This window comes from Variovorax gracilis (genome assembly GCF_030317115.1).
Classification (GTDB): domain Bacteria; phylum Pseudomonadota; class Gammaproteobacteria; order Burkholderiales; family Burkholderiaceae_C; genus Variovorax; species Variovorax gracilis.
The window spans coordinates 112,069-166,540 of sequence record NZ_JASZYF010000007.1; the positions used below are offsets into that span (position 1 = coordinate 112,069).

Consider the following 54,472-nt stretch of genomic DNA (forward strand, 5'->3'; position numbering starts at 1 on the left):
AGCCGCATGTGCCGGTGTATTTCGGCGGTGCGTCGGAGGCGGCGATCCCGGTCGCCGGAAAGCATGCGGACGTGTATGCGCTGTGGGGCGAATCGCTCGACCAGGCGCGCGAACTCACGGGCCGCGTGCGGGCGGAAGCCGCGAAGCACGGACGCAATGTGCGCTTCTCGGTGTCGTTCCGCCCGATCCTGGCCGAGACCGAGGAGAAGGCCTGGGAACGCGCCGACGGCATCCTGGCCGAGACGCGCCGTCTTCGCGTCGTGCAGGGCTTCGGACGCGGCGGCCCGCAGCAGAGCGAAGGCGCCAAGCGCCTGCTCGCCGCCGCCGAAAAAGGCACGCGGCTCGACAAGCGCCTGTGGACGGCCGTCGCGCAGGAGATCGGTGGCCGCTCGAACAGCACCGCGCTGGTCGGCACGCCCGAGCAGGTGGCCGATGCGCTGCTCGACTACTACGACCTCGGCGTGACCACCTTCCTGATCCGCGGCTTCGACCCGCTCGAAGACGCCATCGACTACGGCCGCGAACTGATTCCGCGCACACGCGAGCTGGTGGCACAGCGCCTGGCCGCGCGGCGCAAGGCCGCCTGACCCGAACGATGCACCCCCTGGCCAGAAGGAACCGAATGAGCGCCGTCCTCCACATCGAGCGCGGCGGGGACACTCCCCGCACGCGGCTTGCTCTCAATCCGAATCCGCAGCAGAAGTACTGGTTCGATCCGCCGGCGCCGCGCACGAGCATCGAGGCCGAGCGTCGGCACCGGCAAGAGCGGCTGGCGGGTGCGTTCCGCCTCTTTGCGCGTTTCGGTTTCGCGCAGGGACTGGCCGGCCACATCACAGCGCGCGACCCGGAGTTGACGGACCACTTCTGGGTCAACCCGCTGGGCGTGCACTTCTCGCGCATCAAGGTGTCTGATTTGCTGCTGGTCAATGCGAGAGGCGAGACCGTGATCGGCGATCGTCCGCTCAACAAGGCGGCGTTCGCCATCCACGCCGCGATCCACGAATACAACCCGAGGATCATCGCGGCCGCGCACACGCACTCGACCTACGGCAAGGCTTGGTCGACGCTGGGCCGCAAGCTCGACACGCTCACTCAGGACGCCTGCGTGTTCCATGACGACCACACGCTCTTCGACGATTTCACCGGCATGGTGGTCGACGAGAGCGAGGGCCTGCGGATCGCGAAGGCGCTGGGCGACCGCAAGGGCGCGATCCTCCAGAACCACGGCATCCTGAGCGCCGGCCCCAGCGTGGAGGCTGCCGCCTGGTGGTACATCGCGCTCGACAACGCGTGCCACACCCAGTTGCTGGCAGAAGCCGCCGGCAAGCCGCGGCCCATCGACGACGCGGTGGCACGCCACACGCACGGGCAGATTGGCGGGCCCGAAGGCGCGCTGCACGCCTTCGAGAGCCTCTACGAAGGGCTGGTCGAGGCCGAGCCCGAGCTGCTTCAGTGATCCCGCCCAACCATCACCCAACCATGAACAACACATCTCTTTCGCGCCGCAGCGTGCTGCGCGCAGGCGGCGCCGCCGCCGTCATCGCATCCAGCGGATTGATTGCAACGCGTGCCTGGTCACAGCAGCGCAAGCTGAGCTTTGCCTGGAACGCTTCGGCCTTTTGCCTCTCGCCCGTGGTGGTCGCGCAGGAGCGCGGAATCTTCGAGAAGAACGGCCTGCAGGTCGACCTCATCAACTACACGGGCTCGACCGACCAGTTGCTCGAATCTCTCGCCACGGCCAAGGCCGATGCCGCGGTGGGCATGATCCACCGCTGGCTCAAGCCGCTCGAATCGGGCTTCGACGTGAAGATCGTCGGCAGTTCGCACGGCGGCTGCGTGCGGCTCGTGGGCGTCAAGGAAGCCGGCGTTACCGACCTTCAGAAGCTCAAGGGCAAGACCATCGGCGTGTCGGACATCGCCAGCCCCGGAAAGAACTTCTTCTCCATCCTGCTCAAGAAGAACGGCATCGACGCCGACAAGGACGTGACTTGGCGCCAGTACCCGGCGGACCTGCTCGACATCGCGGTCAACAAGGGCGAGATCCAAGCCATCGCGGATGGCGACCCGACGCTCTACCTGATCGAGAAACGCAACAAGGGCCGCTACCTGGAGCTGGCATCGAACCTCTCCGGCGAATACAAGGACAAGGTCTGCTGCATCGTCGGCGCGCGCGGCGAACTGGTGCGCAAGGAAAAGCCGGTGGTGGCGGCGCTGGTGCGCTCCATCGTGCAGGCCTCGGACTTCGTGGCGGAGAACCCGAACGAGTCTGCCAAGCTGTTTGCGAAGTATTCGCCGAAGGTGCCGGTCGAGGACCTCCAGGCGCTGCTGGGCACGCTGACCCACGCGCACCACCCGGTCGGCAAGAACCTGCGCGACGAGGTGGAGTTCTATGCGCGCGATTTCCGATCGGTCGGCGTGCTGAAGGCGAGCACCGATCCGGCTCGGCTCGCCAACCACGTGTCGGTGGACGTGCTGGCATGACGACGGCCGGGAACATCCTGGGCGCGGCCCGGCCTCTTGCAGCGCCGCCGCGCTTGCAGGCCCGGCGAGACGCGCCGGCCGTCGCCACGCCCGCCGGGCTGCGCGAGCCCGTCGTCACGGGCGTCTGGCGCACCGGCGTCGTCGCAGCGACCGCATGGCTGGCGCTCGGCCTGCTGACGGTCTACTGGCCGAACCGCGAAGTCGGCTTCAGCGACTGGAACTTCACGCAGGAGTTCGGCATCGGCGCAATCGCCATCGCGGCGCTGCTGCTGGTGGTGGCGTTGCTCGGCGTTCGCTCCGGCCGCATCGGCCGCAAGCTGCGTCCGGCCGGCCAGTGGCTCATCGCAGCGCCGCTGCTGCTCGCGCTGTGGGAAGTGCTGACCGCCAAGCTCGGCGTGCTGCCGCCGCCCTTCTTCGCGCCGCCGCAGAGCCTGCTGGACGTCGTCTACGAGGACTGGAGCCGGCTCGGCCTCTCGACTGCGCATTCGCTGCGGCTGCTGGCGCACGGCTTCGTGCTCGGCGCGCTGGTGGGCTTCGCGACCGGGGTGTGGATCGGCTGGTCGCGCATCGCGGGCTACTGGGTGCATCCGCTCCTGCGCTTTCTCGGACCGGTGCCGGCCTCGGCCCTGCTGCCGCTGGCCTTCTTCTTCGCGCCGTCGAGCTACGCGGCGGCGGTGTTCCTGGTCGGACTCGCGACCTTCTTCCCGGTCGCGGTGCTGAGCTGGTCGGGCGTGGCCTCGGTCAACAAGAACTACTACGACGTCGCGCGCACGCTGGGGGCGCCGGAGTGGTTCCTGGTGCTGCGCGTTGCCGTGCCGGCCGCGCTGCCGCAGGTCTTCGTCGGCCTGTTCATGGGCCTCGGCGCATCGTTCTCGGTGCTGGTCACGGCCGAGATGATGGGCGTGAAAGCCGGCCTTGGCTGGTACCTGCAGTGGGCGCAAGGCTGGGCTGCCTACGCCAACATGTACGCGGCGCTGCTGGTGATGGCGGTGCTGTGCTCCGGGCTGATCACGCTGCTCTTCGCGGTGCGCGACCGTGCGCTGTCGTGGCAGAAGGGGACGGTCAAATGGTAGGCACGGCCGACACCTCGGCCGTCCAGGCACCGACGCCGGCCGCCAGTGCCGGCGCGCACATCGACATCCGCAACGTCAGCCACTGGTTCAAGCTGCCGACCGGCGTGCTGCAGGTGCTCGACGGCATCGACCTCGACGTGCGGCCGGGCGAGTTCGTCGCGCTGCTGGGGCCCAGCGGCTGCGGCAAGTCGACCCTGCTGCGGCTCGTGGCCGGGCTCGAACCCGCGACCGCCGGCACCATCACGCAGGACGGCGAGGCCATCACGCGGCCCGACCCGTCGCGCATCGTCGTGTTCCAGGACCCGACGCTCTACCCGTGGCGCAGCGTCTGGGACAACGTCGCGTTGGGCCTGCAGGCGCGCGGCCTGCTGAAGACGCAGCGCTCGCGCGTCGACGATGCGCTCAAGCTCGTGGGCCTCAGCGAGTTCGCGAAGAGCTTTCCGCACCAGTTGTCGGGCGGCATGGCGCAGCGCGTCGCGCTTGCCCGCGCGCTGGTCAACGACCCGCGCCTGCTGGTGCTCGACGAGCCGCTGGGCAAGCTCGATTCGCTCACGCGCATCGCGATGCAGAGCGAGTTGGTGAGCCTGTGGCAACGCGCCGGCTTCTCGGCGCTGCTGGTGACGCATGACGTCGAGGAGGCGCTGTTCCTCGCCAACCGCGTGATCGTGCTGAGCGATCGGCCTGCGCGCATCGCGGCGGAGTTGGTGGTCGATCTGCCCTATCCACGGCATCGGGGTCATCCAAGGCTGGCGGAGCTTCGACATGAAGCGCTTCGCCACCTCGGTCTCGACGCAACGTGGTGACAGCCGCCCGCCCTGAGGCATGAGCGCTCTGACGGATTCCGAATGGCTGAATCCTCTGATCGGGCTGCTGCAAGGCGCGCAACTGGGGCTGCTCCGGCTGCTGGCCTGGCTGGGGCTGGCCGCCTCCAGCCACGGACAGCCCGCCTGGCCCTGGGCGCTGCGCCTGTCGGGCGAGAACCTGCTGATCGATCTCGGGCAGGCACGGCGCCTGGCGTTGACGCTGCTCGTGCTGGCGCTCGCCGTCTTCCTGCTGGTGGTCGCGCTGATCTGGCGACGGCGCCGATGGCTGCTCGTCGCGGCAGTTCCCATGCTGCTGGTTCTCGCGCCGTGGCCGCAACCTGAGGTTGTGCTCGTGCCCGCGTATCCCACGAGCTTTCATCGCTCGCCCACCGGTTTCAGCGCCGAGTCCATCGTGCAGGGCCGCGCGCTCTATGCGCAGCATTGCGTGGGCTGCCACGGCATCGATGGCCGAGGGCAAGGTCCGCTCGCCGCGGCGCAGCCGGTGTGGCCGCCAAACCTTGCCGGGCCCCTGTTATGGCGGCGCGCCGATGGCGATCTGCTATGGCGCGTGCTCCACGGCACGAAGGATCGGCATGGAACGTCGACCATGCCCGGCTTCGAGAGACTCGCCGACAGCGAGGCGTGGGCGCTGATCGACTTCATGAAGGCCCAGGGTGCCGGACAGAGCCTGCGGGCGAGCGGCGTCTGGAGCCAGCCCATCGGCTTGCCAGACGTCATCGTTCGGTGCGAAGGCCGTGAGCCGCGTCCGCTGTCCTCCTGGCGCGGAGGACAGCGCCTGCGCATCGTCGCCGCCGATTCGACGACTGCCCTGCTCGAAGACCCGCGCATGGTCACCGCGCAGCTTCAACCCGCCTCGCACGCTGCGCTGCCACGCGCGCCGGACTGCGTGATCGACGCGCCCGCCGCGTGGGAGGCGTTCTCATTGATCGCCGGCACCGACCACCTCGCCGGCACGCAACTGCTCGCGGACCGCGATGGCTGGCTGCGCGCTCGCAGTGCGCCGGGCGATGCCGGCTGGTCGGAAGACGACCTGCTGTGTCGCACCGCCACCGCATCCGGCAACCCGCAGGACGACCCGCCGCCCGCCGACGGCCTCGGCGCGCTGATTGCTCGCATGGATGCCGAGCCGGTGCGCTTCCTCAAGGGCGGCTTCGTCCACTGACCATCGTCCGCATTTCCATCTTTCAAGGAGTCCCCCCATGACACAGGCATCCCGCCGCCAATTCATCACCCACACCCTCGCAGGCGCCGCAGCGCTCGCCTTGCCTGCGGCCATGCTGCATGCGCAATCGCGCCCGGTGCTCAAGGCCGGCGACCAGAAGGGCGGTCTGCGTGCGCTGCTCGAGGCGGCAGGCGGACTCGAAGGCCTGGCCTACGACATCCAATGGTCGGAGTTCCCGGCTGCCGCGCCGCTCGCAGAAGCGCTGAATGCAGGCGCCGTGGACTCGGGCCCGATCGGCGATGCGCCGCTGATCTTCGCGCTCGCCGCAGGCACGCGCGTCAAGGCCATCGGCGCGAACCGATCCGACTCCTATGGCACGGCGGTCCTGGTGCGGCCGGATTCGACGTTGAAGACCGCGGCCGATCTCAAGGGCAAGAGCATCGCGACGAACCGCGGCTCCATCGGCCACTACATCACGCTCAAGGCCATCACCACCGCGGGCCTCAAGCCGGAGGACGTCAACATCCGCTTCTTGGCGCCCGCCGATGCCAAGCTCGCGCTGACGCAAGGCTCGGTCGATGCCTGGGCAACCTGGGAGCCCTATACCGCGCTGGCCGAAACCAGCCATCACGCGCGGGTGCTCGTCAGTGGGCGCGGCTTGCTGCCGGGCCTGAGCTACCTGGCCGCGACCGACGCCGCTATCGCAGCCAAGCGGCCGGTGCTGCAGGACTTCCTGCAGCGGGTAGTGAAGGCGCAAGCCTGGTCGTACCGCAACGTGGACGCCTTCTCCGCCACGCTCGCACGCATCATCGGCATCCCGCCCGAAGCTGCGAAGCTGCAGTTCGAGCGGCGCCAGCAGAAGTGGGTGCCGATCGACGCGCAGGTCATCGCCGACCAGCAGCGCACGGCGGACTTCTATCACCAGGTGGGGCTCATCAAGCAGCCGCTGGACGTGCGCCCGACTTTCGATACCGGCTTTGCGACCAGCGCCTGACGCCGTCGCCACGGCCAAAGATGTTTTCCCTATTTGGAATCAACGAATCGGTCGTTCCCCAATCTGATGCCGCTGCGGACAATGGCCCGCTACGCCCCTGCGGGCGCCGTTTTTCGTTCGAGCATCATGAATTTCCAACAACTGCGCTCGGTGCGCGAGGCCGTGCGATGCGGCTTCAACCTCACCGAAGTCGCCCACACGCTCCACACCTCCCAGCCCGGGGTGAGCCGGCAGATCCGCGAGCTGGAGGAAGAACTGGGCATTGAACTCTTCGTGCGCGCGGGCAAGCGGCTCACCGGCCTCACGGAGCCCGGCGGGCACGTGCTGCCCATCATCGAGCGCATGCTGATGGAGAGCACCAACCTCAAGCACGCAGGACAGGAGTTCGTCGCGCGCCAGAGCGGCCTGCTCTCGGTCGCGGCCACGCATTCGCAGGCTCGCTATGCGCTGCCGGTGGCAGTGCAGGAGTTCCGATCGCAGTTTCCGAACGTGAAGCTGCATCTCCACCAGGGCTCGCCGAAGCAGATCGCCCAGATGCTGCTGAGCGGCGAGGTCGACGTCGGCATCGCGACCGAGGCGCTGGGCGACTACCCGCAACTCGTGGCCCTGCCCTGCTACCGCTGGACGCATTCGGTGATCGTGCCGCCGGGGCATGCGCTGCTGGGCGAGGCGCTCACGCTCGAAGCGCTCGAGCGTTATCCGCTGATCACCTACGACACCGGCTTCACCGGCCGCACGCGCATCGACAAGGCCTTCGAGGACCAGGGGCTGGCGCCGAACATCGTGCTGACCGCAATGGATGCGGACGTGATCAAGACTTACGTGCAGCTCGGCATGGGCGTCGGCATCGTCGCCGGCATCGCCTACGAGGCCGAGCGCGACACGCAGCTGCGCGCGCTGGATGCGGGCGAGCTTTTCGGCATCAATCTCACCAAGCTGGCGGTGCGCCGCGGCAACTACCTGCGCGGCTACGTGCACGCCTTCATCGAATCGTTCGCGCCGACGCTGCCGCGCGGCGTAGTGGAAAAGGCGCTGGCGGCCGACGCGCCGGCGCAGATCGAGGTCTGAGGCCGTTCAGCTTCGCTCGTCGATTGGCAAGGATGCGAAGCGCGTCCGCCGGGCCGCGCTTCGGGCGCGCTCGACGGCTTTGAGCAAGGTCAGGTTCAGCACGTCGCGCTGCGCGTGGCTCCCGCCGAGCCGGTGCGCTAGCTCCGGCAGGCTCGCCAGCAGCGTGATCGCGAGCGTGTCGTCGCCGCGTCCGAACGCGATCAGCGCCCGGCACGAAGGCAAGCCGACCTCCCGCGTCGATTCGCCGTGGCGGGTCGGCCGTGCCTGTGACCTGACCAGCGCCCGTTCGAGTCGCGTGGCCCGGTCCCAGTCGCGGGCGCCGACGAATGCCAGCATGGCGTGCAGGTCGTTGAAGCTGCAGAAGCCGTCGTCGATGCAGGCGTCCCAGGCCGTCGCGATTTCGGCCCAGCGCTGACCTGTGTCGCCCCCCGCAAGTTCGACGCGCCACAACAGCGCGGAGGCATCGATAAGGTCTGCGATCTCTCCCGAGGGGCCGGCGCGCACCCGGAGGTCGTACAGCCCCAAAGCGTCGTCGAAGCGGTGCTGCGAAATGTGGAACAGCGCGAGGTGCCACCAAGCATGCGTGGCGACGACGGTATCGACGCTCCAGAAGTCCCGGTGCGCGTTCATCCAGCGCAAGCCCGCATCGGCGCGTTCCGACATCTCGAAGACATGGGCCATCGCATGGTGCGCGCGGGCGTCCAGCGGGTTCAGGGCCAGCGCGGCGCACGCGACATCCTCGGCGTGCCCATACTCTCCGCTTTCCTCCAGGCTGAAGGCATGCATGGCCAGCACCGCGTGATAGCCCTGCACCTCGCGCGACCAGGACGGCAGCACCGACGCCACGCGGTCGTGCATGCGGGCGACATCGCCCGTGACATGGTCGAACATGTGTGCGACCTGCAGTGCGAGGACGTCGAGCGGGTGCTGCTCGAGTACTTCCCCGAGCCGGGTCTTGGCGCGTGCGTAGTCATCGGCGAGCGCCGCGGTGATGGCCGCCAGATGCAGGCGCTCGCGCGGGTTGGCCGGAAGACCCGCCGCACGCGCCAGAACCGAACGCGCGAGCCGAACCCTGCGCGGATCGCGGCTGCAGAGCAGCAGGTAGGCCTGGAGGGCGTGCGCCATCACGAAGTCCGGCGCCTCCTGAAGTGCGGTTGCCAACGCCGGCTCGACGCCATTGCGCCAGCTCTGGTACGCGGCGAGCGCGCGCTCGTACGCCGCCAGGGCCGAAGGCGTGGCGCCGGTGACGCTGCACCCGCGCGCGTCGAGGCTGCTCATGGGCCGGCCTACCGTAGCGGCGATGCGGCCGGTGCGATGTTCAGGTTCATCCGGAACAGGTTGTCCGGATCGAAGCGCCGCTTCACCGCCTGAAGGCGTTCGTGGTTCGCGCCATAGCTCGCGGCGACGCGCTCCGCCTCGTCCTCGGTCAGGAAGTTGACGTAGCCACTGCCGGTGGCGTGCGGCGCCGCGGCCTCGAAGACGCCCCGCGCCCAGGCGCGCACCTTCCCGTCGTCGCCCGCGTCCTGCCAGCGGCCGTGCACGTTCATGATGTAGTTGGCATCGCGGCCTGCAAAAGCCGTCGCATCCTGCTTGACTCTCGCCATGGCGCCGCCGAGTTGGGCCAGGAAGATCTCGCATTCCGGCCCCGGCACGCGTTCGGCCGCCGCGCGCACGAGGTCCAGCGCCTCGTCGCTGAGTTGGCTGAAGTTGTTCGACTTCCAGTAGTTGCGGGCGCCGGGCGCCAGCAGCGGGTCGACGACGGTCTGGAATCCGGCGTAGGGCGTGGGGCCCAGCGCGCTGCCGATCGGGTCGCCGAAGCGAAGCACCGGCGCGGCAGCACGTTCTCCCGCTTCGACACTGCCGCAGTGCAGCAGCGGGAAAACCACGACACCGGTCCCGTGGGCCGATTCGGGCAGGAAGGGCAGCGGCGGCGCCTTGCGCAGCACCGCCCAGACGCTCAGTTCGTCGGGAGCCTTGGTGGTGAAGTCGCGCCATGCGCGAAGGACCTTTTGGGCCTGCGCCATCGAATAGACAACCAGGCCGGCGTACACCTCCGGGCCGACGGGGTGCAACTGGAACTCGAACGACGTCACCACGCCGAAGTTGCCGCCACCGCCGCGCAGGGCCCAGAACAGGTCGGACTCCGAGGTGGCCGAGGCCGTGCGCACGGCGCCGTCCGCTGTCACGACAGTGGCGCTCAGCAGGTTGTCCACGGTCATGCCATGGCGGCGCGTCAGCCAGCCGAAGCCACCGCCCAGGGTGAGCCCTGCCACGCCGGTGGTCGAGTTGATGCCCAGCGGCGTGGCCAGGCCGTGGGCCTGCGCTTCCCGGTCGAAATCACCGAGCAGCGCGCCCGGACCGACACGCGCGATGCGCTTCGCCGGGTCGACGTTGATCGCGCGCATGCCCGACATGTCCAGCATCAGGCCACCCTCCGCGACCGCATTGCCGGCGATGTGGTGGCCGCCGCCGCGCACGCTCAGCAGCATCCGCTGCGCGGCCGCAAAGCGGACCGCGGCCTGGACATCGCCTTCCGTCAGGCACCGCGCGATGAGCGCGGGGCGACGGTCGACGCTGGCGTTCCAGACCTTGCGGGCTTCGTCATAGGCGGGGTCGGCAGCGTCGAGGACACCGCCGCTGATCTGCGCGGCGAATGCCGAGAGGTCCGGCTGCCGGACTTGCCGGACGTCCTTGTCCAGCGTAAGGTAGGTCACGGATTCCATAGGGGGCTCCTGTTATGAACGCATTGAAGAACGGTCCGCCGCGGATCGATCGCGAGGGGTGGATTCATTCTTCTTGCCTGCCCCCTGCCGTGCTTCACCCCAAGTCCTCGGCAGTTGACTGCGAGTCCGCCGTTGGCGGCGCGTGGCCCTCGGGATTGATTGATCGTCCGCACGACTTGACCGAAACCCCGCGGTGACACCCGGATGAGCCAGGACACGCTGTCGGATGTGCTGCAGGGCGTGCGTCTGCGCGGCGCCGTCTTCTTCAGCATCAGCGCGAGCAGCGACTGGGCGGCCGAGGCGCCTTCGGCGAAGGAACTTGCACCACTCTTGATGCGCGGGGTGGACCACGTCATCGAATACCACGCCGTCGCGCAAGGCAGTTGCTGGGCCGGCATTCCCGGTGGGCCGTCCGTGCAGCTCTTTGCCGGCGACGTGGTGATGTTCCCTCATGGGGACGCGCATGTCGTGTCGAGCGCGCCCGGGATGCGCGGCGACAGCGACCTCAACTGGTACGCCGACATGGAAGCCGAACGGCTGCCGCTGCGCCTGGCCTACAACGGCCAGAACGTCCTGCGCGCGGCACTGCCGGAATCGGAGGCGGACACGACCATCGTGTGCGGCTTCCTCGGTTGCGACCTGCAGCCCTTCAACCCGCTGATCGACGCACTGCCGCGCCTGCTGCACCTGCGGTCCACCGAGGACGACGCCTGGATCGCGAAGTTCACCCAGCAGGCGGTGGCCGAGTCGCATGCGCAACGAGCCGGCGGCGAGGCGATGCTGGCCCGGATGAGCGAGATGATGTTCGTCAACGCCGTGCGGCGCTATGCCGATCACCTTCCGGCGCAGAGCGCAGGCTGGCTTGCGGGACTGCGCGATCGCTTCGTCGGGCGCGCCTTGGCGCTGATGCACGCGCAGCCGGCACATGACTGGACCATCGACGAACTCGGGAGGCATGTCGGCCTGTCGCGCTCGGCGCTGCACGAGCGCTTCGTCCTCATGCTCGGCGTGCCGCCCATCCAGTACCTGACCCAGTGGCGCATGCAGCGGGCGGCGCGACGGTTGATCGAGAGCCGCGACACCGTCGCCGCGATCGCGCTGGACGTGGGCTACGACTCCGAGGCTGCGTTCGTGCGGGCCTTCAAGCGCCTGGTCGGCAAGCCGCCGGGCGCGTGGCGCCGCGAGCGCGATGCGGACGTCGCCACATGACAGTCGCGCAACCGATCAGCCCTCTGGCCCCAGGCGCTTGACCATGCGCACCGCGTCCTCGACGTCCTCGTAATAGCCCGGGCTCGTGCCGAATTCCGTGAAGCCGTGGCGGCCGTAGAAGGACTTGGCGGCCACATTTCCGGCCCTCGCCTCCAGGCGGATCGTGCGGATGCCGGCAACGCCCGCGGTGGCTTCGAGCCAGGCCAGCAGGGCCGATCCCAGCCCGCTGCGACGCTGCGACGCGCGCACCGCGAACAGCGAGATGTGCGCGTCCTCGTCCCCGTATTGCATGATCGCGAAGCCCAGAAGAACGCCGTCGCGGCGAGCGACCGCCACGTTGGTGGCCTCGTCCCGGATGCTGCGCAGCACGCGCCGCTGGGTCCATCGCCATGAGAGCCCCAGCTCGATCGCGTCCCGGGACAGCTCCGCGATGTCGGGGGCGTCCGCTGCCTGCGCAAGGGTGATTTCGTACTGTGTGATCACGGGACATCCTGGGTTGGCACGACGACTATAGCCCCGCCACCTAAAATGCTGCTCCTCCCGCTGGCCACGGCGCCAGCCGCAGTCCCTACCCGCAGTTTCCTTCTCTCCCCGAAAGCGCCCATCGCGATGTCCCAGCGCAAACTCTTCGTCACCACCGCCCTGCCCTACGCCAACGGCAAGTTCCACGTCGGCCACATCATGGAATACATCCAGGCCGACATCTGGGTGCGGTTCCAGCGCATGCAGGGCCACATGGTGCACTTCGTGGGTGCCGACGACGCGCACGGCGCCCCGATCATGATCGCGGCAGAAAAGGCCGGGAAGACGCCGCAGGCGTTCGTCGGCGAGATCGCCGCGGGCCGCAAGGAATACCTGGACGGCTTCCACATACGCTTCGACAACTGGCACTCGACCGACAGCAGCGAGAACACCGAACTCGCCCAGGGCATCTACAAGAGGCTCAAGGCCGGCGGCATGATCGCCACGCGCACCATCGAGCAGTTCTACGACCCTGTGAAGGGCATGTTCCTGCCCGACCGCTACATCAAGGGCGAATGCCCGGTGTGCCACGCGAAGGACCAGTACGGCGATGCCTGCGAGGTGTGCAGCAGCGTCTATTCGCCGACCGAGCTCATCAGCCCCTACTCGACGCTCACGGGCGCGACGCCGGAGCTGCGCAGCTCCGAGCACTTCTTCTTCAAGCTCTCCGACCCGAAGGTGGTCGACTTCCTGAAGGGCTGGACGCAGGACGGCAAGCTGCAGCCCGAGATGGCGAAGAAGGCCAGCGAGTGGTTCGAGGCCGGCATGGCCGACTGGGACATCTCGCGCGAGGCGCCCTACTTCGGCATCGAGATCCCCGACGCGCCGGGCAAGTACTTCTACGTGTGGCTCGACGCACCCGTGGGCTACCTCGCGAGCCTGAAGAACCACTTCGACAAGGGCCAGGCCGCGCAGCACTGGCACGAGCCTTCGCGCACCTCGCAGAGCTTCGACGAGTTCGTGGCCGACCCGCTGGTGGAGCAGGTGCATTTCATCGGCAAGGACATCGTCTACTTCCACACGCTGTTCTGGCCGGCGATGCTTCAGTTCAGCGAACGCAAGACGCCGAGCCAGGTGAACGTGCATGGATTTATCACTGTCTCGGGCGAGAAGATGAGCAAGAGCCGCGGCACCGGCATCGACCCGCTCAAGTACCTCTCGATCGGCATGAACCCCGAATGGCTTCGCTACTACATCGCGGCCAAGCTCAACGCCAAGGTCGAGGACGTCGATTTCACGGCCGAGGACTTCATGGCCCGCGTGAACGCTGACCTGATCGGCAAGTACATCAACATCGCGAGCCGGGCGGCGGGCTTCGTCGCCAAGCGCTTCGGCGGCAAGCTGGGCACGGTATCGGCCGACGGCGCGGCGCTGCTGTCCACGCTGCAGGCCGCCTCGGCGCCGATGCAGTCGCTCTACGACGGCCGCGACTACGCGCGGGCCCTGCGCGAAATCATGCTGCTGGCAGACAAGGTCAATGAATACGTCGACCAGCACAAGCCCTGGGAACTCGCCAAGAAGGAAGGCATGGACGCCCGCCTGCACGACGTGTGCACGGCCTGCATCGAAGCCTTCCGCCTGCTGACCATCTACCTGAAGCCGGTGCTGCCGGCTCTGGCGGCACAGGTCGAAGCCTTCCTGGGCAGCGCGCCGCTGCTGTTCGCCGATGCGGGCAAGCTGCTGGGCGCCGGCCACGCGATCAACGATTACAAGCACCTGATGCAGCGCGTGGACGTCAAGCAGTTGGACCAGTTGTTCGAGCCGCCCGAGCCGGCCGCAGCGCCTGCGGTGGCCGCGACGGAATTGCCAGGCGGCGAAGGCATCGCGCCGACCATCACCATCGACGACTTTTCGAAGATCGACCTGCGCATCGCAAAGATCGTGGCCTGCCAGAAGGTCGAGGGATCGACCAAGCTGCTGCACCTGACGCTCGATGCCGGCGAAGGCAGGACGCGCAATGTGTTTTCGGGCATCGCCTCGGTCTACGAGCCCGAGCAGCTCGTCGGCAAGCTCACGGTGCTGGTCGCCAACCTCGCGCCGCGCAAGATGAAGTTCGGTATTTCCGAAGGCATGGTGCTTGCGGCCAGCCATGCGGACGAGAAGGCCAACCCCGGCATCCACGTGCTGGAACCATGGCCGGGCGCCACTCCAGGCATGCGAGTCAGGTAATGCATACCCCCAGGCTTGCCCACTTCGTGTTTCCGCCCACCCCCTTGCAGGGGGCAACGCCTGCGGCCCGGCAAAACCGGTTCCGCGGCGTTTCCCGGATCGGCCTGCTGGCCGCCTTGGTCTGCGCCGCCGCATTGAGCGGATGTGCGGTGGCGGGTGCGGCGATCAGCGTGACCAGCACGGCCGTGAGCGTAGGCGCGGGCGCGGTCGGACTGGCAGCCGACGCGGCCATCGGCACGGCCCGCATCACCGGCAAGGCGGTAGGCGCGGCGGCCGATGCCGTGCTGCCCGGCGACTCGGACTGAGCACAGGGCGCGTCCACAATAGCGCCCATGACCTCTCCCCTGAAGCTGGCGAGCTTCCGTCCCCGGCTCATCGACGCCCTCGCGGGCTACAACCAGGAACGCTTCTTCAAGGACCTCGGCGCGGGTGCCACGGTGGGCATCGTGGCGCTGCCCCTGGCGATGGCCTTCGCAATCGCCTCGGGGCTCAAGCCCGAGGCAGGCATCTGGACGGCCATCATCGCGGGCTTCCTGATCGCGGCGCTCGGCGGTTCGGCGGTGCAGATCGGCGGCCCGGCCGGCGCCTTCATCGTGATCGTCTACGGCATCGTCGAGCGCTACGGCGTCGCGAACCTGCTGATCGCGACCGCCTGCGCCGGCGTGCTGCTCTTCCTGATGGGGCTGTTCCGCTTGGGCACGCTCGTGCGCTATGTGCCGGTGTCGATCGTCATCGGCTTCACCAACGGCATTGCGACACTGATCCTGATTTCGCAGATCAAGGACTGGCTCGGCCTCTCGATCGCGAAGATGCCGGCCGACATGTTCTCGCAGATCCACACGCTGGCGACGAACCTCGGCAGCTTCAATCCCTACGCCTTCGGGCTTGGCCTCGCCTGCCTCGTCGGCTTGTTCGCGTGGCCGCACCTGCTGCACGACAAGACGCGCTTCGGCCACGCCGTGCATTTCGTCTTGGGGCGCATGGCCGATACGCGCGCCGCGCGAGCCGGGTCGCGCGTGCCGGGGCCCATCGTCGCGCTGGGCACGCTGACGCTGGTGTCGTGGGGCTTCAGCCTGCCCGTCGAGACCATCGGGACGCGCTTCGGCGGCATCCCCAGCGGCGTGCCGGCGTTCGCGCTGCCCGATTTCACGTGGGAGACTGTCAAGCAACTGGTGACGCCAACCCTCACCATCGCGCTGCTCGGCGCGATCGAATCGCTGTTGTGCGCGCGCGTCGCCGATCAGGTCAGCGGGCTGCCACGGCACGATCCGAATCAGGAGCTGATGGCACAAGGCATCGCCAATGCGGTCACTCCCTTCTTCGGCGGCATGCCGGCGACCGGCACGATCGCGAGGACCATCACCAACCTGCGGGCAGGCGCGACTTCACCCATCGCGGGCATCGTGCACTCGCTCACCTTGATGGTGGTCGTGCTGGTCGCCGCTCCGCTCGCGCAGCACGTGCCGCTCGCGGTGCTGGCGGGCATCCTCGTGTTCGTGGCCTGGAACATGGGCGAGTGGCGCGAGTTCTCGCCGTACATGCTGCGGCGCTTCAGCCAGCATTACCGGCTGCTGATGCTGGGCACCTTCTTCCTCACCGTCGTGTTCGACCTCACCGTGGCGGTGCAGGTGGGCATCGTGCTGGCGTGCGCCCTCTTTGTCCGGCGGATGAGCACGCTGTTCAGCGTCGAGATGGTGTCACTGGAACCGCCGGTGCTGACCTTCAGGCTCTTCGGCGCCTTGTTCTTCGGCGCCGCCGCCAAGCTGGACGCGACGGTACAGGCGGTCGAACGCGCGCCGCGCGGCATGACAGTGGTGCTCGACGCGATGCACCTGATCTCGCTGGACGCGACCGGGCTCGATGCGCTGCGCCAGGTGCACAAGGCCGTGCTGTCGCGCGACGGGGTGCTGCGCATCGAGTCGCTGCAGCCGCAGCCGCTCGAGTTGATCGTGCGTTCAGGCTTCGCGGCAGAACTCACATCGGGTGGCGTGCCCGACGCGGCCTCGCACGGCGTCTGAAGGCTCAGTCCACCTTGATGTTGGCCGTCCGGACGATTTCCGCGTAGCGCTTCAGGTCCGACTGGATCTGCTGGCCGAACTCGGCCGGCGTGTTGCCCGAGGCGGTGATGCCGAGCGAGGCCAGCCGATCCTTGATGTCCGGTGACTGGACGACCGCATGGAGCTCGCGCTGCAGCTTGTCGACGATGGGCTGCGGCGTCTTCGCCGGCGCAAGGATGCCGATCCACGAGCTGGACTCGAAGCCCGGCACGCCCGCCTCGGAGACGGTGGGCACCTTGGGCAGCGACGGCAGGCGCTGGCTGCTCGACACCGCAATCGCGTTGATCTGCCCTTTCTGGATGAATGGATAGGCGCCGGCCACGGCCGTGTAGAGCATCGGCAGCGTGCCGCCCACCACGTCGGCCATGGCCTGGCCGCCGCCCTTGTAGGGCACATGGACGAAATTGGCGCCGGTGCGCATCTTCAGCAGTTCGCCCGCGAGATGTGGCGTGCTGCCGGTGCCGGCGCTGCCGTAGGACACGCCGCCGGGGTGGGACTTGGAGTAGGCCACCAGTTCGTCGAAGGTCTTCACTGGCACCGACGGGTGCGTCACGATGATGAGCGCCGCATCGCCGATCTTGCTCACGGGCGCGAAGTCCTTCACCGGGTCGAAGGGCACCTTGCCGTACACGTGCGGATTGATGACCAGCGTGCCATCGAAGCCGACCACCAGCGTGTAGCCGTCGGGCGCCGCGGTGGCAGCCATCTGCGTGCCGATGTTGCCCGAGGCGCCGGGCCGGTTGTCGACCACGACCTGTTGGCCCAGGCGCTGGCCGAGCCGCTCGGCCACCACGCGCGCGCCGGTGTCGGTGACGCCGCCGGGCGCGAAGGGAACAATGAGACGGATCGGCTTGCTCGGGTAGTCGTCCGCGGATGCAGGCGCGGCGCCGCCGATGGCGGTCAGCGCCAGCAGCGCGGGCGCGAAGACTCGGCGCAGCGTCGCCCGAGGAAAATTCAATGGCATGTGGATGTCTCCGTTTTTCTGGTTGTCGAAATCTGTGCTTACTCGGGCTTGATGCCGCCGCGCTGCGCGACCAGCGCCCATTTCTCCGTCTCGCCCGCGAGGAACTTCCGGAACTCGGCCGGCGGCGTCAGCACCAGTTGCGCGCCCTGGGCCTGCATCTGCTTGACGACCGCGGGATCGGCCGTGACCCTCTTCAAGTCCTGGTTGATCTGCGCGACGACCGCGGGCGACATGCCGGCCGGCCCGAAGAGGCCGTACCAGCTCAGCGATTCGACGCCTTTCAGGCCGACCTCCTTGAAGGTCATCGCATCCGGAAAGATGGCCATGCGCTGGTCCGCGGCCACACCCACGACGCGCAGGGCGCCCGACTGCACGTGCGGCAGCGCGGTGAGCACGCTGGTCACGCCCAGCGGCAGATGGCCGCCGATGATGTCGACCATGATCGGCGCGCCGCCCTTGTACGGAATGCCTGTCATCTTCAGGTCGCCGGCCTGGCGGATGAGCTCGCCTGTCAGCCGCGTCTGGCCTTCGGAGTAGCCGACGGCCAGCTCCTCGGTGCGCGCGGCCTTGACCACGTCGTTCAGCGTCTTGTACGGCCCCTTCGCGGCCACCACCAGCACCATCGGCGAGCTCGCGATGTTGGTTACCGGCGTGAAGGCGTTGATGGTGTCGTAGGGCATGCTCTTCATGAGCACCGGATTGATGGCGTGGGAGCCGACCACCAGCAGCAGCGTGTGGCCGTCGGGCGGGGACTTGGCGACGTGGCTGGAGCCGATGACACCATTGGCGCCGGTGCGGTTGTCGACCACGACCGACTGGCCCCAGAGCTCGGACAGCTTTTGCGCCATCAGGCGTCCGACGATGTCGGTGCCGCCGCCGGCCGCGTAGGGCACCACCAGCGTGACGGGCTTGCTCGGAAATTTCGCGTCGGCCGCTTGCGACCACGCGGAGGTGGCTGCGATCGATGCGAGGGCCGCGAGTGCGGTGCGACGGGTGAAGGTCGTGAAGGGGCTTGTCATGGGTTGTCTCTTTCGTTGGCGGGATCTGACTTCGTGCGGCTCGTTCAGGCTGACTGAGGGGCGGCTTGCGCCCCTCGCTCCTTCTCGCGCTGGCGTCGCAGCCAGGTGATGGCGCGTCCGCCCAGCGCGCGCTGCAACTGCGCCTCGGCGAAGTCCACCGCGTCGAGCAGGCCGTCGATGGAGATGCCCGTCGAGAAACCACTGCGCTCGGCCATGAGCACCAGGTCCTCGGTGGCGACGTTGCCGGCCGCGCCTGGAGCGAACGGGCAGCCGCCGATGCCGCCGACACTGGCATCGAAACGGCGCACGCCCGCCTCCAATGCAGCCCAGGCGTTGGCGACGCCCATGCCGCGCGTGTCGTGGAAATGCACGGCGAGCTGGGCCACGGGCACCACCTCTCGCAGGGCGCGCAGGCGCTCCTTCACCTGCCCGGGCGAAGCCGAACCGATGGTGTCGGCGATCACGATTTCTCCGGCGCCCTCCTTGTGCATGCGGGCAGCCAGGCGGGCCACTTCCGCGAGCGGCGTCTCGCCCTCGAAGGGGCAGTCGAAAGCCACCGCCACATAGGCGCGCGTGCGCATGCCGAGGCGCTGCGCTTCGGCCAGGGTCTGCGCGCTCACCTCGGTGGCTTCCTGCAGACCCATGTTGATGTTCCTGCGATTCATGGTCTCGGTGGCCGAGAGCACGACCGCGATCTCCTGCGCGCCGGCCGCTTGCGCACGCTCCAGCCCCTTGAGGTTGGGCACCAGCACCGAGCTGCGCAGCCCCGGGAGGGCCGCATTCAACCGGGTGACCAGTTCGCCGGCATCGGACATCTGCGGCACGGCCTTGGGCGACACGAAGCTCGTGGCCTCCACGCTCTGCACGCCCGCGGCCGCCAGCAGGCGGATCAGCTCCAGCTTGGACCCAGTCGAAACCGGCACCTGCTGGTTCTGCAAACCGTCGCGCGGGGCGACGTCGGTGATGTGGATTCGTTCCATGGCGCAGTCCTAGCCGATCGCGCCGTCGCGCCACAGTTGTTCGAGCTGGTCCGGCGAATAGCCGGCCAGTTCGGCCAGCACGCTGCGCGTGTGCTCGCCCAGCGCGGGCGGGCAGGTGAAGTTCTTGCTGGACGCGGCAGAGAGCTTGATCGGGTTGCCCGGCATGCGCAGCATCTCGCCGGACTTGAGCGGCACCTCGACCACCATGTCGCGCGCGCGCACCTGCACATCGTTGAGGGCCTGCTCGAAGTTGTTGACCGGCCCGCACGGAATGCGCGCTGCGCGCAGGCGCTCCAGCCAGTAGGCGGTTGGCTGCTTCCGCAGTTCGGCGCCGACGATGGCATCGATCTCGGCCTTCGCCGCGTAGCGCACCGGCTGCTGGAGGTACTCGGGCTTGCGCAGCGCCGGCAGGTCGATGAATTCAACGAAGCGCTCGAAGAAGGCGTCCCCGATGCACGCGATGATGATGTGGCCGTCGGCGGTCGGGTAGCTGTTGTAGGGCACGTGCACGAAGTGCCCGTTGCCGATGCCGGCAGGCACGTGGCCAGACATCAGGTGCATGGTCGCCATGTAGTTGAGCAGCGAGATCTGCGCGTCGAGCATCGAGATGTCCACGTGCTGGCCGCGGCCAGTGCGTTCGCGCTCCGCGAGCGCCGCGAGCACGCCCATCGCGCCGAACATGCCGCCGCCCAGGTCGCCGATCGGAATGCCGCTGCGGGTAGGGCCGGTCTCGGGCGTGCCGGTGATCGACATGCCGCCGCCCATCGCCTGCACCACCTGGTCGAAGGCCGGGCGATGCGTTTGGGGGCCGCTCTGGCCGAAGCCGGTGACCGAGCAGGTGACGATGCGCGGGTTCACCTGTGACAGCGACTCGTAGTCGATGCCCAGCCGCGCGGTCACGCCGACGCTGAAGTTGTCGAACACCACGTCGGCCTGCCGCACGAGGTCGAGGAAGACGGCCTTGCCGGCTTCGCTCTTGAGGTCGACGCAGACGCTCTCCTTGTTGCGGTTGAGCGTCAGGTAATAGGCGCCCATGCCGTCGCGGGCGTAGTCGGGGTCGTGTTCGAGCAAGCGGCGTGTGCCCTCGCCCGTGCCGGGCGGTTCGACCTTGATGGTGCGTGCGCCGAGGTCGGCCAGAAGCATGGTGCCGTAGGGACCCGAGAGCATGTGGGTCAGGTCCAGCACGGTGATGTGTTCGAGTGCCAAGGCGATGTCTCCGTAGAAGGTGTTCGTTCCCCCTATCGCACGCGGCGTGCCAGCGCAGTGAAAGCTGCAACCCGTTGATTCAAAAGAGTTTTTTTAATGGACTGATTCGGCGTTTGGTTCCATGAGACATTTGTGAAACACTTTCGTGTTTCAACAAGACGTAGTTCTCATGGTCGCCATTTCATTCCAGCGAACGCGACTGCCCCGCCTTTGCTTTCTCAGCTACCGGCAGATTCGCGAATTCGCCATGCCAGTGGTTGCGGAATACGTTGGCCGTGCCGACATCGAAGTGGTGGACGGCACCTTCGGCGGCGCGCTGGAGATCGCCCGCGATCGCATGGCGCGCGGCACGGTCGACGCCTTTGTCAGCGCTGGCTCGAACGCAAGCATTCTGCGTGCGGGCCTCGAAGCGCCGGTGGCCACCATCCAGCTTGGCGGCTTCGACCTGCTGCAGGCGCTGATCAAGGCCCGGCGCATCTCCAGCCGCGTAGGTGTCGTGATGTACGGCCAGACCATCCCCGAGCTGGATGCGGTGAAGGACCTGCTCAACATCGAGATCACCCAGTACGCCTACCAGACGCCGGACGACGCGCGCCAGCAGTTCGAGATGCTGCGCCGGGACGGCTTCGAGGTCATCGTGGGATCGAGCCTGGTGGTGGAACTGGCCGAGGAAGCGGGACTGCACGGGCTGCTGGCCTATTCGCTGGCAAGCATCCGCAAGGGTTTCGAGGACGCGATCGAACTGGCGCGCGTGGCACGGCTCGAGGCAGGCCGCTATGAGCAACTCAACGGCGTGCTGCACAACCTCCAGGAAGCGGTGCTGGCCGTGAACCGCGACAACTGCATCATCGCCGTCAACCCGCCGATGCAGCAGTTGCTGGGCACGCCACACCGGCCGCTGCTGGGACAGCGCCTCGACCTCGTGGAGCCCGAACTGTCGCTCCAGCCCACGCTGGACACGGGCGCGGAGGAGCGTGCGGCGGTTCAGCGCTACGCGCGACGCGACTGGATCGTCAACCGAACGCCGATCCGTGAGCATGGCGAAATCGTGGGTGCGGCCATCACGCTCTACGACGCTCGCAAGATCCAGGAGGCCGACACCAGCCTGCGCATGCAGCAGCGTCGCCACCAGAACGCCGCGAAGCACGGCTTCGGCAGCCTGATCGGCCAGAGCCCGGCGTTCGTGCGTGCGATCAGCACGGCGCGCCGATTCGCAAGGACCGACCTGGGCGTGCTGATCGCCGGCGAGAGCGGCGTCGGCAAGGAACTCTTCGCGCAGGCGATCCACAACGACAGCGCACGTGCCGATCGGCCTTTCGTCGCGGTCAATTGCGCATCCTTTCCCGAGACGCTGCTGGAGAGCGAATTGTTCGGCTACGAGGAGGGCGCTTTCACCGGCTCGCGCCGCGGCGGCAAGCGCGGGCTTTTCGAGACCGCCCACACAGGCACGCTGTTCCTGGACGAGATCGGCGACATGCCGCTGTCGCTGCAGACGCGCCTGCTGCGCGTGCTGCAGGAACGCGAGATCACGCGGCTCGGCGCCACGGCGCCCATTCCGGTGGACGTGCGCGTGATCGCAGCCACGCACCAGCCGCTCGAAGAGATGATCGCGGCGCGGCGCTTCCGGCAGGACCTCTACTACCGCATCAACACGCTGCGCCTGTCGCTGCCGCCGCTGCGCGAACGCGGCGATGACATCGCCGTGCTTGCGCGGGCCCACGTGGGGCGGTGCCTCCATCGGCTGGGCTCGCGCATCGACGCCGGGGCCGCGCTGGCACCGCTGCTGCCGCGCTTCCTTGCCTGCGAGTGGCAAGGGAATGTGCGGGAGCTGGAAAACATCAGCGAAAGAGTCGCCGTGTTCCTGCTGCAGTTCGATCGGGTCGAGGACATCCGCTACGACGAACTGCGGCACGACTGTCCGGAGCTGTTCGAGCGGCATCCATTGGGGACCCCGCCCTTGCGCGAGCGCGTACTGGAAGCCGTGCGCCTCGCCGATGGCAATCGGCAGCGTGCCGCGAAGCAGTTGGGTGTCAGCCGATCCACCTTGTGGCGCTGGCTGCGCGAGTTCGACGCCGAGACCGACAGTCCCTAGTTCGCCTCGGTGCTGCGATCGGGCGACGAGGCCGCGCTCACCACGCGCTGGTCGTCACTGAGCGTGGCGGTGAACACCATCGGCGAGTTCGGCGGTTGGACCCAGCGCCATTCCCAATCGGTCTGGTTCTTGAGCGGATAGGGCGTGCGCTTCGCGGGCTTGCCCAGCAGCTTGCGCAGGTCTTCCATGGGCATGCCGGGCCGCACCTTGTCGAAGTTCTCGGGCGTGAGCACCTGGCGCAACGCGCTCATCTTGCCGTCGGCGCCGATGGTGATCATGTAGTTCTTCTGGCCCTGGGGCTGGCGGTTGTATTCGAAGACCCGGCCCTGCGGCGAATCCCAGATGTTCTCGGGTTGGCCGAAACGCGCGCGCACGTCGGCCTCCGTGGACACCCCCTCCTCCAGTTCGCTGATGCGTTTCACATCGCAGGCCGCAAGCCAGAAGACCGTGCTCAAAAGCGCGGCCACCAGGCGCAAACGGGTTCTCGATCGCGCCATGTGCGCCTCCACTTGTCAATGCGTGGGGCGCAGTCTAAGGCCGCCTCCCGGTGCCCACGGTCCAGGCGCCCGGCCTCAGTTCTGTGCGAAGCAGAACAGCAGGCCGCCGCCGCCCGTCTTCTTCAGCGCATCCAGGCTGCAGCCCTGGGTGGCATGCGAGGAGTTCCACGACTTGGCGGGTGCGCTCTCGTCCAGGCCGGTACGGTCATGGTGGCCGACAATGGCCGAGCCGTCGCCGCTCTTGGTCCAGTTGCCGCAAGTGGTGTCCTTTGCGTCGGCAGAAGCGCGGCCGTCGGGCGTCGAACCGGTCAGGATGTCGTGCTGGTTGACCGGGTCGCCGCGGCCGCTGACCCCATCGCCCTTCTCGGTCAATGCCGTCTGCTTGGTGATGTTGTTGGTGCCGTGCAGCTGATCCACGTTACTTGCGATCAGCTGGCCCTTGACGTTGTACCAGGGACCCGTGCCGATGCGGTCACGGGCGTTCACCGCCGGCGCTCCCCCTGCTGCGGGAGTGCTGAGATAAGCGCGCCAGGTGCGTCCTCCAGCGCCCACTGCCGAGGCCAGGCTCTGGCAGAAGCGGTCGGCGCCAGCCAGCCCGCCGAGGTCGGCACCTTTGCCAGGGTTCGCACTGGTGACGAAGAAGCCCATCTTGCTCTGCGGCGCGGCTGGCCCCGTGGTGCTGCAAGCGACCAGCAGCACGGCGGCCGCGGCGGTTGCAACGAGGTACATCGAGTGTCGGCGCTTCATCGGCAGTCTCCTTCGAATGGTTGGTGCCGCCACGCTAGCGCATGCCGATAGCCGCTTCAAGGCGGATTCCACCCGGTAAAATCGCTGACAAAGGTCCCTCACTGCCATGTCCATCTTCGCCCGCCCCCACTACACGTCCGAAATCACGAACTTCATCGAACAGATGAAGGAGAAAAAGCCGACGCTGGAGGCAGAACAGCGCGCCGGGCGCGCACTCCTGTGGGACAAGCACCTCGATCGCAGCCTGCTCAGCGAGTACAGCGAAGCCAAGGTGCCGCAGCAGCCCTACGTCTACCAGACCCGCGTCAAGTAAGTGATCATTCGGGCCGTACCGGGCTCCGGCAGCCGTCGGCAGGGTGATGGCGCCCCGACGGACGACAGCCGCGCCACCCAGGACGATGTCATCGCCGACGACGGCGTTGCCATCGCAGCCGGCATGCCCGATGTGATCGACCAGGTTGCGCTCGCGCGGCTCTACGGCGAGCCGCTCTTCGCGCTGCCGAACGACCTGTACATCCCGCCCGAGGCGCTCCAGGTGTTCCTGGAGGCCTTCGAAGGCCCGCTGGACTTGCTGCTCTACCTGATTCGCAAGCAGAACTTCAACATCCTCGACATTCCCATGGCGGGGCTGACGCGCCAGTACCTCAGCTACGTCGACGAGATCCGCCAGACCAACCTCGAGCTCGCGGCCGAATACCTGCTGATGGCCGCGATGCTGATCGAGATCAAGTCGCGCATGCTGCTGCCGCCCAAGAAGACGGCGGAGGGCGAGGAAGCCGAGGACCCGCGCGCCGAACTGGTCCGCCGCCTGCTCGAATACGAGCAGACCAAGCTGCAGGCCGCCTCGCTGAGCGCCATGCCGCAGGCGGGGCGAGACTTCTGGAAGGCGCAGGTCTACATCGAGCAATCGCTCAAGCCCCGCTTCCCGGACGTGAACGTGGTCGACCTGCGCGAAGCCTGGGCGGACATCATGAAGCGAGCCAAGCTCGTGCAGCACCACAAGATCTCGCGCGAGGAACTCAGCGTGCGAGAGCACATGAGCATCGTCCTGCGCCACCTGCAGGGGCGCCAGTTCGTGGAGTTCGAGAAGCTCTTCGACGTGACGCGGGGCACGCCGGTGCTGATCGTCACCTTCATCGCGATGCTCGAACTCGCGAAAGAGACCTTGATCGACATCACCCAGGCCGAGGCCTTCGCGCCGATCTACGTGCGGCTGGCCTACTCGCCGGCCTGAAACCCGCCCGAGAGCCGCTCAGGCGGATTCGACCCCGGGCTCGCGGCCCATCAGTTCGGAAACCGCTTCCACCGGGCGCACCCGCCCATCCAGCAGGGCCACCACGCTCGACGCAATCGGCATCTCGACGCCCAGGTGCCGGGCGCGCTGCACGACCGTGCGTGCGCAATAGACGCCTTCCGCCACGTGGCCGAGCGAATTCACTGCCTGCTCCAGCGTGAGGCCCTGCGCTAGCAGCAATCCGACCTTGCGATTGCGGGAGAGATCTCCCGTCGCAGTGAGGACGAGATCACCCAGGCCCGAAAGGCCCATGAAAGTGTCCGGCCGCGCACCCAGCGCCGCGCCGAGGCGCGTCATTTCAGCAAGACCGCGGGTAATCAGTGCCGCACGTGCGTTGAGGCCGAGCGACAGCCCGTCCGCAAGGCCGGTCGCGATGGCGAGCACATTCTTGACCGCGCCGCCGATCTCCACGCCGACGATGTCCTCGTTGGCGTAGACGCGCAGCGCGGGGCCGTGAAACGCACTGACCAGCGCGTCGCGCACTGATGCATGCGGGCTCGCCGCCACCAACGCCGTCGGCCGGCCCTGTGCAACTTCCAACGCGAAGCTGGGGCCGCTCAACACGCCGGCCAGCAGCCGGGGCGCCACGCGCGCCTGGATTTCGTGGGCCAGCAGGCCCTCCTCCCCCGAATTGGCGATGGCCGGCTCGACGCCCTTGGACAGCCAGGCGACCGGACAGGCCACGTCGCGCAGCTTGCCGAGTTGCTCCCGCAGGGCGGCCATTGGCGTCGCGACGATCACCAGATCGGCGTGCGCAACCGCGGCAAGCGGATCGCCTGCCAGGAGGTTCAGTGAGGGAGGAAGCGACACGCCGGGCAGATAGCGCGCGTTTTCACGCGCGGCCGACATGGCCTGGACCTGGGCCGCGTCACGCCCCCACAAGGTGACCGCGTGCCGGGCTGCCGCGTTGACCGCCAGCGCCGTGCCCCAGGCGCCGGCGCCGAGCACGCAGATTCTCATCGGTGCGTGCGCTGGCGGATTACTGCGTGATGATCGGCGAGGTCTGCGCCGAGGCTTGCGCCTGCTGCTGCTCGAACATCGCCTGGAAGTTGATTTCGGCCAGATGCACTGGCGGGAAGCCGCCGCGCTGGATCACGTCGGCCACGTTGCCGCGCAGATAGGGGTAGACGATCTGCGGGCAGGCAATGCCGAGGATCGGGCCCATCTGGTCTTCGGGCAGGTTGCGGATCTCGAAGATGCCGGCTTGCTTGGCCTCGACCAGGAAAACGGTCTTGTCCTGGATCTTGGTCTGCACGGTGGCCGACACGGTGATCTCGAAGATGCCGTCGGTCACGGGCTGGGCATCGACGCCGAGCTGGATGTCGACCGTCGGCTGTTCCTGCTCCAGCAGGATGGCCGGGGAGTTGGGCTGCTCGAGCGACAGGTCTTTCAGATAGACGCGCTGGATCTGGAAAACGGGATCTTGTGCTTGCTGGTCGGCCATGCTGAACTTTCGAGTATCAAAACAATGCCCGCTCGGGATATCCCAGAGCGGGCTTCTGGAGGTAGCCGGCGATTATCGCCCGCCGGGAGTCAGGCGCCCTGCAAGAGCGGCATCAGGGCGCCGCGCCCATCGAGCGCGATCAGGTCGTCGCAGCCGCCCACGTGGGTGTCGCCGATGAAGATCTGCGGCACCGTACGGCGCTGGGTGATGTCCATCATCGTGGCACGCGCCCGCGGGTCGCTGTCGATGCGGATCTCTTCGATCTGCTCCACGCCCTTGGATTTGAGGATTTGCTTCGCGCGAATGCAGTATGGGCAAACGGCGGTGGTGTACATCTTGACGGCTTGCATCGGGGGTATCTCGGGGAAGTTCAGGCCTTTTCAACCGGCAGGTTAGCTTCTTTCCAGGATTTGAGTCCGCCGGCAACGGCTTGGGCTTGCTCGTACCCGAGCTTCTTGGCCGTGGCCACCGCGCGCTGGGCGCGAGCGCCCGTGGCACACACAAGCAACAATGGCAACGACTTGTTTTTGACCGTGGCGGCGAGCTTCTGCTCGAGCTGGTTGAGCGGCACGTTCTTGGCGCCCGTGACGTGGCCCGCGGCAAATTCCTCGGGTTCGCGCACGTCGACCACCACCGCGCGCTCGCGGTTGATGAGTTGCACCGCCCCCTGCGCAGTGAGCGATCCGGCGTTCGCGCCGCGCACCATCGGCCAGGCCAGCATGCCGCCGGAGCTGAGTGCAATCAGGATCAGCATCCAGTTGTCGACGATGAATTTCACGGTATTCCTTGAGTGGCAAACCCCGGATTTTAGAATGTCGGCTTTCCGCACGCGTTCCCAAAGGCCTCTCTCATGCACAAACTGGTACTGATCCGCCACGGCGAATCGACCTGGAATCTCGAAAACCGCTTCACGGGCTGGACCGACGTCGACCTGACGCCGACCGGCATCGAACAGGCCAAACAGGCCGGCCGGCTCCTCAAGGCCGAGGGTTACGACTTCGACGTGGCCTACACCAGCGTGCTCAAGCGCGCCACCCGCACCCTCTGGCACACGCTGGACGAGCTCGATCGCACCTGGTTGCCGGTGGTGCATTCCTGGCGTCTGAACGAACGTCACTACGGCGGCCTCCAGGGCCTCAACAAGGCCGAAACCGCCAAGAAGTACGGCGACGAACAGGTTCTGGTCTGGCGCCGCAGCTACAACACGCCGCCGCCGCCGCTGGAAGCCAACGACCCGCGCAGCGAACGCACCGACGTGCGCTACGCCAAGCTGGCGCCCGAGCAGGTGCCGCTGACCGAGTGCCTGAAGGACACCGTGGCACGCGTACTGCCCTTCTGGAACGAATCCATGGCGCCGGCCATCCGCGCCGGACGGCGCCTGGTGGTGGCGGCGCACGGCAATTCCATCCGCGCCCTGGTGAAATACCTCGACGGCATCTCCGACGACGCGATCGTGGGCCTCAACATCCCGAACGGGATCCCGCTGGTCTACGAACTGGACGACGAGCTCAAGCCGTTGCGCCACTATTACCTCGGTGACGCCGACGCGGCCGAGAAAGCCGTAGCCGCGGTCGCCGCACAAGGCAAGGGTTAACGAAAGTCTGACCTTCGTCACCGGTTTCGCGGAACCACGGCAGACAACTTGCTTCCAAGCCCTGTATATTGGATTGACAGGCGACAAGGACACTTACACATGGGCCAGAAATTGAAGATCACCGGCTGGGTTGCCGCGGGCGCCTTTGCCGGCGCGCTGACCACCGTCTCGTTGCAAACTGTTGCACGAGGCTCTCTGGCTCCTCTGCCGCTCGAAGAACTGCAGCAGCTTGCTGCGGTGTTCGGCATGGTCAAGAGCGACTACGTCGAACCGGTCGATGAGAAAAAGCTGATCTCCGATGCCATCTCTGGCATGGTTGCCGGCCTCGACCCGCATTCGCAGTACTTCGACAAGAAGTCGTTCAAGGAATTCCGCGAAGGCACCACCGGTCGCTTCGTCGGTGTGGGCATCGAGATTTCGCAGGAAGACGGCCTGATCAAGGTCGTGTCCCCGATCGAAGGCTCCCCGGCCTTCCGTGCCGGCCTCAAGCCGAACGACCTGATCACCAAGATCGACGACACCGCCGTGCGGGGCCTGTCGCTCAATGAAGCCGTCAAGCGCATGCGGGGCGAAGCCAACACCAAGGTGCTGCTCACCATCTATCGCAAGGACGAGAACCGCACTTTCCCGGTGACCATCACGCGTGAGGAAATCCGCACGCAATCGGTTCGAGGGAAGATCATGGAGCCGGGCTATGGCTGGATCCGCCTGTCGCAGTTCCAGGAACGCACCGTCGACGACTTCGTCAAAAAGGTCGAGGAGCTCTACAAGCAGGATCCCAATCTCAAGGGCCTGGTGCTCGACCTGCGCAACGATCCGGGTGGCCTGCTCGACGCCGCCGTGGCGATCTCGGCGGCATTCCTGCCGGAAAACGTGACCGTGGTGTCGACCGACGGGCAGCTGGCCGAGAGCAAGTCCGTCTACAAGGCTGCGCCGGAGTTCTACCAGCGCCGTGCCGGCAGCGACCCGCTGCGTGGCTTGCCGGCCGCGCTCAAGACCGTGCCGTTGGTGGTGCTCGTCAATGAAGGCTCGGCTTCTGCCAGCGAAATCGTCGCGGGCGCCCTGCAGGACCACAAGCGCGCGATCGTGATGGGCAGCCAGACCTTTGGCAAGGGCTCGGTGCAGACCGTGCGCCCGCTCGGTCCGGACACCGGCCTCAAGATCACGACGGCCCGCTACTACACGCCGAGCGGCACTTCGATCCAGGCCAAGGGCATTGTTCCGAACGTGCTGGTCGACGAAAGTGCTGAAGGCAGCCCCTTCGCCGCGTTGCGCATGCGTGAAGCCGATCTGGAGAAGCATCTCGCCAGCGGCCAGGGCCCGGAGAGCAAGGACCCTGAACGCGAAAAGGCACGCGACGAGGCCCGCAAGCGGCTCGAGGAAGAAGCCAAGAAGCCGCCGCAGGACCGCAAGGTGCCTGAATTCGGCACACCGCAGGACTTCCCGTTGATGCAGGCGTTCAACCGTCTGAAGGGCCAGCCGGTGCTCGTGAGCAAGACGCAGGTCATCGTCGACAACAAGGAAGAGAAGAAGGAGAACTAGGCCCACCCCAGGCTTTCCACCCCCTGCCGGGGGCAACACCGGTGGACCGGCCGAGCCGGTTCCACGGTGTTCTTGAAGTTTCTCCAAATCGCGGTACGCATGGACGATAACGATCTGCTGCGCTACTCGCGCCACATCCTGCTTGAGGAATTCGGCATTGATGGACAGGCGCGCGTCAGCGCGGCGCATGCGCTGGTGATCGGTGTCGGCGGGCTTGGCTCGCCGGTCGTGCTGTATCTGGCAGCTGCCGGGGTGGGTCGCATCACTCTGGTCGATGACGACGAGCTTGACCTGACCAACCTGCAACGCCAAGTTGCGCACACCACTGCGCGCGTGGGGATGGCCAAGGTCGAATCAGCTGCCGCGGCGATGCGCGCCCTCAATCCCGACATCACGATCGAAACGCACAGGCTGCGCGCCGACGACGAACTCCTGGCCCGGATGGTCGCTGCGACAGATGTGGTGATCGATTGCAGCGACAACTTCGCCACGCGCCACGCGGTGAACCGCGCGTGCGTGACGCATGGCAAGCCGCTGGTGGCTGGCGCGGCCATCCGCTTCGACGGCCAGTTGAGCGTCTATGACACGCGCGACGCTGCATCGCCCTGCTACGCCTGCCTGTTTCCGCCCGACGCGGATTTCGAGGAAACCCGTTGCGCGGTCCTGGGCGTTTTCGCGCCCGTCGTCGGCACCATCGGAACCTTGCAGGCCAGTGAAGCATTGAAATTGCTGGCGGGCATCAGCCCGTCGCTCGCCGGCAGCCTCCTGATGTTCGACGGCCGCCGCACCGCATTCGACACCCTGCGCGTTGCGCGCGACCCCGGCTGCAGCGTCTGCGGGCACCGCCCGAACGCCTAGCCTCCGGTCTGCGCGGGCTGCTTCCTGGCCTTGGCGGCACCCGCTGCCGCGGCGCGGGAACTCGGTTGCTTTGCCTCGGCCAGCACCTCCTGGCAATCGGCGTCCTGACCCGGCCCCGTTTCAATGGTCGCGGCGAGTGCGAGCAACGGATTGATCAAGCCCAGGGCCACCGCCGCCGCTCCGCGCGTCGCCAGCGGGCCGGCCTCGACGCCCGCCTTGGGCGACGCAAAAGTGCCGCGTACGACCAGCGGAGTGCGCAAGGCCAGGATGCTCATGTCCTTGGGCTGCTGCCGCACCACGATGTCCATCGACTCGCTCGCCAGGTTGATGTTGCCTGTGGCGTTGAACACCGTGTCCGTCGTGTCGAAGACCAGACTGCGGCCGTTCATTACGCCCTTCTCGACGTCGAATGCAACCGCGGCGCATCGCAACGTCACGTTGTGGTCGCCTTCCAGCAAGAATTTGATGATCTCCCCGCCGTCGAGCCCCATGAATTCAAGCAGCAGATTGCTGAACTGGCCCTTGCCGGTGATGGCAGCCACGTCTCCCGACGCCCCGCCCAGCCAACTCGCCACCGAGTTGCCACGCCCTGAGAGGTTGATTCGCCCGTCGAGCTTGCCGAAGCTGGTCTTCAAGGTCTCGACCTTGGGGATCAGCCGGTTGAGTTGCATCGCGCGAATGTCGAGCGCTGCGCGAATGTCTGCAGGGTTCTGCGTGGCATCGATGCGGATCGCGCCGGCCACCTTGCCGCTGGCAATACCGAGGTTCAGCGGATCCAGGGTCAGGACGCCGTCCTTGAGCTTCACCTGGACGCTGCCCTTGTCCAGTGGAAGCTCGCGCACGTTCTGGATACGGTCCGCCGTGTAGTTCACGTCGGCGTTCATGGCGCGCAGACGCTCGAAATCCAGCGTGGCGTCGGGAAGAACCTTGCGGCCGGGATCGCGCTGCGCGCGCTTGACCTGCGTGATGGAGGGCGGCGGGGCGACGCCTTCCACGGCGTTCGCCGAGCGGCTCGTCGGCGGCAAGCCGATCAGAGGACCAAGGTCGTCCATGTCCATGACGCGCGAGCGCAGCGTCCCGCCCAGGTGAGGCACCTTCTGCGACTTGTCGAATTGCATGTCGCCGCCGATGTCGGAAAGCCCGAGGCGGCCCTTCAGGGCTTTCGCCTCCCACAGCGAAGCCTGCTTGCGCAAATTCCCGCTGAGCGCGTAAGGCGGCGTCTGGGGCAAGGCGATGCCCAGCGCGGGGTAAAGATTGCCGAGGTTCTGGCCCCTGATGTCGAACTGCGCATCAAGGCCGTCCAGACCGGCCAACTCTGCGACCGTGCCCTCAACCTTCAGCCGGGTATGCCCGGCCGAGAGCTTGATCTCGATCGGGAACGGCGGCTGCCCCGCGGCATTGAGCTGCAGCACGTTGCCGGTACGTCCTTCGGCCGTGAGGGGCTGCTGACGGTAGCGGCCCTTGATCTGGTAGCTCAGTGGCATGTCGCCCCGGCCGGTGTCGAAGGTGAAGTCGGCGTGCAGATCGATCTCCAGGTGCTTGGCGAGGAAATCCAGCGAGCCGCCGTCGACTTGCAGCAAACCGATGGTCGGTACCGTGCTTTCGTCCGAGGTGTCCTTGCCCAGCGCCCAAGTCCGCCGTCCGTCCTCTTCCATCTGGAGGCCCAGCGACGGCGAGTCCAGAGCCAGCCGGGGAAGCACGACCTTGCGGGAGAGAAGTTGCCAGAAGCTGATGTCGACTTCCGCGCGTTCGGCACGCACGAGATACGGGTCTCTGGCCCAAGACGGATTGGCGAACTCCACGCCGTCGAGCTTGACCGTGGCAAGCCGCCAGCCCATGTCCACATCCAGATGCCGCGTGATCTCGAATTTGCGGCCGGTCTTTTCGCTCACGTAGCGATTGACCGGCTCGCGAAGAAGATCCCACGGAAAGAGCGCGATGACCACCAGGAGGGCGACCAGCAAGCCAAGCAGGACCGCGACGACCCTGGCCCAGGACGAGCGACGCAGCAAAGATACAGCGGTCGCTTCCACGGACATGAAACCTTTCAGTCGATCGCTGGCGTCTTGCCGGCCGATGTCACGGCCTGTGGCGCAGCGAGGATGGAAACAGCCGAAACACCCGCGGACGCAGCAGACGTTGCAGCTTCTGCAAACCGCAGTTCGGCCATGGCAGGCTCGCCTCCTGCGATCACCGCGGCGGCGGCGAGAGCAAGAAGGCCAGTGGCAACGTAGCTCCACACGATGTTCATTCTCTGTACCTTCTGACGGGTGTTCAGTGACGTGGTGAAGAGCGTAAGGAAAGGCACTCCGGTGCCAGGTCGGTAGCCGGCCGCAGTTACTGTGGGGCCGCGCCTACGTCCGAAGTTCGCATTCGGGCGTAAGAACAAGCCTACAGCCGCTGCCCCCGGAACCCTGCATGATGTCGCCCAATAATCATTAGCATCTGCAATGAGAGCTTTCCGGGCGCGCGCCGGGTGGGCCAGGATGCTCGCCAAGGGGGCAAGCGGTTCTCATGGACCCAAGATTGAAAACCTACATCGTCGAAGACAACGTCACGATCCGAGAGAACCTTGTCGGCACTCTTGAAGAGCTCACGTGCATTTCGGCCATTGGCTTCGCCGAGACAGAGGCCGAGGCGAGCCAATGGCTCAGTGACAACGGTGACGAATGGGAGCTGGCAATCGTCGACCTCTTCCTCAAGCAGGGCAGCGGACTCGGCGTTCTGCAAACCTGCATGTCCCGCCGCCCGAGCCAGAAAGTCGTGGTCCTCAGCAACTACGCCACCCCCGACATCCGCAAGCGCTGCGCGCAATTCGGCGTCGACGCGGTCTTCGACAAGTCCAACGAGATCGACGGCCTCATCGACTTCTGCATAGAGCAGGCAGCCGCGCGGCACCCGACCCGAACCTGACCCTCAGCCATCCCCCGGCAGGGGAGAGATGCATCCACGCGGAGTGCGCGCAGCCCTGTAGGCAAGCTTCAATCGATCAGCTTGTTCTTCAGCGCGTAGTAGGTCAGGTCGCTGTTGGAGGAGAGGTTCATCTTCTCCATCAGGCGGGTGCGATAGGTACTCACCGTCTTGACCGACAGCGACAGCGTCTTGGCGATGTCGCCCGCGGTTTCGCCCTTCGCCAGCTTGAGGAACACCTGGAATTCGCGTTCGGAGAGCTGCTCGTGCGGCGCTGCATCGTCCTTGCGGTCGAGTTGGCGCGCCAGGAGTTCCGCCACTGCGGGTGTGATGTAGCGGCGGCCCAGCGAGATGGTGCGGATTGCATTCACGATCTCGATCGGATCGCATTCCTTGTTGAGGTAGCCGCTCGCGCCCTGGCGGATCAGGTTCATCGCGTAGTGCTCTTCGGGGTAGCCGCTCAGGATGAGGATGCCGACATCCGGCGCCTTGGCGCGAATCATCGCGAGCGCATCGATGCCGCTCTGCCCGGGCATGGAGAGGTCCATCACGAGGACGTCGAGTTCAGTCGTGCGGACCAGTTCGATCGCCTCGCGGCCGCTGGCAGCTTCCCCCACGACGCGCAGGTCGACATGCTCGGAGAAAAACTGGCGCAAGCCGGAGCGCACGATGGCGTGGTCGTCCACAATTCCGATCTTGATCATCTGTTACCTTCGTTGAACCGTGCGGCCTTCTGCGCCGCACGATGTCGGTCCCTGTTCGGCTCGATTATTCCCGATTTGAACCCTAGGCATTACACGGAAACCTCATGCGCTGGTTAGCTTTCCCGAAGATGGCCCTGGGCCTGACGCTCGCCGTGCTGGCAGCGCTGGTGCTGGTGGGCATCAACGAAGCCGGCTACCGCCAATCCTCCCAGGCACTCACCGAAGTGGGCGACGCCCAGCGCGCGCGCATGGTGCTCAACCTGATGCTCCAGAACGTCCTGGATGCAGAAACGGGCCAGCGCGGCTATCTGTTGACAGGAGAAGCCCGCTACCGGGAGCCCTATGACAATGCGGTCAAGCAGGTGGATGGCCACATGGCCGCGCTGCAGATCCTCTATGCCGGGAGACCTGCCGAACTCGCGCAGCTGAGCCAGCTGGCAAAGCACGTGGGGCGCAAGCTCGCTGAAATGGAGATGAGCGTCCGCTTGCGCCAGAACGGCAACGAAGACGCATGGAAATTCGTCATCACGACCGACGTGGGCCGTGAGGAAATGGATTCCATTCGCAATGAGATCAGCGATCTGATCGCGATCCGAAATGAAGAACTGACGCGCGGACAGCTGCAGATCGCCAAATCACTGCGCTTCGCGCGAATCGGCATCGGCCTCGTGGCGCTTGCGGGCCTGGCCGCCTTCTTTCTTTACCTGCGGCAGACCCACGCACTGCGCTCCGTCGGCGAGCGCCAGCAGAAAGCGCTGGAATACGAACGCAATGCGCTGGAAGACGAGGTGCGGGAGCGCACCACGACGCTGGCCGAGCTCGCCACCCACCTGCAGCAGGTGCGCGAAACCGAGCGGGGCTACCTGGCCCGCGAGTTGCACGACGAACTGGGTTCCCTGCTCACCGCGGCCAAGCTCGACGTCGCCCGCCTGAAATCCCGCCTGACGGACTCGCCCGATGCCACGCAGCGGCTGCAGCATCTGAACGAATTGCTCAACAGCGGCATCGCCCTGAAGCGCCGCATCATCGAAGACCTGCGTCCGTCCTCGCTCTCCAACCTGGGGCTGGTCGCTTCGCTCGAGATCCTCGGGCGCGAATTTGCCGAGCGCTCGAACATCGAGATCGAGATGGTGCTCGAACCCGTTGTCCTGGACGAGTCCAACCAGCTCACCGTCTATCGGATGGTCCAGGAGAGCCTCACCAACATCAGCAAGTACGCGCAGGCCACCGAGGCCAGCATCGTGATGAAGAACTACGGCAACCACGTGGTCGTGGAAGTCAGCGACAACGGCAAGGGCTTCGACACGCAGCACTCGCGCCCGTCGACCCATGGCCTGGCGGGCATGCGGCATCGCGTCGAGGCGGCCAAGGGCAAGCTCAACGTGTCATCGTCCGAGGGTCAGGGCACGCGACTGAGCGCCGTCCTTCCTTCCAGCCCGGCCTGAACGCCTTTGGCCTTTCGCGGCGATGTCCGCGGTGATTCGGCCCTCTCCTACGCCCCGCGCCCGCTGCTGCTGACAGGGGGCGAACGACCATCCTCTTAACGTTGGTCCCAGGCCGTTCCTCAACCGGACGCGCTGGTATTCATCTCAACGGGGCCATCCTCGAAAGGAGTTCAGCATGTTGCATTACGCAGTCGTGTTCCTGGTCATCGCATTGATCGCCGCGCTGTTCGGATTCGGCGGTATCGCCGCCAGTGCCGTGGGCATCGCGAAGATCCTGTTCGTGATCTTCCTGATCCTTGCTCTCGCCAGCTTCATCGCGGGCTTGATGCGACGCGGGTAGCGTCGTTACGATGAGCAGGCACTCGCAAACAAATCCAATCTCCTGGAAGGATCCATTCATGAACACGACCACCAAGACTCCCGCGCAACTGGCCGAGGATGCTCGCCAGACCGCCAACGACGCCATCGACACGACGCGCGCCTATGCGCAAAACGCCGTGAACGCCGCAGGCGAAAAGGTTCGCGACCTGCGTCGCGAGGCCGAGCCAGCGGTGGAGCAACTCGCTGCACGCGTCCAGCAGGCCGTGCAACGCGGGCTGGATGCCGCATCGACGACCAGCGCGCGCGCCCAACGCCGCCTGGAAGCCGCCGCCGACGTCACGGGCAAGTACATCGCCGACCAGCCGGTCCGCTCGGTGCTCGTGGCGGCAGCCGCCGGCGCAGCCATCACGGCGCTGATCGTATTGGCCAGCCGTCGCCGGGACGACTATTGATCTGATGGTCTGACCGCCCTCCCTCGGCTCTGGCAGAGCCCTCACAGCACCTTGTAGCAGCATGCTTCATCCCATTTACTCCACGGTGCTCGGGCATCCTGAGCTGATCGCCGATCACATTGCCAACTACGGCGCGCTCGTGCGGCAGGAGACGCACGAAGCGAGCCGCGGTCTGATTGCCCGCCTGGTGGCGGGGGTTCTCGCGGCGGTGAGCGCGATGCTCGCGTTGGGACTGATCGGTGTAGCCGTGATGCTCGGGATGCTGCACGGCAGCTTTCATTGGGTACTGGCGCTCGTGCCCGGCGTTGCCGTCCTGATCGCTCTGGTGTCGGCCTACGTGGCGTCGCGACCGCAGGAAATGCATGCGTTCGCTGATCTGCGAGCGCAGATCGACGCTGACGTGCACGCGCTTCATGTTGCGGGGCAGCGCCATGGCAGCTGAACCCACCACGCTTACCCCGCAAGAGCGGTTGGCTATCTCACGCAGGGCCCTCGTGTCGCAGTTGCAAGGCAATCGCCGCCACGCACCGGACCCGCCGCGCGTATCCCGCCCGCAGCGGCCCGATGGCAAGCCCAGCCCATTTGCCTGGGCCGAGGTGGCCCGGAACGTCGCCCGGCGCTGGTGGCGTAGGCATCCCGCCAATGCGGTCACCCAGGTTGCCCGGCCCCTGCTGGAGCGCTACGCACGAGAAGAGCCTGCGAAGCTCATGGCCGCGGCCGCCGCGACCGGCGCGCTGCTGGTACTGGTCAAGCCGTGGCGCCTGCTTTCGATCACTGCCGTGCTGGCCGCCGTCCTGAAGACATCGGACATGGCCGACCTGGTGAACACGCTGATGCAGAAAAACGCAAACCCACGAAAGGATCCTCCATGAACACCGCCGTCAAGGAACGCCCGGAACGCCTGGTTCTCGACCAGGCCGCCATCGATGCCGCATCGAAGAGCCTCGATGAAGGCGCCGTCACGCCGAACTACGGCCCGTGGCGGGACGACATCGTCAAACTGCTCAACGACGCGCTCGCGACCGAGTTGGTCTGCGTGATGCGCTACAGGCGCCACTATTTCACGGCCAGCGGAGAGGCTTCGCCGAAGATCGCCGAGGAATTTCTCGTTCATGCCAATGAGGAACTGGGACACGCGGACAAGATTGCCGAGCGCATCGTCCAGCTCGGCGGCGAACCGGATTTCAACCCCAAGAGCCTGTTGGAGCGCAGCCATGCCGACTACGACGCATCGCTGGACTTGCAGGCGATGGTCCGCGCCAACCTGATTGCGGAGCGAATTGCCATCGAGTCCTATCGCCAGATGATTTCCCTCATCGGCGACAAGGACCCGACGACCCGTCGCATGCTGGAAGAAATCCTTGCCGACGAAGAAGAGCATGCCGACGAATTGAAGGATTGGCTCAAGAGTTGATGAATCCAGCGCTCGACCATGAAAAAGCCCGGGAACCCCGGGCTTTTTCTTTCTTGCGTCGTGAAGGTGTCCGGAGGCGGACTTACATCTTCACTTCCAGGTTGTTGTTGACTGCGCTGACGCCCTTCACGGACTTTGCAATCTCTTCGGCACGCGCCTTCGCGGCCGCATTCGGCGCCGGGCCGCTCAGGCTCACCGTGCCACCCTTGGTGTCCACGTCGATCTTGATGGCGCTGAGATCCGGATCCTTGGCGAGGCCGGTCGACACGGCAGCCGTGATGGTCGCGTCGTCCACCGCCGCCGCGACGCTTGCGCCCGCGTCCTTTACCGACTCCTTGGTCGATGCTGCAGCAGATTCCGACTTGGCCTTGGCATCCGCGCCGGCCTGTTCGGTCTTCGCAATCGCCGAATCCACCTTTTGGCCCGCCGTCTGGTTGCCCGCCTTGTCACAGGCGCTGAGTGCGAGCACGCCACTGGCCAGCATCAGTGCCAGCCAATGCCGCGAGTATCTGGAAATAGGGTTGAGATCAGTCATGGGAACCTCCTGTCGTTCGATAGAAGGGCTTGCACACCTGGATGTGCAAGCCCTGCGCGTCACAGCTTGTCGGCGTCGCTCTTGATAGCGTCCTTGGCCTTTTCCTTGACGTCGCCATAGGTTTTCTGCACCTTGCCGGCCGCCTGATCGAGCACGCCTTCGGTCTGGAGCTTTTCGCTTCCCGTCACCTTGCCGGCGACTTCCTTCACCTTGCCCTTGGCCTCTTCGACACGGCCTGCAACTTGGTCCTTGTTCATATCAATTCCTTCGCAAAGTTGGTGAATGGTGGTTCGCCCGAACCACTGCATTCAATCTAGCGAGGGCATCCAGCCCATGGCCCCCGGCATGGGCTCGACATGCTGTAGGACTCGGGGATGTCAGGCTGTCACGATCCAGCCCTCGATCGGATCGATTTCCGCCGGAAGGCCGTAGCCGTGGCCGGCGCTCGACCTGCGAGACGCGGCCCAGGCCGCTTGCAGCAGGCACAGGGCCGCGTCGATGCAATCCCCTTTGGCGTCGCCGAGCAGCCGTTCCCGTGCAGCCTTGCTCATGACGAGTCGAAGTTCCAGCCGGGCGGAGCCTCTTTCCAGTGCCTCGATGAGGTCCGCCCTCGCCTTCCGACGCCCTTCGGTCTGCGAGGCCGCCTCGTCGCTCTTGTAGCTGCGCCGCCCGATCAACTCTCGCGCCAGCAGGCCGGGATAGCCTTCCAGTGCGATGCGCGCGCCGCCCTGAGCAGGCATATGCAATCCGGGCAGGACGGCGCCCGCATCCAGCAGCCGTGGCACGCCAGCGTGCAGCATGAAGGCGACGGGCGGATTGACCCACTTCATCGACGGACTGGAGCCCGCGGGACCGTCCGTGGCCCGGTGTGCGAACTTGCCGCCGACGGGCCGCGCGGCGCAGAAGGCCGCAAAGGTTTCACGGATTTCCGCTCGGCCGAGTGCCCCGTAGTGCGTGATGAGTGCTGGCCACTGCAGCGGCCAGCCCAAGTGCTCGACCAGTTCGCGCGGCAGCCCGAAGGGAAAGTCGAATGCGCCGACCCATGCCGGTGACGCCGCCAGCCAACGACTCCAAGCGTCGAGCGAATCGAAGCACTCGAAGCCTGACAGGGCAACCCGCCCCGACTCCCCGGTACCGAGCGCGATCACGATCGGCTTGCGCGCGGTCGGCGCACTCGAGAAGTCGCAACCGAGCAGCAACACCCGGAGGATGGTGAATCAGTGTCGACCGACGATGGCTGCGGTCGCCATCAGCTCTTCCAGCAGCGCGAGCGAGACCACGCCCGACACCGAGTACGGATCGAGTTCCGGCCGCTCCGAGTACTTGAGCAAGGTCGACGCGTTGAGCTTCGACAGGTTGACCTGCCCCATGGTCCACCCGCCGAACCGGCGCTCCGAGATTTCCTCGTAGTGCAGCAGCACCACGTCCTTGTGCCGGGGATCCCTCTGGATGTGGCCGTACAGTTCGCTGATCGCCATCCGGCCGCCTTCGATGGCCTGCAGGAATACACCCGCGCCATAGCAAAGAATGCCGGTGATGCCGCAGGCAGGGTTGTGCGAACGCGATTGCGCGAGGATGGCTTCGATGGCGCCCGGGCTCGTGTCCACGGCGCGGCTGGCGTAGAGAAGGCGTACGAGCATGATGTTCAGCGCTTGCGTGGAAGAAGGGAAAGGAATTCGCGGCGAAGGTTCGGGTCCTTCAGGAAGACGCCGCGCATCACCGAATTGATCATCTTGCTGTCCATCTCCTTGACGCCGCGCCACTGCATGCAGAAGTGCTCCGCCTCGACCACCAGAGCCAGCCCGTCAGGTTGCGTCCTTTCCTGGATCAGGTCGGCGAGTTGCACCACCGCTTCTTCCTGGATCTGAGGGCGGCCCATGACCCACTCGGCCAGCCGCGCGTACTTCGACAGGCCGATCACGTTGGTCTTTTCGTTGGGCATCACACCGATCCACAGCTTGCCGATGATCGGGCAGAAGTGGTGCGAGCAGGCGCTGCGCACGGTGATCGGGCCGACGATCATCAGCTCGTTGAGATGCTCGGCATTGGGAAACTCCGTGAGCGAGGGCTGCGCGACGTAGCGGCCCTTGAACACCTCGTTGAGGTACATCTTCGCGACGCGGCGGGCAGTGTTGCCGGTGTTGTGGTCGTTGTCGAGATCGATCACCAGGCTTTCCAGCACGTGCTTCATCTTGCCTTCGACTTCGTCGAGCAGATGCTCGAGCTCGCCGGGCTCGATGAACTCGGCGATGTTGTCGTTGGCATTGAAGCGCTTGCGGGCGGCGAGCAGGCGCTCGCGGATCTTCACGGACACGGGTGTGCCCTCGTCTTCAGCCCCTTCCGCGGGGCGCCTCGCGGCGTCGATGGTCCTAAGCATGGGTGCATCCTAACAGCGAATGGATGGAAGGCGATTACCCCTACAACGCCCTACCCGCCTCACCGTATTGCTATTGTTTTGATAGCGAAAAGTCGGTCACAAGCGGCAGGTGATCGGACATGCGGGCCCAGATGGAACCGCGCGGCACGGTGCATGCGACAGGCTCCAGTTGACGGCCGTAGATGAAGTCGAGTTGCGCGACCGGCAGGCGCGAAGGATAGGTCAGGATCCGCGGCCCGCGCAGGTCGCTCGAATCGCGCATGCCCATGGCGTTCATCGCATAGCGCATGCGCGCACCCCAGTCGTTGAAGTCGCCGGCCACGATCAACGGCTCCCCGGCCGGGATCTCGCGCTCGATGAACTCGCGCAGTTGGGCGACCTGCCGAATGCGGCTGCCCTTGATCAAGCCCAGGTGCACCACGATGGCGTGCACCGGCGTGCCGTCGAGATCGATCGCCACGTGAAGGAGCCCGCGCTGTTCGAAGCGGTGGTCCGAGATGTCCTCGTGGGTCTTGCGCAGCACGGGCCAGCGTGTGAGCAGCGCATTGCCGTGCTCGCCGTGCCGGGTGATGGCGTTCGTCTCGTAGACCGCGGTGTAGCCCTCGGGCGCGAGGAAGTCCGCCTGCGGCAGTTCGGGCCAGTGCCGGAATCGAGCCGCGGCCTGGCGGTTCATCTTGCGCACCTCCTGCAGGCACACGATGTCCGCATCGAGTTGCTCGATGGCATGGCCCAGGTTGTGGATTTCGAGGCGACGCGCCGGCCCGATGCCTTGCACACCCTTGTGGATGTTGTAGGTGGCCACACGGAAGACGTTCGCCGGCGAATTCATCGGGCAAATTGTGGCAGGAGCAGGATCGCTTCGGCGTTCGACGGGGAAAAACAGGCATCCGCCGCATCGCGGTACGGCAGCCATTTCCAGGCGGTGTGCTCCCGCGGGTCCAGCCGCGGCGTCACCCGCTCCGGTACGCACAGGCCGAACAGATGCTCGGTGTTGTGGGTGATGCCGGGCGCATAGCGGGCACGCCACCGGGGGTAGATCTCGTAGATGTTCTGCAGTTGCCAGTCGATGAGCTTCGCGGCGAGTTCACTGCCCTCGCCGCAGAGAATGCCCGTCTCCTCCTCGACCTCGCGCGCAGCGGTGAGGCCCAGCGGCTCGTCCGCCACATCCTTGCTGCCGGTGACCGACTGCCAGAATTCGTCGGCGTCGGCACGCCGGATCAGCAGCACGTCGAGCGCTGGCGTGTGGATCACGACCAGCACCGACTCGGGGATTTTCCAGGGGCGCTCGCTCATGCTTGCGACCCCTGGCCGATCACGCTGCGGGTTGCGCGTTGCGCAGCTTGATGTGCAGTTCGCGCAACTGCTTTTCGTCGACCGGGCTTGGCGCCTGCGTCAGCAAGTCCTGCGCGCGCTGGGTCTTGGGGAAGGCGATCACGTCGCGGATCGATTCCGCGCCGCTCAGCAACATCACCAGCCGGTCGAGACCGATCGCGATGCCGCCGTGCGGGGGCGCGCCGTACTGCAACGCGTCCAGCAGGAAGCCGAACTTGTTCTGTGCGTCCTCGGCGCTGATCTTCAGCGCGCGGAACACCTTGCTCTGCACTTCCTCGCGGTGGATACGCACGGAGCCGCCGCCCATCTCGATGCCGTTGAGCACCATGTCATAGGCCTTGGCGATGCACTTCTCGGGGGCCGTGTCCATGAGGTCTTCATGGCCGTCCTTCGGCGCGGTGAACGGGTGATGCACCGCCGACCAGCGCTGTCCTTCCTCGTCGAACTCGAACATCGGGAAGTCGACCACCCACAACGGTGCCCAGCGGTCTTCGAACAGGCCGTTCTTCTTGCCGAATGCGCTGTGGCCGATCTTCACGCGGAGCGCGCCGATCGCGTCGTTGACGACCTTGGACTTGTCGGCGCCAAAGAAGATGATGTCGCCGTTTCGAGCGCCCGTGCGCGCGATGATCTCGGCCAGCGACGCGTCGTTGAGGTTCTTGACGATGGGGCTCTGAAGGCCTTCGCGGCCCTGCTCTGCATCGTTGACCTTGATGTAGGCCAGGCCCTTGGCGCCGTAGATCTTGACGAACTCCGTGTAGGCGTCGATGTCGCCGCGCGACATGCCGCCTTCGCCGCCTCCACCAGGCACACGCAGCGCAACGACGCGGCCGCCGGGCGTGCTTGCCGCCTGCTCGAACACCTTGAACTCGACATTGCGCATCACGTCGGTCAGTTCGGTGAATTCGAGCTTGACGCGCAAGTCGGGCTTGTCCGAGCCGTACTTGAACATCGCGTCGCCGTAGCTCATCACCGGGAACGGCGGCAGTTCGACCTCGGCAGCGGCGCGGAAGACCTTGCGGATCATGCCTTCGAACATCTCGCGGATCTCTTCCTCGGCCATGAACGAGGTTTCGATGTCGATCTGCGTGAATTCGGGCTGGCGGTCGGCGCGCAGGTCTTCGTCGCGGAAGCACTTGACGATCTGGTAGTAGCGGTCATAGCCGGCCACCATCAGCAGTTGCTTGAAGAGCTGTGGCGATTGCGGCAGAGCGAAGAAGCTGCCATCGTGCACGCGGCTCGGCACCAGGTAGTCGCGCGCGCCTTCCGGCGTGGACTTGCCCAGCATCGGCGTCTCGATGTCGATGAAGCCGTTGGCATCGAGGAACTTGCGCGCCTCCATCGTGACCTTGTAGCGCAGCATCATGTTGCGCTGCATCACGGGGCGGCGCAGGTCCAGCACGCGGTGCGTGAGGCGCGTCGTTTCCGAAAGGTTGTCGTCGTCCAGCAGGAAGGGGGGCGTCACCGATGGGTTCAGCACCTTCATCTCGTGGCAGAGCACTTCGATCTTGCCGCTCTTGAGGTTGTCGTTGACGGTGCCTTCCGGCCGCGCGCGCACCAGACCGGTCACCTGCACGCAGAACTCGTTGCGCAGGCCTTCGGCGGCGGCGAAGGTCGCGGCGCGATCCGGGTCGCACACGACCTGGACGTAGCCCTCGCGGTCGCGCAGGTCGATGAAGATCACGCCACCATGGTCACGCCGGCGATTGACCCAGCCGCAAAGGGTGACGGTTTGGTCCAGGAGGGCTTCGGTCACGAGACCGCAATAGATTGAACGCATGGGCATAGATGAATTCCGGGCGCCGGGTGGCGCGTGATTATTTGATCGCGATCGTTGCGGGGCCGCCGGGAACGACAACCCCCATCGAGACGATGTACTTGAGCGCGTCGTCCACGCTCATCTTGAGTTCGATGCAGTCGCTGCGCTTGAGCATCACGAAATAGCCGCCCGTGGGATTGGGCGTGGTCGGCACGTAGACGCCGAGGTAATCGCCGCCGCCGAGGTGGGTCAGGACTTCGTGGCCGGGCGTGCCGGTCACGAAGGCAATGGTCCAGACGCCTTCACGCGGCCACTGCACCAGCACCGCGGTGCGGAACGCGTTGCCGTTCTCGGAGAACAGCGTGTCGGAGACCTGCTTGACGCTGGAGTAGATCGAGCGAACGACCGGAATGCGGCGGACGACCGCATCGCCCCAGCCGAGCAGGCGCTTGCCGACGAAATTGCTGGCGATGGCGCCGACCGACAGCAGGATGGCCAGCGTCAGCAGTACGCCGAGCCCGCGCACCTTGTGCTCGGTGAGGTACTGCTGCCAGTCCTCGGGCAGCAGCCACAGCGTCTGGTCCAGCGTGCCGATGATCCAGTTCAGCACGCCCAGCGTGATGACCAGCGGAACGATGACCAGCAAGCCGGACAGCAGCCATTTGCGCAAGGCGAGCATGGCGGGATCTCAGTCGGTGCTGGATGAGGGTGCCGCCGCGGGCGCCGGGGCAGGCGCCGGCGATGGTGCGGTCGCGGGCGCGTCAGCCGTCTTGGCAGCGCCGCCTTCGGCGGACGGGGCCGGGCTGGTGCTCGCACCGTTGCTGTCGCCGCCCTTCTTGCCCCCGCCGTCGCGGAAATCAGTCACATACCAGCCCGAACCCTTGAGCTGGAAGCCGGCGGCGGTGAGCTGCTTGCTGAACGCGTTCGCGCTGCAAGCCGGGCACTCCGAGAGCGGAGCGTCGGACATTTTCTGCAGCACGTCCTTGGCAAAGCCGCAGGCGCTGCACTTGTAGGCGTAGATAGGCATGGGATGGGGGGGCGAAATGGGCGGCCGGCGGCCGCTCGCAAAGCCCTCGATTATAAGGGGCCCCCTCCCGCCCTCGCGCGGATCAGGCCGGATCGACAGCCAGCGGACGGTGCGGCGTACGTGTATTCGACACCCACTGCGGCGCCAGCGAGCCGGCCACCATCCCGCCAAACGAGGCCAACAGGCCCGCGAGTTGGGCCGGGAATTCCTTGCCCCAGGGCATGGCCAGGAACAGCAGCCAGATGCCGATGCCGAGCACCACCGCCGCCACCGCGCCCTGGGTGGTCGCGCGCTGCCAGTACAGGCCGCACACCAGCGGCACGAACGCACCCACCAGCGGCACCTGGTACGCGCCCGACACCAGCTCGTAGATCGGGGTGCCCTGCATCCGGATCGCATAAGTCAGCACCGCCGCGCTGAACAGCAGCACCGTGATGCGCATGGTCATCAGGTTGGCCTTGTCGCTGCCCGCCGGCCGGAACTGGCGCCAGATGTTTTCGGTGAAGGTCACGCTCGGCGCAAGCAACGTCGCGGAAGCCGTCGACTTGATGGCCGACAGCAGCGCCCCGAAGAACAGCACCTGCATCACGAAGGGCATCTTCTCGAGCACCAGCGTCGGCAGGACCTTCTGCGGATCGTCCTTGAGCAACGTGGCGGTTTCCTCCGGCATGATGAGCAGGGCGCTCGCCACCAGGAACATTGGCACGAAGGCGAACAGGATGTAGGCGACGCCACCGATGACCGGTCCGCGCGTCGCGGACTTGACGCTGTTGGCCGACATCACGCGCTGGAACACGTCCTGCTGCGGAATCGAGCCCAGCATCATGGTGATGGCCGCCGCGAAGAAGAAGACCATGTCCTTCAGGTTCGGCTCGGGCCAGAACTTGAAGAGATCCTTGCTGACCGCGAAGGCCACCACCCTGTCGGCGCCGCCGGCCATGTTGCCGGCGAAGACGGCAATCACCGCCAAGCCCAGCACCAGGATGATCATCTGGATGAAGTCGGTCACGGCGACCGACCACATGCCGCCGAAGAGCGTGTAGGCCAGGATCGAAACGACCCCGATCACCATGCCCATCGGAACGCTGATAGCCCCGCCGGACAACACGTTGAACACCAGCCCCAGCGCCGTGACCTGGGCCGACACCCAGCCAAGGTAGCTCAGCATGATGATCAGGGAGCAGGCAATCTCGATGGTGCGGCCGAAGCGTTCGCGGTAGTAGTCGCTGATCGTCAGCAGCGTCATGCGGTACAGCTTGCCCGCGAAGAACAGGCCGACCAGGATCAGGCAGGTGCCGGCGCCGAAGGGGTCCTCGATCACGCCGTTCAGGCCGCCTTCGATGAACTTGGCCGGGATGCCGAGCACGGTCTCGGAGCCGAACCACGTGGCGAAGGTGGTGGTCACGATCATGTACAGGGGCAGATGGCGCCCGGCGATCGCGAAGTCGGTGGTGTTCTTGACGCGCTTGGCCGCATACAGGCCGATCGCGATGGTGACGAGCAGGTAGACGATGACCAGGGTCAACAGCACGGCAAATTCTCCAAATCAGAAAAGACGCACGCGCACCAGCACCTGCATCGCGATCAACCCCAATACAAAACCTATGCCACCGTAGATGATCGCCTGCAGGAGACGGTTCGTACGCTTCTGAGCAGCCAGCAGCTCCATCAGTTCGCGGCGGTGGTCCGCGGGCCGATTTTCCAGGAAATCGTGCATGAGCCGCGGCAATTGCGGCAGCAATTTGGCGTAGCGCGGCGCCTCGGCGCGCAGTTGCTCGAAGAGCTTGCGCGGGCCGATCTGCTCGCTCATCCACTTTTCCAGGAAGGGTTTGGCGGTGTTCCAGAGGTCGAGCTCGGGGTCGAGCTGGCGCCCCAGACCCTCGATGTTGAGCAGGGTCTTCTGCAGCAGCACGAGTTGCGGCTGGATCTCGACGTGGAAGCGGCGGGAGGTCTGGAACAGGCGCATCAGCACCATGCCCAGCGAGATCTCCTTGAGCGGCCGGTCGAAGTACGGCTCGCACACCGTGCGGATCGCTGCCTCGAGTTCGTCGATGCGCGTGCCGATCGGCACCCAGCCGCTTTCGAGGTGAAGCTCGGCGACGCGCTTGTAATCGCGCCGGAAGAAGGCCACGAAGTTCTGCGCGAGGTATTCCTTGTCGGACTCGGTCAGCGTGCCGATGATGCCGAAATCGAGCGACACGTAGCGCCCGAAAGTCTCTGGCGCCAGGCTCACCTGGATGTTGCCCGGGTGCATGTCGGCGTGGAAGAAGCCGTCGCGGAACACCTGGGTGAAGAAGATGGTGACGCCGTCGCGCGCGAGCTTCGGGATGTCGACGCCGGCGGCCCGCAGGCGGTCGAGCTGCGCGATCGGCACGCCTTTCATGCGCTCCATCACGATCACTTCCGGGTGGCAGAAGTCCCAGAACATCTCGGGAATCATCACCAGCTTCAGCGGCTCCATGTTGCGGCGCAACTGCGCCGCATTGGCCGCCTCACGCACGAGATCGAGTTCGTCGTGGAGGTACTTGTCGAACTCTGCAACCACCTCGCGTGGCTTCAGGCGCTTGCCGTCGGCCGAGAGGTTTTCGACCCAGCCGGCCATCATGGCCATGAGCGCAAGGTCCTTCTCGATCACGTCGCGCATGCCCGGCCGCAGCACCTTGACCGCGGCCTCGCGCACCGTGCCGTTGCTCACGCGCACGGTCGCGAAGTGCACCTGTGCGATCGACGCGCTCGCCACAGGTGTCTCGTCGAACTGCACGAAGATGTCGCTGACCGGCCGGCGGAATGCGCGCTCAATGGTGGCGATCGCCACCTTCGACGGAAAGGGAGGAACGCGATCCTGCAGCCAGGCCAGCTCGTCGGCGATGTCGGCCGGCAGCAGGTCGCGCCGGGTGGAAAGCACCTGGCCGAACTTGACGAAGATCGGGCCGAGCCGCTCCAGCGCCTCGCGCAGGCGCTGGCCGCGCGGCGCGTCGAGCTTCCGTCCCACCGAGACGATGCGGGCCACCACGCGCAGCCACGGCTTCTGGAAACTGGTGAGGACGAGTTCGTCCAGGCCGTAGCGGAGCGCGACCCAGACGATGAAGATGCCGCGATAGACGCGGCTCATTCGGTGCCCGCAGGCCCGCCGGCCTTGCCGGAGCGCTCGCCGACAAAGTGCCGCAGCGCTTCCACCACGCGGCGGGCACCCGTCGCGATCGTGTGTGCGGGCACATCGCCGATGGCGCGCGCAAGGTCGTCCTCCACATCCCAGCGCACATGATCGACGAGCCAGTTGACCTCTGCCGCCAATTGCACGTCTCCCTCGATGCGAACGGCAGGCTTCTCACCGCGGAACGCGGCGCGTGCGAGGCCGAAGGGAGACTCCTCCGTCACGGTCAGCGTGAGTTCGGCCGTGGCGCCTTCGGGCGCCAAATCGAGCAAGCCCGCCGGCGTGGCGACGAACTTCATCGTCACGAAGCGCCATTCAAACTGCACGACACGGCCCTGTTGGCGCGTGAGGCGCTGCTGCGCCTCTGGCTCCTGCTGCAGCACATGGTTGAGGAAGAGCACCGCGCGGTGCTGGATCTCGTGGACCGCCCAGGCCGGCGGCTGCAGGCGACTGCCGACTCGGTTGAAAAGGTCGTCGAGAAAAGAAAATGGGGACGATGGTGTAACCATGTCCCCATTATCCGGGCTTGCGCCCCGATCGAATCGCCGGGCGCTTACTGAAGTGCCTGGACTCCGGCGACCAGCCAGCCGCTGGAGCCGCTGGTCGGCTTGGTCATGTTCCACACCTCGCGGAACGGGCTCGGACCGGACGAGACGTCCTCACGGATCATTCCGGAGAACTCCACGCTGGCGAGGTACGCGTCCGGCAGTTCCTCGATGCCCAGCAGCTTGGCGTCGAGCATCACGACCTCGGTCTTGTTCGGCTGACCGCCGGTATGGTTCTCGCGCTCAGCCAGTTGCTGTCGGATCTCGCCGACCATGCCGTCGGTCATCATCGAGCGCAACATGTTGATGTCCGCACGGTCCCATGCGTCCTGCAGCGTCACGAAGTTGCGCTTGGCTGCCGTCAGGAAGCCCTCGGTATCGAAGCCGGCGGGGATGCCCCAGCTTTGCGATCCGGCCAGCGCCGATCCGATCATGCTGCCGCCTGCGGCAGCGGCACCGGCCATCGACGAGCCGGACGGATGGGCGTGTGCGGGCGTGGCGTCGAAAGCAGCCGTGCTGCGCTCCCAGGGACGAGCCGAGGCGTCATTGCCGACATTGTTGGGGCTGTACTGCGCAGGCGCGGTGGCGTCTGCGGGGTTACCCGCACCCTGGAACGCGAAGCCGCCGGTACGAGGCGCGGCGCTGTTGCGCGAGCGCGCCGCGAAGATGCGCCACACGACCACGGCTGCCAGGACCAGCAGGCCGATCAGCAGGATGTTGCCGAAGGCGGCGCCGAGACCCAGCGAGTGGGCGAGCCATGCCAAACCGAGGCCTGCTGCCAGGCCACCCAGCATGCCGGCCCAAGGGCGCTTGGGTGCTGCAGCAGGGGCGGCGGCCGGTGCGGGCTTGGCCGCAGCGTTGTTGACGTTCTGGGCGGGAGCGCCCGGCGTGGCAGGGGTAGTCGCAGGCGGGGTCGCCTGGCGTTGGGTGACGTTACCGGACTGCTTGCCGAACGACTTTCCGCCGCCCATGCGGGCAGCGTCGGCATCGATGCTCACGACGGCCAGCGCACACACCAGCATCACGGACCAGAAATTCTTCATGACATCTCCTCTTCTTCGGCAAACAAAATGATTCAACACTTGATTCCAACATGCAGGGCCACGACACCGCCAGTCATGTTGTGATAGTCCACATGCCCGAAACCGCCCTCCTTCATCAGGGTCTTGAGTTCCTCCTGGGTGGGATGCACGCGGATCGATTCGGCGAGGTAGCGGTAGCTGGCGTCGTCGCCCGCGACCACCTTGCCCAGGCGCGGAAGCACGCTGAACGAATACCAGTCGTAGGCCTTCTGCAGCGGCTTGGCAACCTTGGAAAACTCCAGCACGAGCAGCTTGCCGCGCGGCTTCAGCACGCGATTCATTTCCTTCAGCGCGACGTCCTTGTGGGTCATGTTGCGCAGGCCGAAGGCCACCGTCACCACATCGAAATGGTTGTCCGGGAAGGGCAGCTTCTCCGCATCGCACACCAGCGTGGGCAAGGCGACGCCGGCATCGAGCAGCCGGTCGCGTCCGGTGCGCAGCATGGCCTCGTTGATGTCGGTATGGACCACTTCGCCGGTACTGCCGACCTTCTTCGCGAATGCGAGTGCGAGATCGCCCGTGCCACCGGCGATGTCGAGCACTTTCGAACCCTCGCCCACGTTGGCAACCATGACCGTGTAGGCCTTCCATGCGCGATGGAGCCCCATGGACATGAGGTCGTTCATGAGGTCGTAGCGCGTGGCTACCGAGTCGAAGACACCGCGCACGCGGCGGGCCTTGTCGCTTTCGTCGACCGATTCAAAGCCGAAATGGGTGGTACTCATGCTCCCGATGTTAGGCCGGAAGCGTTCACATCAAGCCGACGACCCCGCAGGGACACCGGACTTTCGAGATCAATGACTGCCGCAGGCGTGCCCGCCCTTTTCGGGCATCGGGGCATCGCGGTCCACACCTGCTGCGGCGAGGCGACGCTCGTACTCGGCCCAGAGTTCGTCCTGGCGGGTGCCGAGGTCGTAGAGCAGGTCCCACGAGAAGATCCCGCTGTCATGGCCGTCGCTGAAGGTCGGCTGCACGGCATAGTTGCCCACGGGTTGCAGGTCGATCAGGCCGACGTTGCGCTTGCCGGTCTGCAGCACTTCCTGGCCCGGTCCGTGGCCCTGCACTTCCGCCGACGGCGAATAGATGCGCATCAGCTCGAAGGGAATCCGGAAGGTCGCACCATCGGAAAAGCCCACCTCCAGCACACGCGACTGGCTGTGCAATGTGATCGACTGGGGCGTCGGTGCGCCCGATTTCAAACCTGCCATCAAAAACTCCTAGTCGCCAGTCGCTGGATCATGTCGCGCTCCAGTGCAGGCAATTTTGCTTCGACCTCGGCTTCCCGCCCGACGTCGGGCTGGCGCTGTGCCGCCACCCACACCGGGGATGGGAAACGCGTGTCCCAGTCGAAGCGAGCGATCACATGCCAGTGCAGATGCGGCACCATGTTGCCGAGCGCAGCAAGGTTGATCTTGGCAGGCGACAACGCGTCGCGCAGGCTCTGCTCCACCAAGGCCACCGCCTCCATGCACAGTGCGCGGTCCTCGGGCGACAGGTCGGACCATTCGGCCACATGATCCTTCCACACGACGCGATAGAACGCGGGAAAGTTCGCCTCTGCCGCATGGATCACCCGCAGCCTTGCCGCGTCGAAGACCAATCGGCCACCGAGGTCGTCGCACAAGGGGCAGCCCGAAACGCGCATGTCCGTCACACCAGCACGCGTTCGATGCCGCCCTGGTTGGCAGCCGCCACATACTCGGGCATCCAGCTCTCGCCGAGGATCTTGTTGGCCATCTCGACCACGATGTAGTCGGCTTCGAGCAGGCCGTTGTTCAGGTCGTTGCCGTAGCGGCTCAGGCCTTGCAGGCAACTCGGGCAGCTCGTCAGGATCTTGACGTTGTCCGCGGGCGCCACCTTGCCGGCGTCGCGCAGCGCGGCCTCGCCCTTGCGGAGTTCCTCTTCCTTGCGGAAGCGGATCTGCGTCGAGATGTCCGGCCGCGTCACGCCGAGCGTGCCCGACTCGCCGCAGCAGCGGTCGTTCTTGAGCACGTTGTCGCCGACGAGCGCCTTGACGGTCTTCATCGGGTCCTGCAGTTTCATCGGTGTGTGGCAAGGATCGTGATAGAGATAGCCGCCACCGCCTGCATCGGCCAGGGTGATGCCCTTCTCCAGCAGGTACTCGTGGATGTCGATGATCCGGCAGCCCGGGAAGATCTTGTCGAACTGGTAGCCCTGCAACTGGTCGTAGCAGGTGCCGCAACTCACCACCACCGTCTTGATGTCGAGGTAGTTCAGCGTGTTGGCGACGCGGTGGAAGAGCACGCGGTTGTCGGTGATCATCTTCTCGGCGCGGTCGTACTGGCCGCTGCCGCGCTGCGGATAGCCGCAGCACAGGTAGCCCGGCGGCAGCACGGTCTGCACGCCCGCATGCCACAGCATGGCCTGCGTGGCGAGGCCCACCTGCGAGAAGAGCCGCTCCGAGCCGCATCCCGGAAAATAGAACACCGCCTCGGTCTCGGGCGTGGTCGTCTTCGGATCGCGAATGATCGGCACGTAGTCCGCGTCCTCGATGTCGAGCAGCGCACGCGCTGTCTGCTTGGGCAATCCACCAGGCATCTTCTTGTTGATGAAGTGGATCACCTGTTCCTTGACCGGCGCCGGCCCGAGCGTCGCCGGCGGTGCAGCGGTCTGCTTTCTCGCGAGGCCGCGCAGCAGGTCGTTGGCCAGCCGCTGCGCCTTGAAGCCGACGTCGACCATGCCCGTGCGCATCATCTTGATGGTCTGCGGGCTGGTCGCATTGAGGAAGAACATCGCCGCGGCATTGCCGGGCCGGAAGGATTTCTGGCCCATCTTGCGCAGCAGGTTGCGCATGTTCATCGATACGTCGCCGAAATCGATCTTGACCGGGCACGGCGAGAGGCACTTGTGGCAGACCGTGCAATGGTCGGCCACGTCCTCGAACTCTTCCCAGTGCTTGATGCTCACGCCGCGCCGGGTCTGCTCCTCGTAGAGGAAGGCCTCGACCAGCAGCGAGGTCGCGAGGATCTTGTTACGCGGCGAATAGAGCAGGTTGGCGCGCGGCACGTGCGTCGCGCAGACCGGTTTGCACTTGCCGCAGCGCAGGCAGTCCTTGACGCTGTCGGCAATGGCGCCGATGTCGCTCTGCTGCATGATGATCGACTCATGCCCCATCAGGCCGAAGCTCGGCGTGTAGGCATTGGTCAGGTCCGCCTGCAGCGCGCGCCCGTCCTGCGCCTGGTGCTCGTTGCTGCGAAGCAGCTTGCCCTTGTTGAACCGGCCTTCGGGGTCGACCCGGCGCTTGTAGTCCGTGAAGGGCTGCAGTTCGTCGTCGCTCAGGAATTCGAGCTTGGTGATGCCGATGCCGTGCTCGCCCGAGATGACCCCGTCGAGGCTGCGCGCCAGCACCATGATGCGGGCGACCGCCGCATGGGCAGTCTGCAGCATCTCGTAGTTGTCGCTGTTGACGGGGATGTTGGTGTGCACGTTGCCATCGCCCGCGTGCATGTGCAGCGCGACCCACACTCGGCCCTTGAGCACACGCTGGTGGATCTCGTTGCATTCGGCCAGGATCGGCGCGAACTCGGCACCCGAGAAAATCGTCGCCAGCGGCGCGCGGATCTGCGTCTTCCAGCTCGCACGCAGCGAGTGATCCTGCAGTTGGGGGAACAGCGCGTCGACGTTGTCGAGCCACCCCTGCCACAGCGCGCGCACCTCGCGCACCAGCGCCACGGCCTGCGCCACGCGGTCTTCCAGCAACTCGGCCGACGGGATGTCGTTGGCGTCGTCGCTCTTGCCCAGCGGCAGGTTGCCGCGCGCCAGGAAGGCTTCAAGCTCGTCGGCGAGCGCAAGCTTGTTCTGCAGCGACAGCTCGATGTTGATGCGCTCGATGCCGTCCGTGTACTCGGCCATGCGCGGCAGCGGGATCACCACGTCTTCATTGATCTTGAAGGCGTTGGTGTGCTTGCTGATGGCGGCCGTGCGCTTGCGGTCGAGCCAGAATTTCTTGCGCGCCTCGGGACTGATGGCGATGAAGCCCTCGCCGCTGCGTGAATTCGCGATACGCACCACCTCGGAAGTCACGCGCGCCACGGCGTCGGCGTCGTCGCCGGCGATGTCGCCGAACAGCACCATCTTCGGCAGGCCGCCGTGCTTCTTCGACTTGGTCGCATAGCCGACGGCCTTGAGATAGCGGTCGTCCAGGTGCTCCAGGCCGGCCAGCAGCACGCCGGAGCGCTTCTGCTCGGCGAACATGAAGTCCTTGATCTCGACGATGCTCGGCACCGCATCCTTCGCGTTGCCGAAGAATTCGAGGCAGACCGTGCGCGTGTGCGCCGGCATGCGGTGCACGATCCAGCGCGCGCTGGTGATGAGGCCGTCGCAGCCTTCTTTCTGGATGCCGGGCAGGCCCGAGAGGAACTTGTCGGTCACGTCCTTGCCGAGGCCTTCCTTGCGGAAGGTCTTGCCGGGGATCTCCAGCCGCTCGGCGCGAAGAGCGGTCTTGCCGTCGGCGGCGAAGTACTGAAGTTCGAAAACCGCGCTTTCGGCGTCATGGATCTTGCCGAGGTTGTGGCCGACACGCGTGACCTCCAGCCACTCCGCCTGCGGTGTCACCATGCGCCAGGACGCGAGATTGTCCAGAGCGGTGCCCCAGAGAACCGCCTTCTTGCCGCCGGCGTTCATCGCGACGTTGCCGCCCACGCACGAAGCCTCGGCCGAGGTGGGATCGACCGCGAACACGAAACCCGCGCGCTCGGCCGCATCGGCCACGCGCTGGGTGACGACCCCCGCCTCGGTCCAGATCGTCGCCACCGGGTTGTCCAGCCCCGGCAGCGAGACCATCTCGAGTTCGGTCATCGCCTCGAGCTTCTCGGTGTTGATGACGACGCTGTTCCAGGTCAGCGGGATCGCGCCGCCCGTGTAGCCGGTGCCGCC

The 54,472-nt window shown here is 66.2% G+C and carries 59 protein-coding genes (2 of these 59 running past the window's edge); 25 read left to right on the forward strand and 34 right to left on the reverse strand.

From position 1 onward, the window contains the following. The 8 genes from QTH97_RS15845 to QTH97_RS15880 form a co-directional block, all read left to right on the forward strand. Positions 1–587 carry the 3' portion of an LLM class flavin-dependent oxidoreductase gene (locus QTH97_RS15845; protein WP_286569236.1) on the forward strand. Its footprint begins 517 nt before the window's first position, so the window shows 587 of its 1,104 coding nt (coding positions 518–1,104); its start codon lies beyond the left edge, outside the window; its stop codon occupies positions 585–587. Positions 588–622: 35 nt separating this feature from the next. Further along, positions 623–1,456, forward strand: coding sequence for a class II aldolase/adducin family protein (locus QTH97_RS15850; RefSeq protein ID WP_286569237.1), 834 nt, complete (start codon positions 623–625; stop codon positions 1,454–1,456). 23 nt (positions 1,457–1,479) lie between these two features. Further along, positions 1,480–2,481: an ABC transporter substrate-binding protein gene (locus QTH97_RS15855; protein ID WP_286569238.1), complete on the forward strand. Its 1,002-nt coding sequence runs from the start codon at positions 1,480–1,482 to the stop codon at positions 2,479–2,481. Between the two features lie 17 nt (positions 2,482–2,498). After that, positions 2,499–3,554, forward strand: coding sequence for an ABC transporter permease (locus tag QTH97_RS15860; RefSeq protein ID WP_444813446.1), 1,056 nt, complete (start codon positions 2,499–2,501; stop codon positions 3,552–3,554). After that, positions 3,548–4,357, forward strand: a complete 810-nt coding sequence (locus QTH97_RS15865) for an ABC transporter ATP-binding protein (RefSeq protein WP_286569240.1) — start codon at positions 3,548–3,550, stop codon at positions 4,355–4,357. Before QTH97_RS15860 ends, QTH97_RS15865 begins: the two co-directional genes overlap by 7 nt. 19 nt (positions 4,358–4,376) lie before the next feature. Next, positions 4,377–5,540: a c-type cytochrome gene (locus tag QTH97_RS15870; RefSeq protein ID WP_286569241.1), complete on the forward strand. Its 1,164-nt coding sequence runs from the start codon at positions 4,377–4,379 to the stop codon at positions 5,538–5,540. A 37-nt stretch (positions 5,541–5,577) separates the two neighbouring features. Continuing rightward, positions 5,578–6,534, forward strand: a complete 957-nt coding sequence (locus tag QTH97_RS15875) for an ABC transporter substrate-binding protein (RefSeq protein WP_286569242.1) — start codon at positions 5,578–5,580, stop codon at positions 6,532–6,534. Between the two features lie 126 nt (positions 6,535–6,660). Then, positions 6,661–7,602, forward strand: a complete 942-nt coding sequence (locus tag QTH97_RS15880; RefSeq protein ID WP_286569243.1) for a CysB family HTH-type transcriptional regulator — start codon at positions 6,661–6,663, stop codon at positions 7,600–7,602. Between the two features lie 6 nt (positions 7,603–7,608). Here QTH97_RS15880 and QTH97_RS15885 read toward each other — a convergent pair whose 3' ends face one another. Both QTH97_RS15885 and QTH97_RS15890 read right to left on the reverse strand, forming a co-directional pair. After that, positions 7,609–8,880: a tetratricopeptide repeat protein gene (locus tag QTH97_RS15885; RefSeq protein ID WP_286569245.1), complete on the reverse strand. Its 1,272-nt coding sequence runs from the start codon at positions 8,878–8,880 to the stop codon at positions 7,609–7,611. Positions 8,881–8,888: 8 nt separating this feature from the next. After that, positions 8,889–10,325, reverse strand: coding sequence for an FAD-binding oxidoreductase (locus QTH97_RS15890; protein ID WP_286569246.1), 1,437 nt, complete (start codon positions 10,323–10,325; stop codon positions 8,889–8,891). A gap of 204 nt (positions 10,326–10,529) precedes the next feature. Between QTH97_RS15890 and QTH97_RS15895 the strand changes: the two genes are divergently transcribed. Next, a complete protein-coding gene (locus QTH97_RS15895; protein WP_286569247.1) occupies positions 10,530–11,534 on the forward strand; it encodes an AraC family transcriptional regulator in 1,005 nt (334 codons plus the stop codon). A 15-nt stretch (positions 11,535–11,549) separates the two neighbouring features. On the opposite strand, the gene QTH97_RS15900 is transcribed toward QTH97_RS15895, so the two are convergent. Beyond that, positions 11,550–12,017, reverse strand: coding sequence for a GNAT family N-acetyltransferase (locus QTH97_RS15900; RefSeq protein ID WP_286569248.1), 468 nt, complete (start codon positions 12,015–12,017; stop codon positions 11,550–11,552). A 126-nt stretch (positions 12,018–12,143) separates the two neighbouring features. Between QTH97_RS15900 and metG the strand changes: the two genes are divergently transcribed. Genes metG through QTH97_RS15915 form a run of 3 tightly spaced genes read left to right on the forward strand, consistent with a single transcriptional unit; the run spans position 12,144 to position 16,243 of the window. After that, entirely contained in the window at positions 12,144–14,225 is a 2,082-nt protein-coding gene (metG, locus tag QTH97_RS15905) for a methionine--tRNA ligase (protein ID WP_286569249.1), read from the forward strand. Next, on the forward strand, positions 14,225–14,530 hold the full coding sequence (locus tag QTH97_RS15910; protein WP_286569250.1) for a hypothetical protein: 306 nt from the start codon (positions 14,225–14,227) through the stop codon (positions 14,528–14,530). The genes metG and QTH97_RS15910 overlap by 1 nt, the downstream gene beginning before the upstream one ends. A 27-nt stretch (positions 14,531–14,557) precedes the next feature. Beyond that, positions 14,558–16,243: a SulP family inorganic anion transporter gene (locus tag QTH97_RS15915; RefSeq protein ID WP_286569251.1), complete on the forward strand. Its 1,686-nt coding sequence runs from the start codon at positions 14,558–14,560 to the stop codon at positions 16,241–16,243. Between the two features lie 4 nt (positions 16,244–16,247). Here the strand turns inward: QTH97_RS15915 and QTH97_RS15920 are convergent, their stop codons facing one another. Genes QTH97_RS15920 through QTH97_RS15935 form a run of 4 tightly spaced genes read right to left on the reverse strand, consistent with a single transcriptional unit; the run spans position 16,248 to position 20,451 of the window. After that, positions 16,248–17,327: a Bug family tripartite tricarboxylate transporter substrate binding protein gene (locus tag QTH97_RS15920; RefSeq protein ID WP_444813442.1), complete on the reverse strand. Its 1,080-nt coding sequence runs from the start codon at positions 17,325–17,327 to the stop codon at positions 16,248–16,250. Next, positions 17,285–18,265, reverse strand: coding sequence for a tripartite tricarboxylate transporter substrate binding protein (locus QTH97_RS15925; protein WP_286569253.1), 981 nt, complete (start codon positions 18,263–18,265; stop codon positions 17,285–17,287). Before QTH97_RS15925 ends, QTH97_RS15920 begins: the two co-directional genes overlap by 43 nt. 44 nt (positions 18,266–18,309) lie before the next feature. Beyond that, positions 18,310–19,245, reverse strand: coding sequence for a hydroxymethylglutaryl-CoA lyase (locus QTH97_RS15930; protein WP_286569254.1), 936 nt, complete (start codon positions 19,243–19,245; stop codon positions 18,310–18,312). A gap of 9 nt (positions 19,246–19,254) precedes the next feature. Continuing rightward, on the reverse strand, positions 19,255–20,451 hold the full coding sequence (locus tag QTH97_RS15935; RefSeq protein WP_286569256.1) for a CaiB/BaiF CoA transferase family protein: 1,197 nt from the start codon (positions 20,449–20,451) through the stop codon (positions 19,255–19,257). Positions 20,452–20,620: 169 nt separating this feature from the next. Between QTH97_RS15935 and prpR the strand changes: the two genes are divergently transcribed. Next, positions 20,621–22,543 (forward strand): propionate catabolism operon regulatory protein PrpR, encoded by a 1,923-nt coding sequence (gene prpR, locus QTH97_RS15940; RefSeq protein WP_286569257.1) that lies wholly within the window; start codon positions 20,621–20,623, stop codon positions 22,541–22,543. On the opposite strand, the gene QTH97_RS15945 is transcribed toward prpR, so the two are convergent. Then, on the reverse strand, positions 22,540–23,040 hold the full coding sequence (locus QTH97_RS15945) for an outer membrane protein assembly factor BamE (protein ID WP_286569258.1): 501 nt from the start codon (positions 23,038–23,040) through the stop codon (positions 22,540–22,542). The genes prpR and QTH97_RS15945 overlap by 4 nt on opposite strands. A 75-nt stretch (positions 23,041–23,115) precedes the next feature. Beyond that, positions 23,116–23,787, reverse strand: coding sequence for a hypothetical protein (locus QTH97_RS15950; protein WP_286569260.1), 672 nt, complete (start codon positions 23,785–23,787; stop codon positions 23,116–23,118). A gap of 106 nt (positions 23,788–23,893) precedes the next feature. On the opposite strand from QTH97_RS15950, the gene QTH97_RS15955 reads away from it, so the two are divergent. Together QTH97_RS15955 and QTH97_RS15960 are read left to right on the forward strand one after the other, a co-directional pair. Further along, positions 23,894–24,100 (forward strand): DUF3460 family protein, encoded by a 207-nt coding sequence (locus tag QTH97_RS15955; protein ID WP_286569261.1) that lies wholly within the window; start codon positions 23,894–23,896, stop codon positions 24,098–24,100. Positions 24,101–24,223: 123 nt separating this feature from the next. Further along, entirely contained in the window at positions 24,224–25,021 is a 798-nt protein-coding gene (locus tag QTH97_RS15960; RefSeq protein ID WP_286569477.1) for a segregation and condensation protein A, read from the forward strand. Positions 25,022–25,039: 18 nt separating this feature from the next. On the opposite strand, the gene QTH97_RS15965 is transcribed toward QTH97_RS15960, so the two are convergent. The 4 genes from QTH97_RS15965 to QTH97_RS15980 all read right to left on the reverse strand — a co-directional run bounded on the left by QTH97_RS15965 (position 25,040) and on the right by QTH97_RS15980 (position 27,303). Further along, positions 25,040–26,041, reverse strand: coding sequence for an NAD(P)H-dependent glycerol-3-phosphate dehydrogenase (locus tag QTH97_RS15965; RefSeq protein WP_286569262.1), 1,002 nt, complete (start codon positions 26,039–26,041; stop codon positions 25,040–25,042). A gap of 19 nt (positions 26,042–26,060) precedes the next feature. Then, positions 26,061–26,525: a protein-export chaperone SecB gene (gene secB, locus QTH97_RS15970; protein ID WP_286569264.1), complete on the reverse strand. Its 465-nt coding sequence runs from the start codon at positions 26,523–26,525 to the stop codon at positions 26,061–26,063. Positions 26,526–26,614: 89 nt separating this feature from the next. Beyond that, a complete protein-coding gene (gene grxC / locus QTH97_RS15975) occupies positions 26,615–26,875 on the reverse strand; it encodes a glutaredoxin 3 (protein WP_286569265.1) in 261 nt (86 codons plus the stop codon). A gap of 20 nt (positions 26,876–26,895) precedes the next feature. Further along, positions 26,896–27,303, reverse strand: a complete 408-nt coding sequence (locus QTH97_RS15980) for a rhodanese-like domain-containing protein (RefSeq protein ID WP_286569479.1) — start codon at positions 27,301–27,303, stop codon at positions 26,896–26,898. 72 nt (positions 27,304–27,375) lie between these two features. Between QTH97_RS15980 and gpmA the strand changes: the two genes are divergently transcribed. The 3 genes from gpmA to QTH97_RS15995 all read left to right on the forward strand — a co-directional run bounded on the left by gpmA (position 27,376) and on the right by QTH97_RS15995 (position 30,519). Continuing rightward, a complete protein-coding gene (gene gpmA / locus QTH97_RS15985; RefSeq protein ID WP_286569266.1) occupies positions 27,376–28,119 on the forward strand; it encodes a 2,3-diphosphoglycerate-dependent phosphoglycerate mutase in 744 nt (247 codons plus the stop codon). Positions 28,120–28,218: 99 nt separating this feature from the next. Next, positions 28,219–29,661, forward strand: a complete 1,443-nt coding sequence (locus tag QTH97_RS15990) for a S41 family peptidase (RefSeq protein ID WP_286569269.1) — start codon at positions 28,219–28,221, stop codon at positions 29,659–29,661. A 99-nt stretch (positions 29,662–29,760) separates the two neighbouring features. Continuing rightward, positions 29,761–30,519, forward strand: coding sequence for a HesA/MoeB/ThiF family protein (locus QTH97_RS15995; protein WP_286569271.1), 759 nt, complete (start codon positions 29,761–29,763; stop codon positions 30,517–30,519). Here QTH97_RS15995 and QTH97_RS16000 read toward each other — a convergent pair. Next, positions 30,516–32,558 (reverse strand): AsmA family protein, encoded by a 2,043-nt coding sequence (locus QTH97_RS16000; RefSeq protein WP_286569273.1) that lies wholly within the window; start codon positions 32,556–32,558, stop codon positions 30,516–30,518. The two genes, QTH97_RS15995 and QTH97_RS16000, sit on opposite strands and share 4 nt — an antisense overlap. Positions 32,559–32,566: 8 nt before the next feature. After that, positions 32,567–32,770, reverse strand: a complete 204-nt coding sequence (locus QTH97_RS16005) for a hypothetical protein (protein WP_286569275.1) — start codon at positions 32,768–32,770, stop codon at positions 32,567–32,569. A 263-nt stretch (positions 32,771–33,033) separates the two neighbouring features. Here QTH97_RS16005 and QTH97_RS16010 point away from each other — a divergent pair, with 263 nt between their 5' ends. Beyond that, on the forward strand, positions 33,034–33,432 hold the full coding sequence (locus QTH97_RS16010; RefSeq protein WP_286569277.1) for a response regulator: 399 nt from the start codon (positions 33,034–33,036) through the stop codon (positions 33,430–33,432). 68 nt (positions 33,433–33,500) lie between these two features. Here QTH97_RS16010 and QTH97_RS16015 read toward each other — a convergent pair whose 3' ends face one another. After that, entirely contained in the window at positions 33,501–34,133 is a 633-nt protein-coding gene (locus tag QTH97_RS16015) for a response regulator (protein WP_028249172.1), read from the reverse strand. Between the two features lie 104 nt (positions 34,134–34,237). Between QTH97_RS16015 and QTH97_RS16020 the strand changes: the two genes are divergently transcribed. From QTH97_RS16020 to QTH97_RS16045, 6 genes are all read left to right on the forward strand, one after another. Next, on the forward strand, positions 34,238–35,578 hold the full coding sequence (locus QTH97_RS16020; RefSeq protein ID WP_286569279.1) for a CHASE3 domain-containing protein: 1,341 nt from the start codon (positions 34,238–34,240) through the stop codon (positions 35,576–35,578). 175 nt (positions 35,579–35,753) lie between these two features. Continuing rightward, the gene (locus QTH97_RS16025; RefSeq protein ID WP_286569281.1) at positions 35,754–35,918 is read left to right on the forward strand and encodes a DUF1328 domain-containing protein; all 165 of its coding nucleotides are present in this window, start codon (positions 35,754–35,756) and stop codon (positions 35,916–35,918) included. A 58-nt stretch (positions 35,919–35,976) separates the two neighbouring features. Beyond that, positions 35,977–36,351, forward strand: coding sequence for a hypothetical protein (locus QTH97_RS16030; protein ID WP_286569282.1), 375 nt, complete (start codon positions 35,977–35,979; stop codon positions 36,349–36,351). Positions 36,352–36,412: 61 nt separating this feature from the next. Then, entirely contained in the window at positions 36,413–36,793 is a 381-nt protein-coding gene (locus tag QTH97_RS16035; RefSeq protein WP_286569284.1) for a hypothetical protein, read from the forward strand. Further along, complete coding sequence (locus QTH97_RS16040; RefSeq protein WP_286569286.1) at positions 36,714–37,223, forward strand: hypothetical protein; 510 nt, start codon at positions 36,714–36,716, stop codon at positions 37,221–37,223. The genes QTH97_RS16035 and QTH97_RS16040 overlap by 80 nt, the downstream gene beginning before the upstream one ends. After that, complete coding sequence (locus QTH97_RS16045; protein WP_286569288.1) at positions 37,220–37,765, forward strand: ferritin-like domain-containing protein; 546 nt, start codon at positions 37,220–37,222, stop codon at positions 37,763–37,765. The genes QTH97_RS16040 and QTH97_RS16045 overlap by 4 nt, the downstream gene beginning before the upstream one ends. 82 nt (positions 37,766–37,847) lie before the next feature. On the opposite strand, the gene QTH97_RS16050 is transcribed toward QTH97_RS16045, so the two are convergent. From QTH97_RS16050 to QTH97_RS16135, 18 genes are all read right to left on the reverse strand, one after another. Next, entirely contained in the window at positions 37,848–38,300 is a 453-nt protein-coding gene (locus QTH97_RS16050) for a BON domain-containing protein (RefSeq protein WP_286569290.1), read from the reverse strand. A gap of 59 nt (positions 38,301–38,359) precedes the next feature. Continuing rightward, on the reverse strand, positions 38,360–38,557 hold the full coding sequence (locus tag QTH97_RS16055) for a CsbD family protein (RefSeq protein WP_286569292.1): 198 nt from the start codon (positions 38,555–38,557) through the stop codon (positions 38,360–38,362). Positions 38,558–38,677: 120 nt separating this feature from the next. After that, positions 38,678–39,502 carry a DUF429 domain-containing protein gene (locus QTH97_RS16060; protein WP_286569294.1) on the reverse strand — a complete coding sequence of 275 codons (825 nt, stop codon included), beginning with the start codon at positions 39,500–39,502 and terminating at the stop codon, positions 38,678–38,680. Between the two features lie 15 nt (positions 39,503–39,517). Further along, complete coding sequence (locus QTH97_RS16065; RefSeq protein ID WP_286569296.1) at positions 39,518–39,940, reverse strand: BLUF domain-containing protein; 423 nt, start codon at positions 39,938–39,940, stop codon at positions 39,518–39,520. Between the two features lie 5 nt (positions 39,941–39,945). Beyond that, complete coding sequence (gene folE / locus QTH97_RS16070) at positions 39,946–40,677, reverse strand: GTP cyclohydrolase I (protein WP_286569298.1); 732 nt, start codon at positions 40,675–40,677, stop codon at positions 39,946–39,948. 70 nt (positions 40,678–40,747) lie between these two features. Then, the gene (locus QTH97_RS16075; RefSeq protein ID WP_286569300.1) at positions 40,748–41,506 is read right to left on the reverse strand and encodes an endonuclease/exonuclease/phosphatase family protein; all 759 of its coding nucleotides are present in this window, start codon (positions 41,504–41,506) and stop codon (positions 40,748–40,750) included. Then, entirely contained in the window at positions 41,503–41,970 is a 468-nt protein-coding gene (nudB, locus tag QTH97_RS16080; protein WP_286569301.1) for a dihydroneopterin triphosphate diphosphatase, read from the reverse strand. The genes QTH97_RS16075 and nudB overlap by 4 nt, the downstream gene beginning before the upstream one ends. A gap of 19 nt (positions 41,971–41,989) precedes the next feature. Further along, positions 41,990–43,795: an aspartate--tRNA ligase gene (gene aspS / locus QTH97_RS16085; RefSeq protein ID WP_286569302.1), complete on the reverse strand. Its 1,806-nt coding sequence runs from the start codon at positions 43,793–43,795 to the stop codon at positions 41,990–41,992. Positions 43,796–43,826: 31 nt separating this feature from the next. Continuing rightward, positions 43,827–44,447, reverse strand: a complete 621-nt coding sequence (locus QTH97_RS16090; RefSeq protein WP_286569303.1) for a DUF502 domain-containing protein — start codon at positions 44,445–44,447, stop codon at positions 43,827–43,829. A gap of 9 nt (positions 44,448–44,456) precedes the next feature. Continuing rightward, positions 44,457–44,795, reverse strand: a complete 339-nt coding sequence (locus tag QTH97_RS16095; RefSeq protein WP_286569305.1) for an FmdB family zinc ribbon protein — start codon at positions 44,793–44,795, stop codon at positions 44,457–44,459. An 82-nt stretch (positions 44,796–44,877) separates the two neighbouring features. Continuing rightward, positions 44,878–46,326 (reverse strand): high affinity choline transporter 1, encoded by a 1,449-nt coding sequence (locus QTH97_RS16100; protein WP_286569306.1) that lies wholly within the window; start codon positions 46,324–46,326, stop codon positions 44,878–44,880. Positions 46,327–46,341: 15 nt separating this feature from the next. Then, positions 46,342–47,907, reverse strand: a complete 1,566-nt coding sequence (ubiB, locus tag QTH97_RS16105; protein WP_286569307.1) for a ubiquinone biosynthesis regulatory protein kinase UbiB — start codon at positions 47,905–47,907, stop codon at positions 46,342–46,344. After that, the gene (locus QTH97_RS16110) at positions 47,904–48,458 is read right to left on the reverse strand and encodes a ubiquinone biosynthesis accessory factor UbiJ (RefSeq protein WP_286569308.1); all 555 of its coding nucleotides are present in this window, start codon (positions 48,456–48,458) and stop codon (positions 47,904–47,906) included. Before QTH97_RS16110 ends, ubiB begins: the two co-directional genes overlap by 4 nt. 44 nt (positions 48,459–48,502) lie before the next feature. After that, a complete protein-coding gene (locus QTH97_RS16115) occupies positions 48,503–49,537 on the reverse strand; it encodes a Tim44 domain-containing protein (RefSeq protein ID WP_286569309.1) in 1,035 nt (344 codons plus the stop codon). A 32-nt stretch (positions 49,538–49,569) separates the two neighbouring features. Then, positions 49,570–50,301 carry a bifunctional demethylmenaquinone methyltransferase/2-methoxy-6-polyprenyl-1,4-benzoquinol methylase UbiE gene (ubiE, locus tag QTH97_RS16120; protein ID WP_286569310.1) on the reverse strand — a complete coding sequence of 244 codons (732 nt, stop codon included), beginning with the start codon at positions 50,299–50,301 and terminating at the stop codon, positions 49,570–49,572. Between the two features lie 69 nt (positions 50,302–50,370). Next, positions 50,371–50,784, reverse strand: coding sequence for a gamma-butyrobetaine hydroxylase family protein (locus QTH97_RS16125; RefSeq protein WP_286569311.1), 414 nt, complete (start codon positions 50,782–50,784; stop codon positions 50,371–50,373). Beyond that, the gene (locus tag QTH97_RS16130; protein ID WP_286569312.1) at positions 50,784–51,221 is read right to left on the reverse strand and encodes an HIT family protein; all 438 of its coding nucleotides are present in this window, start codon (positions 51,219–51,221) and stop codon (positions 50,784–50,786) included. The genes QTH97_RS16125 and QTH97_RS16130 overlap by 1 nt, the downstream gene beginning before the upstream one ends. Before the next feature lie 5 nt (positions 51,222–51,226). After that, positions 51,227–54,472 carry the 3' portion of a DUF3683 domain-containing protein gene (locus tag QTH97_RS16135; protein WP_286569313.1) on the reverse strand. The gene runs 642 nt beyond the window's last position, so the window shows 3,246 of its 3,888 coding nt (coding positions 643–3,888); its start codon lies off the right edge, out of view; its stop codon occupies positions 51,227–51,229.

What these genes read in the sequence shown, in the direction of transcription:
- QTH97_RS15850 (WP_286569237.1), top strand. Translation starts at nt 623, where the DNA reads ATGAGCGCCGTCCTCCACATCGAGCGCGGCGGGGACACTCCCCGCACG.
- QTH97_RS15855 (WP_286569238.1), top strand. Translation starts at nt 1,480, where the DNA reads ATGAACAACACATCTCTTTCGCGCCGCAGCGTGCTGCGCGCAGGCGGC.
- QTH97_RS15865 (WP_286569240.1), top strand. Translation starts at nt 3,548, where the DNA reads ATGGTAGGCACGGCCGACACCTCGGCCGTCCAGGCACCGACGCCGGCC.
- QTH97_RS15870 (WP_286569241.1), top strand. Translation starts at nt 4,377, where the DNA reads ATGAGCGCTCTGACGGATTCCGAATGGCTGAATCCTCTGATCGGGCTG.
- QTH97_RS15875 (WP_286569242.1), top strand. Translation starts at nt 5,578, where the DNA reads ATGACACAGGCATCCCGCCGCCAATTCATCACCCACACCCTCGCAGGC.
- QTH97_RS15880 (WP_286569243.1), top strand. Translation starts at nt 6,661, where the DNA reads ATGAATTTCCAACAACTGCGCTCGGTGCGCGAGGCCGTGCGATGCGGC.
- QTH97_RS15885 (WP_286569245.1), bottom strand. Translation starts at nt 8,880, where the DNA reads ATGAGCAGCCTCGACGCGCGCGGGTGCAGCGTCACCGGCGCCACGCCT.
- QTH97_RS15890 (WP_286569246.1), bottom strand. Translation starts at nt 10,325, where the DNA reads ATGGAATCCGTGACCTACCTTACGCTGGACAAGGACGTCCGGCAAGTC.
- QTH97_RS15895 (WP_286569247.1), top strand. Translation starts at nt 10,530, where the DNA reads ATGAGCCAGGACACGCTGTCGGATGTGCTGCAGGGCGTGCGTCTGCGC.
- metG (WP_286569249.1), top strand. Translation starts at nt 12,144, where the DNA reads ATGTCCCAGCGCAAACTCTTCGTCACCACCGCCCTGCCCTACGCCAAC.
- QTH97_RS15910 (WP_286569250.1), top strand. Translation starts at nt 14,225, where the DNA reads ATGCATACCCCCAGGCTTGCCCACTTCGTGTTTCCGCCCACCCCCTTG.
- QTH97_RS15915 (WP_286569251.1), top strand. Translation starts at nt 14,558, where the DNA reads ATGACCTCTCCCCTGAAGCTGGCGAGCTTCCGTCCCCGGCTCATCGAC.
- QTH97_RS15920 (WP_444813442.1), bottom strand. Translation starts at nt 17,327, where the DNA reads ATGGGCGCTGGTCGCGCAGCGCGGCGGCATCAAGCCCGAGTAAGCACA.
- QTH97_RS15925 (WP_286569253.1), bottom strand. Translation starts at nt 18,265, where the DNA reads ATGACAAGCCCCTTCACGACCTTCACCCGTCGCACCGCACTCGCGGCC.
- QTH97_RS15930 (WP_286569254.1), bottom strand. Translation starts at nt 19,245, where the DNA reads ATGGAACGAATCCACATCACCGACGTCGCCCCGCGCGACGGTTTGCAG.
- prpR (WP_286569257.1), top strand. Translation starts at nt 20,621, where the DNA reads ATGGTCGCCATTTCATTCCAGCGAACGCGACTGCCCCGCCTTTGCTTT.
- QTH97_RS15945 (WP_286569258.1), bottom strand. Translation starts at nt 23,040, where the DNA reads ATGGCGCGATCGAGAACCCGTTTGCGCCTGGTGGCCGCGCTTTTGAGC.
- QTH97_RS15950 (WP_286569260.1), bottom strand. Translation starts at nt 23,787, where the DNA reads ATGAAGCGCCGACACTCGATGTACCTCGTTGCAACCGCCGCGGCCGCC.
- QTH97_RS15955 (WP_286569261.1), top strand. Translation starts at nt 23,894, where the DNA reads ATGTCCATCTTCGCCCGCCCCCACTACACGTCCGAAATCACGAACTTC.
- QTH97_RS15960 (WP_286569477.1), top strand. Translation starts at nt 24,224, where the DNA reads ATGCCCGATGTGATCGACCAGGTTGCGCTCGCGCGGCTCTACGGCGAG.
- QTH97_RS15965 (WP_286569262.1), bottom strand. Translation starts at nt 26,041, where the DNA reads ATGAGAATCTGCGTGCTCGGCGCCGGCGCCTGGGGCACGGCGCTGGCG.
- secB (WP_286569264.1), bottom strand. Translation starts at nt 26,525, where the DNA reads ATGGCCGACCAGCAAGCACAAGATCCCGTTTTCCAGATCCAGCGCGTC.
- grxC (WP_286569265.1), bottom strand. Translation starts at nt 26,875, where the DNA reads ATGCAAGCCGTCAAGATGTACACCACCGCCGTTTGCCCATACTGCATT.
- gpmA (WP_286569266.1), top strand. Translation starts at nt 27,376, where the DNA reads ATGCACAAACTGGTACTGATCCGCCACGGCGAATCGACCTGGAATCTC.
- QTH97_RS15990 (WP_286569269.1), top strand. Translation starts at nt 28,219, where the DNA reads ATGGGCCAGAAATTGAAGATCACCGGCTGGGTTGCCGCGGGCGCCTTT.
- QTH97_RS15995 (WP_286569271.1), top strand. Translation starts at nt 29,761, where the DNA reads ATGGACGATAACGATCTGCTGCGCTACTCGCGCCACATCCTGCTTGAG.
- QTH97_RS16000 (WP_286569273.1), bottom strand. Translation starts at nt 32,558, where the DNA reads ATGTCCGTGGAAGCGACCGCTGTATCTTTGCTGCGTCGCTCGTCCTGG.
- QTH97_RS16005 (WP_286569275.1), bottom strand. Translation starts at nt 32,770, where the DNA reads ATGAACATCGTGTGGAGCTACGTTGCCACTGGCCTTCTTGCTCTCGCC.
- QTH97_RS16010 (WP_286569277.1), top strand. Translation starts at nt 33,034, where the DNA reads ATGGACCCAAGATTGAAAACCTACATCGTCGAAGACAACGTCACGATC.
- QTH97_RS16015 (WP_028249172.1), bottom strand. Translation starts at nt 34,133, where the DNA reads ATGATCAAGATCGGAATTGTGGACGACCACGCCATCGTGCGCTCCGGC.
- QTH97_RS16020 (WP_286569279.1), top strand. Translation starts at nt 34,238, where the DNA reads ATGCGCTGGTTAGCTTTCCCGAAGATGGCCCTGGGCCTGACGCTCGCC.
- QTH97_RS16025 (WP_286569281.1), top strand. Translation starts at nt 35,754, where the DNA reads ATGTTGCATTACGCAGTCGTGTTCCTGGTCATCGCATTGATCGCCGCG.
- QTH97_RS16030 (WP_286569282.1), top strand. Translation starts at nt 35,977, where the DNA reads ATGAACACGACCACCAAGACTCCCGCGCAACTGGCCGAGGATGCTCGC.
- QTH97_RS16035 (WP_286569284.1), top strand. Translation starts at nt 36,413, where the DNA reads ATGCTTCATCCCATTTACTCCACGGTGCTCGGGCATCCTGAGCTGATC.
- QTH97_RS16040 (WP_286569286.1), top strand. Translation starts at nt 36,714, where the DNA reads ATGCGTTCGCTGATCTGCGAGCGCAGATCGACGCTGACGTGCACGCGC.
- QTH97_RS16045 (WP_286569288.1), top strand. Translation starts at nt 37,220, where the DNA reads ATGAACACCGCCGTCAAGGAACGCCCGGAACGCCTGGTTCTCGACCAG.
- QTH97_RS16050 (WP_286569290.1), bottom strand. Translation starts at nt 38,300, where the DNA reads ATGACTGATCTCAACCCTATTTCCAGATACTCGCGGCATTGGCTGGCA.
- QTH97_RS16055 (WP_286569292.1), bottom strand. Translation starts at nt 38,557, where the DNA reads ATGAACAAGGACCAAGTTGCAGGCCGTGTCGAAGAGGCCAAGGGCAAG.
- QTH97_RS16065 (WP_286569296.1), bottom strand. Translation starts at nt 39,940, where the DNA reads ATGCTCGTACGCCTTCTCTACGCCAGCCGCGCCGTGGACACGAGCCCG.
- folE (WP_286569298.1), bottom strand. Translation starts at nt 40,677, where the DNA reads ATGCTTAGGACCATCGACGCCGCGAGGCGCCCCGCGGAAGGGGCTGAA.
- QTH97_RS16075 (WP_286569300.1), bottom strand. Translation starts at nt 41,506, where the DNA reads ATGAATTCGCCGGCGAACGTCTTCCGTGTGGCCACCTACAACATCCAC.
- nudB (WP_286569301.1), bottom strand. Translation starts at nt 41,970, where the DNA reads ATGAGCGAGCGCCCCTGGAAAATCCCCGAGTCGGTGCTGGTCGTGATC.
- aspS (WP_286569302.1), bottom strand. Translation starts at nt 43,795, where the DNA reads ATGCCCATGCGTTCAATCTATTGCGGTCTCGTGACCGAAGCCCTCCTG.
- QTH97_RS16090 (WP_286569303.1), bottom strand. Translation starts at nt 44,447, where the DNA reads ATGCTCGCCTTGCGCAAATGGCTGCTGTCCGGCTTGCTGGTCATCGTT.
- QTH97_RS16095 (WP_286569305.1), bottom strand. Translation starts at nt 44,795, where the DNA reads ATGCCTATCTACGCCTACAAGTGCAGCGCCTGCGGCTTTGCCAAGGAC.
- ubiB (WP_286569307.1), bottom strand. Translation starts at nt 47,907, where the DNA reads ATGAGCCGCGTCTATCGCGGCATCTTCATCGTCTGGGTCGCGCTCCGC.
- QTH97_RS16110 (WP_286569308.1), bottom strand. Translation starts at nt 48,458, where the DNA reads ATGGTTACACCATCGTCCCCATTTTCTTTTCTCGACGACCTTTTCAAC.
- QTH97_RS16115 (WP_286569309.1), bottom strand. Translation starts at nt 49,537, where the DNA reads ATGAAGAATTTCTGGTCCGTGATGCTGGTGTGTGCGCTGGCCGTCGTG.
- ubiE (WP_286569310.1), bottom strand. Translation starts at nt 50,301, where the DNA reads ATGAGTACCACCCATTTCGGCTTTGAATCGGTCGACGAAAGCGACAAG.
- QTH97_RS16125 (WP_286569311.1), bottom strand. Translation starts at nt 50,784, where the DNA reads ATGGCAGGTTTGAAATCGGGCGCACCGACGCCCCAGTCGATCACATTG.
- QTH97_RS16130 (WP_286569312.1), bottom strand. Translation starts at nt 51,221, where the DNA reads ATGCGCGTTTCGGGCTGCCCCTTGTGCGACGACCTCGGTGGCCGATTG.